The sequence below is a fragment of the Mycolicibacterium rutilum genome (assembly GCF_900108565.1).
GTDB classification, from domain to species: Bacteria; Actinomycetota; Actinomycetes; order Mycobacteriales; family Mycobacteriaceae; genus Mycobacterium; species Mycobacterium rutilum.
On record NZ_LT629971.1, the window covers coordinates 2432866 to 2490536 of the forward strand.

At 66.1% G+C, this 57671-nt stretch carries 54 protein-coding genes, 1 tRNA gene and 4 pseudogenes (2 of these 59 only partly in view); 17 read left to right on the forward strand and 42 right to left on the reverse strand.

The features are described 5' to 3' along the window. Nucleotides 1–15 carry the final stretch of a hypothetical protein gene (locus BLW81_RS11940; RefSeq protein ID WP_083407362.1) on the forward strand. Its footprint begins 423 nt before the window's first position, so only the last 15 of its 438 coding nucleotides appear in the window; its start codon lies beyond the left edge, outside the window; its stop codon occupies nt 13–15. Continuing rightward, complete coding sequence (locus BLW81_RS11945; protein ID WP_083407363.1) at nt 12–605, forward strand: GNAT family N-acetyltransferase; 594 nt, start codon at nt 12–14, stop codon at nt 603–605. Before BLW81_RS11940 ends, BLW81_RS11945 begins: the two co-directional genes overlap by 4 nt. A 65-nt stretch (nt 606–670) precedes the next feature. On the opposite strand, the gene BLW81_RS11950 is transcribed toward BLW81_RS11945, so the two are convergent. The 4 genes from BLW81_RS11950 to BLW81_RS11965 all read right to left on the reverse strand — a co-directional run bounded on the left by BLW81_RS11950 (nt 671) and on the right by BLW81_RS11965 (nt 4860). Next, nucleotides 671–1120, reverse strand: a complete 450-nt coding sequence (locus BLW81_RS11950) for an Hsp20/alpha crystallin family protein (RefSeq protein ID WP_083407364.1) — start codon at nt 1118–1120, stop codon at nt 671–673. A 97-nt stretch (nt 1121–1217) separates the two neighbouring features. Continuing rightward, nucleotides 1218–2084, reverse strand: a complete 867-nt coding sequence (locus tag BLW81_RS11955; protein ID WP_083410480.1) for a winged helix-turn-helix transcriptional regulator — start codon at nt 2082–2084, stop codon at nt 1218–1220. A gap of 33 nt (nt 2085–2117) precedes the next feature. Further along, the gene (locus BLW81_RS11960; protein ID WP_083407365.1) at nt 2118–3644 is read right to left on the reverse strand and encodes a carotenoid oxygenase family protein; all 1527 of its coding nucleotides are present in this window, start codon (nt 3642–3644) and stop codon (nt 2118–2120) included. 1 nt (nt 3645) lies between these two features. After that, nucleotides 3646–4860, reverse strand: a complete 1215-nt coding sequence (locus tag BLW81_RS11965) for an acetyl-CoA acetyltransferase (protein WP_083407366.1) — start codon at nt 4858–4860, stop codon at nt 3646–3648. 197 nt (nt 4861–5057) lie between these two features. On the opposite strand from BLW81_RS11965, the gene BLW81_RS11970 reads away from it, so the two are divergent. After that, a complete protein-coding gene (locus tag BLW81_RS11970) occupies nt 5058–5747 on the forward strand; it encodes a GAF and ANTAR domain-containing protein (RefSeq protein WP_083407367.1) in 690 nt (229 codons plus the stop codon). Nucleotides 5748–5873: 126 nt separating this feature from the next. Here BLW81_RS11970 and BLW81_RS11975 read toward each other — a convergent pair whose 3' ends face one another. The 4 genes from BLW81_RS11975 to istA form a co-directional block, all read right to left on the reverse strand. After that, complete coding sequence (locus tag BLW81_RS11975; protein ID WP_157897668.1) at nt 5874–6128, reverse strand: hypothetical protein; 255 nt, start codon at nt 6126–6128, stop codon at nt 5874–5876. Nucleotides 6129–6223: 95 nt separating this feature from the next. Then, entirely contained in the window at nt 6224–7543 is a 1320-nt protein-coding gene (locus tag BLW81_RS11980) for an alpha/beta hydrolase (protein WP_157897669.1), read from the reverse strand. 631 nt (nt 7544–8174) lie between these two features. Continuing rightward, nucleotides 8175–8972: an IS21-like element helper ATPase IstB gene (istB, locus tag BLW81_RS11985; protein ID WP_083407370.1), complete on the reverse strand. Its 798-nt coding sequence runs from the start codon at nt 8970–8972 to the stop codon at nt 8175–8177. 1 nt (nt 8973) lies between these two features. After that, complete coding sequence (gene istA, locus BLW81_RS11990) at nt 8974–10584, reverse strand: IS21 family transposase (RefSeq protein ID WP_083406450.1); 1611 nt, start codon at nt 10582–10584, stop codon at nt 8974–8976. A gap of 1780 nt (nt 10585–12364) precedes the next feature. Between istA and BLW81_RS30270 the strand changes: the two genes are divergently transcribed. Next, nucleotides 12365–13780: a m6dAMP-activated NAD phosphoesterase MisA gene (locus tag BLW81_RS30270; RefSeq protein WP_083407371.1), complete on the forward strand. Its 1416-nt coding sequence runs from the start codon at nt 12365–12367 to the stop codon at nt 13778–13780. 256 nt (nt 13781–14036) lie between these two features. Here the strand turns inward: BLW81_RS30270 and BLW81_RS12000 are convergent, their stop codons facing one another. The 9 genes and pseudogenes from BLW81_RS12000 to BLW81_RS29340 form a co-directional block, all read right to left on the reverse strand. Continuing rightward, nucleotides 14037–15263 (reverse strand): hypothetical protein, encoded by a 1227-nt coding sequence (locus BLW81_RS12000; RefSeq protein ID WP_235632242.1) that lies wholly within the window; start codon nt 15261–15263, stop codon nt 14037–14039. Nucleotides 15264–15350: 87 nt separating this feature from the next. Then, nucleotides 15351–15569, reverse strand: a pseudogene (locus BLW81_RS30275) (winged helix-turn-helix domain-containing protein); the annotation flags it as partial. Continuing rightward, nucleotides 15563–16495, reverse strand: coding sequence for a DNA adenine methylase (locus tag BLW81_RS30280; protein WP_083407373.1), 933 nt, complete (start codon nt 16493–16495; stop codon nt 15563–15565). The gene BLW81_RS30280 and the pseudogene BLW81_RS30275, both read right to left, overlap by 7 nt. Continuing rightward, nucleotides 16477–17115 carry a non-canonical purine NTP pyrophosphatase gene (locus BLW81_RS12010; protein WP_083407374.1) on the reverse strand — a complete coding sequence of 213 codons (639 nt, stop codon included), beginning with the start codon at nt 17113–17115 and terminating at the stop codon, nt 16477–16479. The genes BLW81_RS30280 and BLW81_RS12010 overlap by 19 nt, the downstream gene beginning before the upstream one ends. After that, entirely contained in the window at nt 17108–17818 is a 711-nt protein-coding gene (locus BLW81_RS12015) for an SIR2 family NAD-dependent protein deacylase (RefSeq protein ID WP_197680365.1), read from the reverse strand. The genes BLW81_RS12010 and BLW81_RS12015 overlap by 8 nt, the downstream gene beginning before the upstream one ends. A gap of 161 nt (nt 17819–17979) precedes the next feature. Then, nucleotides 17980–18675 (reverse strand): class I SAM-dependent methyltransferase, encoded by a 696-nt coding sequence (locus BLW81_RS12020; RefSeq protein ID WP_083407376.1) that lies wholly within the window; start codon nt 18673–18675, stop codon nt 17980–17982. 97 nt (nt 18676–18772) lie between these two features. Further along, nucleotides 18773–19268, reverse strand: a pseudogene (locus BLW81_RS12025) (integrase core domain-containing protein); the annotation flags it as partial. Nucleotides 19269–19303: 35 nt separating this feature from the next. After that, the gene (locus BLW81_RS12030; RefSeq protein WP_083407377.1) at nt 19304–20650 is read right to left on the reverse strand and encodes an IS256 family transposase; all 1347 of its coding nucleotides are present in this window, start codon (nt 20648–20650) and stop codon (nt 19304–19306) included. Between the two features lie 53 nt (nt 20651–20703). Further along, a pseudogene (locus BLW81_RS29340) lies at nt 20704–20882 on the reverse strand (IS481 family transposase); the annotation flags it as partial. A gap of 125 nt (nt 20883–21007) precedes the next feature. Between BLW81_RS29340 and BLW81_RS12035 the strand changes: the two are divergent. After that, nucleotides 21008–22243 carry an IS256 family transposase gene (locus BLW81_RS12035; protein WP_083407378.1) on the forward strand — a complete coding sequence of 412 codons (1236 nt, stop codon included), beginning with the start codon at nt 21008–21010 and terminating at the stop codon, nt 22241–22243. Between the two features lie 56 nt (nt 22244–22299). On the opposite strand, the pseudogene BLW81_RS12040 reads toward BLW81_RS12035, so the two are convergent. The 3 genes and pseudogenes from BLW81_RS12040 to BLW81_RS12050 all read right to left on the reverse strand — a co-directional run. After that, nucleotides 22300–22854, reverse strand: a pseudogene (locus BLW81_RS12040) (helix-turn-helix domain-containing protein); the annotation flags it as partial. 114 nt (nt 22855–22968) lie between these two features. Then, nucleotides 22969–23041: transfer RNA gene (locus tag BLW81_RS12045), tRNA-Arg, on the reverse strand. A 15-nt stretch (nt 23042–23056) separates the two neighbouring features. Further along, nucleotides 23057–23296: an ANTAR domain-containing protein gene (locus BLW81_RS12050; RefSeq protein ID WP_083407379.1), complete on the reverse strand. Its 240-nt coding sequence runs from the start codon at nt 23294–23296 to the stop codon at nt 23057–23059. A gap of 104 nt (nt 23297–23400) precedes the next feature. Here BLW81_RS12050 and BLW81_RS12055 point away from each other — a divergent pair, with 104 nt between their 5' ends. Then, entirely contained in the window at nt 23401–25350 is a 1950-nt protein-coding gene (locus BLW81_RS12055) for a flavin-containing monooxygenase (protein WP_083407380.1), read from the forward strand. Here BLW81_RS12055 and BLW81_RS12060 read toward each other — a convergent pair. Next, nucleotides 25347–26165 (reverse strand): TIGR03621 family F420-dependent LLM class oxidoreductase, encoded by an 819-nt coding sequence (locus BLW81_RS12060; RefSeq protein WP_083410481.1) that lies wholly within the window; start codon nt 26163–26165, stop codon nt 25347–25349. The two genes, BLW81_RS12055 and BLW81_RS12060, sit on opposite strands and share 4 nt — an antisense overlap. Nucleotides 26166–26335: 170 nt before the next feature. On the opposite strand from BLW81_RS12060, the gene BLW81_RS12065 reads away from it, so the two are divergent. Continuing rightward, nucleotides 26336–27436 (forward strand): glutamate--cysteine ligase 2, encoded by a 1101-nt coding sequence (locus tag BLW81_RS12065; RefSeq protein WP_083407381.1) that lies wholly within the window; start codon nt 26336–26338, stop codon nt 27434–27436. Here the strand turns inward: BLW81_RS12065 and BLW81_RS12070 are convergent. From BLW81_RS12070 to BLW81_RS12140, 15 genes are all read right to left on the reverse strand, one after another. Then, complete coding sequence (locus BLW81_RS12070) at nt 27433–28149, reverse strand: anti-sigma factor (protein WP_083407382.1); 717 nt, start codon at nt 28147–28149, stop codon at nt 27433–27435. The two genes, BLW81_RS12065 and BLW81_RS12070, sit on opposite strands and share 4 nt — an antisense overlap. Next, entirely contained in the window at nt 28146–28727 is a 582-nt protein-coding gene (locus BLW81_RS12075) for a sigma-70 family RNA polymerase sigma factor (protein ID WP_083407383.1), read from the reverse strand. The genes BLW81_RS12070 and BLW81_RS12075 overlap by 4 nt, the downstream gene beginning before the upstream one ends. Nucleotides 28728–28729: 2 nt before the next feature. Further along, nucleotides 28730–29494, reverse strand: coding sequence for a DUF1365 domain-containing protein (locus tag BLW81_RS12080; RefSeq protein WP_157897673.1), 765 nt, complete (start codon nt 29492–29494; stop codon nt 28730–28732). 42 nt (nt 29495–29536) lie between these two features. Next, nucleotides 29537–30622 (reverse strand): serine hydrolase domain-containing protein, encoded by a 1086-nt coding sequence (locus tag BLW81_RS12085; RefSeq protein WP_157897674.1) that lies wholly within the window; start codon nt 30620–30622, stop codon nt 29537–29539. Next, nucleotides 30622–31683, reverse strand: coding sequence for a poly-gamma-glutamate hydrolase family protein (locus tag BLW81_RS12090; RefSeq protein ID WP_083407385.1), 1062 nt, complete (start codon nt 31681–31683; stop codon nt 30622–30624). Before BLW81_RS12090 ends, BLW81_RS12085 begins: the two co-directional genes overlap by 1 nt. Beyond that, nucleotides 31683–32909 carry an Nramp family divalent metal transporter gene (locus BLW81_RS12095; RefSeq protein ID WP_083410482.1) on the reverse strand — a complete coding sequence of 409 codons (1227 nt, stop codon included), beginning with the start codon at nt 32907–32909 and terminating at the stop codon, nt 31683–31685. The genes BLW81_RS12090 and BLW81_RS12095 overlap by 1 nt, the downstream gene beginning before the upstream one ends. Nucleotides 32910–32985: 76 nt before the next feature. Continuing rightward, a complete protein-coding gene (locus tag BLW81_RS12100; RefSeq protein WP_083407386.1) occupies nt 32986–33228 on the reverse strand; it encodes a hypothetical protein in 243 nt (80 codons plus the stop codon). A 63-nt stretch (nt 33229–33291) separates the two neighbouring features. Continuing rightward, complete coding sequence (locus BLW81_RS12105; protein ID WP_235632244.1) at nt 33292–33570, reverse strand: hypothetical protein; 279 nt, start codon at nt 33568–33570, stop codon at nt 33292–33294. A gap of 14 nt (nt 33571–33584) precedes the next feature. Beyond that, nucleotides 33585–33854 carry a hypothetical protein gene (locus BLW81_RS12110; RefSeq protein ID WP_083407388.1) on the reverse strand — a complete coding sequence of 90 codons (270 nt, stop codon included), beginning with the start codon at nt 33852–33854 and terminating at the stop codon, nt 33585–33587. Nucleotides 33855–33886: 32 nt separating this feature from the next. Continuing rightward, nucleotides 33887–34963: an NAD(P)H-dependent amine dehydrogenase family protein gene (locus BLW81_RS12115; protein WP_083407389.1), complete on the reverse strand. Its 1077-nt coding sequence runs from the start codon at nt 34961–34963 to the stop codon at nt 33887–33889. 12 nt (nt 34964–34975) lie between these two features. Next, nucleotides 34976–35767, reverse strand: coding sequence for an SDR family oxidoreductase (locus BLW81_RS12120; RefSeq protein ID WP_083410484.1), 792 nt, complete (start codon nt 35765–35767; stop codon nt 34976–34978). 229 nt (nt 35768–35996) lie between these two features. Beyond that, a complete protein-coding gene (gene ku, locus BLW81_RS12125) occupies nt 35997–36935 on the reverse strand; it encodes a non-homologous end joining protein Ku (protein WP_083407390.1) in 939 nt (312 codons plus the stop codon). After that, on the reverse strand, nt 36935–37873 hold the full coding sequence (locus tag BLW81_RS12130) for a carbohydrate kinase family protein (RefSeq protein ID WP_083407391.1): 939 nt from the start codon (nt 37871–37873) through the stop codon (nt 36935–36937). Before BLW81_RS12130 ends, ku begins: the two co-directional genes overlap by 1 nt. Next, nucleotides 37870–39291: a mannitol dehydrogenase family protein gene (locus tag BLW81_RS12135; protein ID WP_083407392.1), complete on the reverse strand. Its 1422-nt coding sequence runs from the start codon at nt 39289–39291 to the stop codon at nt 37870–37872. Before BLW81_RS12135 ends, BLW81_RS12130 begins: the two co-directional genes overlap by 4 nt. Beyond that, nucleotides 39288–40289 (reverse strand): NAD(P)-dependent alcohol dehydrogenase, encoded by a 1002-nt coding sequence (locus tag BLW81_RS12140; protein WP_083407393.1) that lies wholly within the window; start codon nt 40287–40289, stop codon nt 39288–39290. Before BLW81_RS12140 ends, BLW81_RS12135 begins: the two co-directional genes overlap by 4 nt. Nucleotides 40290–40389: 100 nt before the next feature. On the opposite strand from BLW81_RS12140, the gene BLW81_RS12145 reads away from it, so the two are divergent. Genes BLW81_RS12145 through BLW81_RS12165 form a run of 5 tightly spaced genes read left to right on the forward strand, consistent with a single transcriptional unit; the run spans nt 40390 to nt 45740 of the window. After that, nucleotides 40390–41400 carry a sugar-binding transcriptional regulator gene (locus BLW81_RS12145; RefSeq protein ID WP_268875596.1) on the forward strand — a complete coding sequence of 337 codons (1011 nt, stop codon included), beginning with the start codon at nt 40390–40392 and terminating at the stop codon, nt 41398–41400. A gap of 25 nt (nt 41401–41425) precedes the next feature. Further along, on the forward strand, nt 41426–42784 hold the full coding sequence (locus BLW81_RS12150; RefSeq protein ID WP_083407395.1) for an ABC transporter substrate-binding protein: 1359 nt from the start codon (nt 41426–41428) through the stop codon (nt 42782–42784). After that, nucleotides 42784–43758, forward strand: coding sequence for a carbohydrate ABC transporter permease (locus BLW81_RS12155; RefSeq protein WP_083407396.1), 975 nt, complete (start codon nt 42784–42786; stop codon nt 43756–43758). Before BLW81_RS12150 ends, BLW81_RS12155 begins: the two co-directional genes overlap by 1 nt. A gap of 2 nt (nt 43759–43760) precedes the next feature. Next, the gene (locus BLW81_RS12160) at nt 43761–44645 is read left to right on the forward strand and encodes a carbohydrate ABC transporter permease (RefSeq protein WP_083407397.1); all 885 of its coding nucleotides are present in this window, start codon (nt 43761–43763) and stop codon (nt 44643–44645) included. A 15-nt stretch (nt 44646–44660) separates the two neighbouring features. Further along, entirely contained in the window at nt 44661–45740 is a 1080-nt protein-coding gene (locus BLW81_RS12165; protein ID WP_083407398.1) for an ABC transporter ATP-binding protein, read from the forward strand. A gap of 72 nt (nt 45741–45812) precedes the next feature. Here the strand turns inward: BLW81_RS12165 and BLW81_RS12170 are convergent, their stop codons facing one another. Beyond that, entirely contained in the window at nt 45813–46040 is a 228-nt protein-coding gene (locus BLW81_RS12170) for a hypothetical protein (RefSeq protein ID WP_173839609.1), read from the reverse strand. 34 nt (nt 46041–46074) lie between these two features. On the opposite strand from BLW81_RS12170, the gene BLW81_RS12175 reads away from it, so the two are divergent. From BLW81_RS12175 to BLW81_RS12185, 3 genes are all read left to right on the forward strand, one after another. Next, on the forward strand, nt 46075–48396 hold the full coding sequence (locus tag BLW81_RS12175) for an ATP-dependent DNA ligase (RefSeq protein ID WP_083407400.1): 2322 nt from the start codon (nt 46075–46077) through the stop codon (nt 48394–48396). 101 nt (nt 48397–48497) lie between these two features. Further along, nucleotides 48498–49181, forward strand: coding sequence for a DJ-1/PfpI family protein (locus BLW81_RS12180; RefSeq protein WP_235632245.1), 684 nt, complete (start codon nt 48498–48500; stop codon nt 49179–49181). After that, a complete protein-coding gene (locus tag BLW81_RS12185; RefSeq protein ID WP_083407402.1) occupies nt 49181–50065 on the forward strand; it encodes a haloalkane dehalogenase in 885 nt (294 codons plus the stop codon). The genes BLW81_RS12180 and BLW81_RS12185 overlap by 1 nt, the downstream gene beginning before the upstream one ends. Here BLW81_RS12185 and rnhA read toward each other — a convergent pair. From rnhA to BLW81_RS12200, 3 genes are read right to left on the reverse strand one after another with little or no spacing between them, the layout of a single operon-like run. Beyond that, on the reverse strand, nt 50034–50504 hold the full coding sequence (rnhA, locus tag BLW81_RS12190) for a ribonuclease HI (protein ID WP_083407403.1): 471 nt from the start codon (nt 50502–50504) through the stop codon (nt 50034–50036). The genes BLW81_RS12185 and rnhA overlap by 32 nt on opposite strands. Before the next feature lie 2 nt (nt 50505–50506). Beyond that, nucleotides 50507–51121: a VOC family protein gene (locus tag BLW81_RS12195; protein ID WP_083407404.1), complete on the reverse strand. Its 615-nt coding sequence runs from the start codon at nt 51119–51121 to the stop codon at nt 50507–50509. 22 nt (nt 51122–51143) lie between these two features. Next, complete coding sequence (locus tag BLW81_RS12200; RefSeq protein ID WP_083407405.1) at nt 51144–52568, reverse strand: sugar porter family MFS transporter; 1425 nt, start codon at nt 52566–52568, stop codon at nt 51144–51146. A 178-nt stretch (nt 52569–52746) separates the two neighbouring features. Between BLW81_RS12200 and BLW81_RS12205 the strand changes: the two genes are divergently transcribed. Beyond that, nucleotides 52747–55707, forward strand: a complete 2961-nt coding sequence (locus BLW81_RS12205; protein ID WP_083407406.1) for a serine/threonine-protein kinase — start codon at nt 52747–52749, stop codon at nt 55705–55707. Here BLW81_RS12205 and BLW81_RS12210 read toward each other — a convergent pair. Together BLW81_RS12210 and BLW81_RS12215 are read right to left on the reverse strand one after the other, a co-directional pair. Next, nucleotides 55700–56311 (reverse strand): FHA domain-containing protein, encoded by a 612-nt coding sequence (locus tag BLW81_RS12210; RefSeq protein ID WP_083407407.1) that lies wholly within the window; start codon nt 56309–56311, stop codon nt 55700–55702. The genes BLW81_RS12205 and BLW81_RS12210 overlap by 8 nt on opposite strands. Nucleotides 56312–56371: 60 nt before the next feature. Next, the gene (locus BLW81_RS12215) at nt 56372–57292 is read right to left on the reverse strand and encodes a hypothetical protein (protein WP_083407408.1); all 921 of its coding nucleotides are present in this window, start codon (nt 57290–57292) and stop codon (nt 56372–56374) included. Between the two features lie 191 nt (nt 57293–57483). On the opposite strand from BLW81_RS12215, the gene BLW81_RS12220 reads away from it, so the two are divergent. Then, a protein-coding gene (locus BLW81_RS12220; RefSeq protein ID WP_083407409.1) for a response regulator transcription factor crosses the window boundary here: on the forward strand, nt 57484–57671 show its start. It continues 574 nt past the right edge of the window; 188 of the gene's 762 nt are visible here — the first part of the coding sequence; the start codon lies at nt 57484–57486; its stop codon lies beyond the right edge, outside the window.

Consider the following 57671-nt stretch of genomic DNA (forward strand, 5'->3'; position numbering starts at 1 on the left):
ACCCGCGTGCAGTGAGCGGATTCGTCTCGCCGGTCCGCCTCGCCGGCGACCGCTGGGTGACGTTGGAACCGCTGAGCCGCGAGCATGTTCCGGAGATCGCCGCCGCCGCGGCCGACGGTGAGCTCGGCCGGTTGTGGTTCACCGCCGCTCCCGCCGCGGAGGCGGTCGAGCAGTGGGTCGACAACCGGTTGGCGGTTCAGTCGCCCGACACCGGGTTGACCTTCGTGGTCCGCCGACTCGACGGCCGACTGGTGGGCTCGTCGAGCTACATGAACGTCGACCCGCCCAACCGGCGGCTGGAGATCGGCAACACCTGGTATGTGGCCGACGCGCGGCGCACCGGTGTCAACTCCGAAACCAAGTTGCTGATGCTCGGCCACGCCTTCGACCAATTGGGTTGTGTTGCTGTCGAATTCCGGACGCACTTCTTCAACTTCACGAGCCGCGCGGCGATCGAGCGGCTCGGCGCCAAGCTCGACGGCGTGCTGCGCAGCCACCAGCTGCTGCCCGACGGATCGCGCCGCGACACCGTCGTGTACTCGATCCTCGACGTGGAGTGGCCCGCAGTGCGAAACAACCTGCGCCACCGGCTGAGCCGGCACTGAAACTGCGGGCAGATCGCCCTCTCGGGGGAGCGCGCGATCTGCCCGCTGTCTCGACGGTTACCCGGTTACCCGGCCTCGACGGTCGTCGGCTCGATCGACCTCTGGTCGTGGCCGACGGCCACCTCGATCTTGCGCGGCTTGGCGCGTTCGGCCATCGGGATGGTGACGCTGAGTACGCCGTTCTCGTAGGTCGCCGAAATGGCCGACGCGTCAATGCCTTCCCCGAGCGCCAGCTGCCGGCGGTAGGTGCCGAAGAACCGCTCGTTGGCCAGCCACTGCACGGACTCTTCGGAGCGTGCGGTGCGGTGCGCCGAAATGGTCAGCGTGCCGTTGTCGACGTTGACGTCCACCGAGCCGGGGTCAACCCCGGGCAGGTCGGCGGTCAGCAGGTAGTGGTCGTCGACCTTGCACAGGTCCATCGGCATGAACCGCGGTGAGCGATTCGATCCGGTCTGGCCGGTGAGCAGGCCGCGGGTCAGAGCATCGAGGTCACTGAACGGATCAAAGCGAAGCACAGCAATCCACCTCCTATGTCATCCAGAGCCCGCCACCCTGGCGGGCAGCCAAATCACTGTGCGTACCTGCGATGTTAGCACTCTACACAAGAGAGTGCTAGTCCGAGGTCGCGGAATTTTCGACGACGGAGATGGCCGTGCCGCGCAGCGGTCGGCGGCACTGATCACAGATCAGTACGGGGTCGAACCGGCGCCCGCACGCGGTGTGGGTGACGACGACGGCGGGCCCCTCGGGCGCCCGGTACCAGCGCTGCGCCCACTGCAGCGAGGTGATGACGACCGCGAACAGCGCGCGCCCTTTCTCGGTCAGCTCGTACCGGTTGCCGGTGCCGTCGAACACGCCGTTGGCGGTCAGAATGGTCAACCGGTCGGCGACCGATCCCGGCGGCGCGCCGAGCTGGGACTGGAAGTCGGTGAACCGGCGCAGCCCGACCATGCCGGCGACCACCAGCGCGAATCCCCACCTGTTCCCCACCACGCTCATGGTCTGGGGGAAAAGGCCTGCCGCGGCGGTCTCCGCGCGCCGCCGGGTGGCGGCCGCCGGGATCGAGCGCGACCATGATCCGCTCGGACCCCATTGCGCGACAACGTGTTCCACTTCAGCAACCGCTCCGCATGCGCGGCACGTCGCCGCAGGCGCGAAGTCGTGGCCGCATTCGAGGTGATGCATGTGCGGCAGCGGCTCGACGTGCTCGGGCACCCACCGGCGCTCCCACTCCCAGATCGACACCAGCACCGGCCACAGCGAGCGGCCCCGCGTGGTCGTGACGTACTCGAGCCGCGACGGCCGCGTCTGGTACTCGCGGCGCTCGAGCAGGCCCTCCTCGGTGAGCGAGCGCAGCCGCGCGCTCAGCACGGAGTTCGAGATCGGCAGCCGCGCTTTGAACTCCCCGAACCGCGTCGCCCCCAGCAGCGACTGCTGCATGACGAGCAGCGTCCACTCATCACCGAGCAGGCCCAGCATGCGGGCGACGGCGTTGGGCGCGCGCGACGCCACCTACAGGCCGATGGCCGCAGCCGCCGAATCCGACTCCCGCCAGCGCCGCAGCTCCGCGCCCGGCGCCCACGTCGAATGGGTGCCGCTCGAAACTCGTTCCGGCAGCGGCAACTTGCACACCGGACCGTCGGACACCCTGGCGGCGTCGAACACCAGGCAGTACGACGCGTCGGCGTTCATGTCGGTGGTGAGTGTGATCAGATATCCGTCGTCCTCGGCGGTGCCACCCACGCGGGGCGCCATCGCGGTCTCGCTGCCGAACACACCGTCGTCGAACACGAACCGCTGCTCGGTCCCGGTGTGCAGGTCGTGTTTGACCAGACCGTCGAACAGGAACCAGCCGGGCTTGCCGGTGGCGGCGTACGCGTAGCGATACGGCGTGCCCGCGTAACCGGCGTTGATCATGCCGAACTCGGTGATCGTGTCGGTCAGCTGTTCCTCGGTGGTCTGCCCGGTGACGAGGTTGAACCTCCAGCGGTGCAGCCGGGTCTGCAGCCGGTCGAGCGCGAGGAAGCGGAAAGCCCGCTCCCACTTCGATCCTGCGCCGGTGTCGACCGGGCTGGGGTCGCCCTCGAAGAAGCCGTCGAAGACGATCTCGTCGCCGTCTTCGTAGGCGTTGGTGAAGTGCAGCACGAACGTGGGGTCGGCCTCGAACCATTTGATGTCGGACGCCTGACCGCGGCGTGGGATCACCGCGAAGCGCGACGGCATGTCCGGATGGAAGCCGGGGAAGTGGATGTTCGCCTCGAGCAGCGTCGGGTCCCAGAACATCGGGAAGTCGTTGAGGATGGCGTAGTTCTCGGTGAACGCCATGTCGTGGGGCAGCCGCGGCCCGGGCAGCGGGACGTCTGTGAGGTGCACGAGGTGGTTGGCGTCGTCGACCACGCCGTAGCGCAGGTACGGCGCCTGCTTGCAGTAGGAGAAGAACAGCATCTCGCCGGTCCGATCGTCGACCTTCGGATGCGCCGACACGCCCCAATCGGTGGGGAACTGGCCGTGCCAGTCCTCCTTGCCCAGGGTGTCACCGGTGAACGGGTCGACGCGGTACAGGTCGCCGCACTGATAGTGGCTGGTCAGCGCGACGCCGCGGTGCACGACGACGTCGGTGCTCGACGCGTCCTTCATCAATGTCCGTGCGCCCCAGCCGTAGTCGCGCTTGGCGAGCTCGATCGGCTCGGCCAGGCCCGGCCACAGCGGGCCGCCCGCATCGTTCTCCTCGATCAGGCTGTCGGTCTGGACGAACCGGTTGCGGTAGAACGCCTTACCGTCGCGGAACCCGACCACGTGCACCATGCCGTCGCCGTCGAACGGGTGGTAGAACTTCAGCGCCGGATGCAGCGGGTTCTCGGTGTTGCGCAGGTAGACGCCGTCCAGGTCGCGCGGGATCTCACCCTCGACCGGCCGCAGATCGTCGGCTTCCCACTCGGTGCTCTGCGGACGCCAGGGCCCGGTGCGGTAGGGGTGGTCGTCATCGTCGGGCAGCGTCGACAGGTACTTCCCGACGATCTCCACGTTTGGCGTTCCCATCTCATTCCTTCCCGACGACGAAGCTCACAGTGGTGGCGGTGGATCCGCCGAAGTTCAACGTGCCGAACGTGTTTGCGCCCTCGACCTGGTAGTCGCCCGCGGTTCCGCTGACCTGCCGGGCCGCGTCGAGCAGCATCCTCACCCCCGATGCGCCGACGGGATGACCGCCGCCGATCAGCCCGCCGCTGGGGTTGATCGGCAGCCGACCGCCGACCTCGATCTCGCCGTTCTCGATGGCCTTCCACGACTCGCCCGGCCCGGTCAGGCCGATGTGGTCGATCGCGAGGTACTCGCTGGGGGTGAAGCAGTCGTGCACCTCGAAACCGTCGACGTCGTCGAGGGCGACGCCGGCGCGCGAGAACGCGTCGAGCACGGCCCCGCGCACGTGCGGCAACACGTAGGGTTCGCCGGCGCTGCGGTCGAGTTTCTGCTGCAGCCCGAGTCCGACGGTGCGATGGCCCCATCCGGTGATGCGGGCCAGCGGCCGCAACCCGGGGTGCTCGGCGAGGAACTCGTCGGTGGCCAGGACGACGCCCGCGCCGCCATCGGTCATCTGACTGCAGTCGAAGCGGCGCAGCTGGCCCTCGACGACCGGGTTGGTGACGTCGTCATCGGTCAGCGGATCGGGCACCAGCCATGTCCGCGTCTGCGCGTTCGGGTTGTTGCGGGCGTTGGCGAAGTTCAGCGATGCGATCGCGCGCAGGTGGGCGGCGTCGATGCCGTACCGCGTGTCGTACTCCGCGACGACCCGGTCGAACATGTAGGGCCACATGAACGTCGCGTCGCCGCCCTCGTGACCGGTCCATGCGGCGGTGCCGAGGTGGCGGGCGGCGAGGTCGCCGGGCACCGTCTTCTCGAGTTCGACACCGAGGACCAGGGCGGATCGGTAGGTGCCGGAGCGCAGATCGGCGATCGCGGAGAGAATCGCAATGCTGCCGGACGCGCAGGCGGCTTCGTGTCGCGACGCCGGTGTGTCCCAGAGGTCCTCGTGCACCGTGGCCGGCATCGCGCCCAAGTGGCCCTGGTTCGCGAACAACTCCCCGAAGGCATTGCCGAGGTGCACAACCTCGACGTCGCGGGCGTCCACCGATGCGGCCGCCAGGGTGCCGTCGACGACCTGCACGGTCAGGGCCGAGAAGTCGACGCCTTCACGAGTCAGGTTGCAGGCGAAATCGCTCTGGTAACCGCCGAGGATCCAGACATTGGCCGTGCCCATGCACCAGACGGTACTACAACTAAAAGAGTGACTCCGGCCGGAGCGCCGAAGGCGGCCCCGCCAGCTCTGAGCTGAACCGACGAGACCTCAACAGACGCGGCGGTCGACCGTCGCGGCTGTCTGCACACGACATGCCCAACCGGTTAGGAGCGCAAACAACCGTGTACTTCGTCGTGTCATCGGGAAGACTGCCTCCTATGGCCCCGCTGCGTACTCAACAACTCGCTGAACGGATGGCCGAGCTTGCTCGGGCCACGGCAGCGCCGCGCAGCGTCGAGCAGGTGCTCGAGGACGTCACCTCGACGGCGCGGGAGCTGATACCGGGCGCCGACACCGTCGGCGTGCTGCTCGTCGCCAAGGGCGGCACGTTCGAATCGCTGGCCGGCACGTCCGAGCTGCCGCACACCCTCGACGAGATTCAGATGAAGTACAACGAGGGGCCGTGTGTTCAGGCCGCGCTCAACGAGCAGATCCTCCGTACCGACGACTTCCGGACCGAACCGCGCTGGTCTCAATACTCTGCTGCCGCGGTGGAGCACGGGGTGCTCAGCGGGCTGTCGGTCAAGCTGTACACAGCCGAGCGCACGGCGGGGGCGCTCAACATGTTCGGCTCGCAACCGAACGCTTTCGACGCCGAGGACGAGACCATCGGCGCGGTCCTCGCGGCCCACGCGGCGGCGGCGATCCTGGCGAGCCGGGAGGGCGAGCAGCTGAAGTCGGCGATGTCGACGCGCGACCGGATCGGGCAGGCCAAGGGCATCATCATGGAGCGCTACGGCGTCGACGAGGTGCGTGCCTTCGAGATGCTCAAGCAGCTGTCGCAGGACAGCAACACCAAGCTCGCGGATGTCGCGCAGCGGGTCATCGACACCCGGTCTGGGACCTGAACCGCCCGGAAAAAATCTTGAAACGTAGGGAAACACCGGATTCCTCACGCGGTCGCAAGGAATACGGTTCTTCGTGTCGGTCCGTCACCTGATGACCTCCAGGTGGCGGGCCGCTTCTATGCCCCGCTAGGGCTGCACGCAGCCGACGCCGCCGAGCAGGTCGTCGACGGACACGCGCTGCTCGGCGGCCTGGGCCACCGCCTGCGCGACGCACATGCCGTACTGGGTCTGCGCCGAGTTGTAGTCGACGACGGACCAGATGCCGAAGGCGCCGATCAGCGCGGTGATCACGCCGAGCACGACGCGGTCCTTGGCCGAGATGACTTCCTCGAGAAACTCCACGATCGCGGGCCGGTAGCCAGCGGTTCGTTGACTTGTCATGAATCCCCCCGGGTCGAGCTGTTTGCTGATGATCGTACTAACGGCGTCGTCAATAGGAGGGGAATTTGCTGACGAAAATTCGTCCTCGAACGTTTCTAGTCCGCGGCGTCGGCAAGCAGGCCGAGCTGACGATAGATGTCGCGGCGCACCAGCGGCGCGGCGGAGTTGACCGGTAGGCCCGAGATCGCCCAGTCGTGATACTGCCCTGGGGCCACCACCATCGAGATCGGCGCGCCGATCTCCACCGCCCGTTCATACAGCCGCAGATTGCCGGGATACGTGATCTCCAATGTCCCGACATAGATCGTGGTCGGTGGCAGCGCCTGCAGGACCTCGGTCTCCATGCGCAACGGGCTTATCCGCGGGTCCTTGTCGACGACGCCGTCGAAGGTGTGGACGCCCGTCGAGAAGTATCTGACGGTGACTTCGTTGAAGAACGGGTCATCGATGCCCGCGCCGTCGTTCTCCGACGAATAGTCGGCCTGGCCCGAGATCACGACCATGCTCGCCGGCACTTCGTCGCCCCGCAGGATGAGCTCACGGGTAGCGGCGAACGCGTAGGTGTATCCCTGCGAGTCGGCGTAGACGCTGACGTTCTCGGCGCCACGCTCGCTGATCACATGCGAGAGGTAGTCCGCCATCCCGGGCGTGACGTTCAGCAGGGAACCCGCCTCGGTTGTCGCCAGCGGGTACAGCGGCACCAGCACCGTGGCCCCCGTGTCGCGGGCCATCTGCGTGTAGTCGAACCAGTGCAGCAGATTCGGCTGGACGATCGCCGCGCCACCGTGGATCGCGACCACGGTGGCGTCGGTCGGTTCGGGCGGCTCGAATTCCCATACCTTCCAGACGTTTCCCGGCGATACCTCGAACTCGGTCTTACGTGCGTTGAGCCCCAGCGTCAGTAAGAACGGCGGATCCTCGCTGGCGAGCAGTTCCCCGACGATGGCGGCGTAGGGGATCCCGAAGAAACCGGTGACGTCGCGGATCACCCGTAGGGCGGCGACCGTCAACTGGTCGATGATCGTCGGTGGCGGCGTGTAGGTCAGCGAGTTCTCGACCACTTGCGCCTCGGCCAGCGGCGTCGGAGCCGAAAGAGTCTCGAACTCGCGCCGTGCGAACGCCAACAGCGACCACGCGGCCGGCGCGCCGGCGGGCGCTTCTGGCGCGTCGCCGGTGGCAAACGGATCCGACAGGCCGCCAAGCACATTCGACACCGCAACGGCAATCTTCTCGACGGGCCGAGGGGGCGTGGACGCGGCCTCGGTAGGCGACGAATCCGTCTCTCGCACGGTGGGTTCGGCCACCGGAACGGTTGCCGGGGAGACGTCGACCGTCGGCACGGCGGGTTCGGCAGGTTCGGCGGGTTCGGCGGGTTCGGCGGGCTCAGCGTCCGGCGCAGTCGTCGACTCGCTCACCGCGGCAGAGGACGCGATCGTCGAATTCCGCGTCGAAGGCGCTTTGGCGGTGGTGCCGGAATGTGACTTCTTGTGGGACGGCCGGTCCTTCGCTGTCGTGGGCTCCGTTTCGGGGGGCTCAGTCTCGTCGGAGGGCTCGGTCGATGGCTCGGTGGACGGCGTGGTGCTGCCCGGAGAATCGTCGGTGTCCGGGGTGTCCGACGTCGTCTGTGCGTCAGTGGATGTCGAGGTCTCGGACGAAGAGTCGGATGACGGATCTGACGGTTCGGCCCGCGCGAGACCCTGTCCGGAGACCACAGCCACCCCGAGACCCACCATGGTGATAAGCCCAGCAAATCGACGCATGCCCGCACCGCCTCCTCGACGAGGGATGATCGGACGATAACAAGGCGAGCGGCAAAAGAAAACAGGCAGGCGGTGAAAAGAGGAGTAGCCCTCTTGGTGAACTCCTCAGCGCTACTGGTGCGGAGGACGGGTGAGTCTCCCGGCAGGATGCGAACTTGGAGTACGGCTCGGAGAAAGTCGCCGAGTTCGCCGAGCAACGGTACTGAAGATGGGTTTGGAGTGGCGTGTCGCTTGCCAGGGTGATGGGACCACCTGATTGCCAGGGGGATGGGACCACCGTGGCGCGTTATTGAGGATGCTTGTCGGCGGGGTCTGGGTCAAGCTGAGGGCGGGTTCGTTGGCGGTAGGACGGTCCTTCGATGACCAGGGTGTGCGCGGCGGGGGTCAGTCGGTCGATGGCTGATTGGGCCAGCAGGGTGTCGGCGGTCATGGTCAGCCATTCGGCGGGCTCGCGGTTCGACGTCATGATGGTGGTCTTGGCGCGGTGGCGCTCGACGACGATTTCGTAGAAGTCGCTGGTTTCGGTGGCGTCGAGGGGGCGTAGCGCGAAGTCGTCGATGATCAGAACGTCGACGGCGGCCAGTCGGCGGATCTCTGCGTCGACGGTGTGGTCCAGGCGGGCGGCGCGTAGCCGGGTGAACAGTTTGTCGGCGCGGCCGAAAACGACGGTGTGGCGGCGGCGAATAGCCATGTGGCCCAATGCTGTTGCCAGATGGGTCTTGCCGACGCCGACGGGCCCGAGGACGATCGCGGACTGGCCGGCATCGAGGAACCGTAGCGAGGTGAGATCACCGAGCAGGGTGCGGTCATAGCGCAGGTCGTCGTGGGCGGTCCAGGTGTCAAACCGCATGCTCGGATCGAGTCCGGCTTTGGCCGCTCGTAGTGCCGCGGAGCGGGATTCGCGTCGGGAGACCTCGTCAGCCAGCAGTGTTTCCAGGAAGCCGATGTGGCTGAGTTTGTGTTGTCGGGCCAAGGCGGCGCGTTCGGGCAGGGTGTCAGCCAGTGCACCGAGCTTGAGGGCTTTGAGCAGTCGGAGCAGATCAGCGCCGATCGGGTCGGTAGCTCCACGGGCGGTGGTAGTCATGTCAGCGGTTCTCCTCGGAAAAGATGGTCAATGATGTTGGGGTGGAGTTGAATTCGGAAGGATCACGGGCGAAGCGGGTCGCGGTGTGACCGACCGCTTTCGGCAGGGCCGGGGAGCTGGTCTCGGTGGCGCGCTCCAGCATGGAGGCGATCTTGTTCACCGAGACGACATCGAGATCCAGCGACAATGAACAGGCCTGTTCGACCCGGTCGGCGCCGTAGCGGCGCACCAGACCCAGCAGCCGGTAGACGGTACGCATCTTCGTCCAGGGCAGCCGGTCATCGAGGATGCGTTCGGCGTAGATCCCGACGTTGGGGCCGTGGGAGGCGCAGGTGGCGATCAACGCCGCCACATCACGCAGCGCGTAGCCGGTCTTGTGTTCGGGCAGATCAGCGGGGTCGGTGCTGCGCCCACCGGCCGGTTGGCGGGGATGGACCTTGACCAGCACGCCGCGGCGATAGAACTTCACCAGCTCGGTGTCGGCGCGCACGTCCAGGTACTGACCGATCCAGCATTCGGGCAGCGAATACAGGGCCTTGGCGACCTCGGCGTGGAAGTCGCGGTGGACCTTGACCCTCTTGAACACCGGCACGTCATAGACCTGCGGCACCGCCAACAGCCGGGGCTGCTCTTCGTCGGTGAACACCTCCAGCGGGCGTGCGCAGGTGGTGCCGTGGGTGCGGGTGCCCGCAGTGTCACGACACCACGCTGTGGCGGCGTCCTGCGCCTGCTGCAGACTGGTGAATGTTTCTCCGTCCCAGAAGTTTCGCCGCACGTACTGCACGGCGCGTTCCACCCGTGGCTTGTCTTTCGGCGAGGCCACCCTGGCGGGGTCGGTCAGAAACCCGCTATGCCCGGCGTAATCCAGCCAGCCCTGGCTGAACTGCGGGTTGACCGCGTCCGCGTCGGCGATCACCGGCTTGAGATTGTCGGGGATCAGCACGGCGAACACCCCGCCGAAGAACTCCCAGGCCGCCTCGCAGCCTGCGATCACCGCGGCCAGGGTCTGCGAGTACGACAACCACACGAACATGTGCCGGGAGTACACCGCGGTGAAGATCAGCGCGTGCACCTTGCGGCGGCGCCCGTCAGCAGCGTCGGTGAGCATCCCCAGGTAGCCGAAGTCGACCTGGCACTCCACTCCGGGATCGCCATCAGCGACCCGCACCGTGAGGTCTTTGCGGCCGAAACCGCAACGCTGGCTGGCGAATCGGTGCAACGTCCGATACGGCACCACACACCCCTGCCGGGCCAACAGGGTGTGGATCTTCGTGACCGTCAACGGCCGATGCTCACCGGTGCCGGCCACCCAGGCGGTGATCTGATCTTCGAAGCCCACCAGCTGCTCCCACGCCGCCCCGTGGCCATCGGGGCGCACCGGACGCACCGCCTCGGCAACCATCCCGATCAACGCATCATCGACCGCGCTGACGTCGTCGTCGCGACGCAAACCCGCCGCCTGGGCGGCCTCGACGTAGCGGCGCACCGTCTTGCGGTCCAGGCCGCAATGCGCGGCAATGCTGCGGTACCCCGGCGCCGGCAGTCCCACCACCCCCAGCCACACCCGCAGCACTTCCCTGATCTCATTCACACTGACCTCCCGAAAAGCCATGCCCGCCGACCTCCGTGACCTTGAGCCGTCACGGCGATCGAACGAACAAATGAAAAGACCACCGACGCGACGCGCCGGTGGTCCCATAACTGGCAATCCAGGTGGTCCCATCACCCTGGCAAAAATCAGGTCACACTGGTCCCATCCTCATGGCAGACGACATGGCGGACGATGCCCGTCCGTACCGGCCAAACCGCAGTGTGTCGTGAGTTCACTTATGAGGCGCCAAACACAGAGCAGCGGTCGATTCCGGCTCCGTAGCGGGGCCTCGTCGATACCACGGTTAAGGCGATAGACGCCACCTCAAGTGCGGTTGTCGCGTGTTACCTGCGCAACTTCCCCTTGATGGTGGCCTCACCTGGCGGGGACCGCTGAAAGAAACTTACCTACATCAATCGCAACTAGAGAATCGTTCCGCCATAGGATGCGCGGCGCATTCTTCCTGGAATGCAGCCTGCCTCCGGCAGGCGGCAGCGCAACGCGCGTTCAAGGTTCGTACCCGCCAGCGGTACATCGCGTAAGTAGGGCACTCAAGAGCTGGGGCCGGATGAGCGCGTCACGCGAGCCGGCGCTGTATTCGCTGATATCTATAGGGACATCGATGGCTCGGATGAGAGAAGATCACGATGGACGCCGTTAGCACGATGGACTGCATAGACAAGGATCGAGCACCTGCGCAGGCAAGGAGTCGAACGATGCAGACCACGCCCCCTCGTGATCTCTGGAATCCGTCCAATTACCTACTCCGAGTACGAGAAATGGTGCGACGAGTCGAGCCATTCTGCGACGGAAGTCTTCTCGAGATATGCCGACGATCGATGGGAACATTTCCGACGTTGGTTGCCCATTTCGCTGCGGGGCCCGTGCAGGATGGGGGCAACCACCACGATCATCGACTCCCCTACCCATCTCCTGCCCGCGGCGAGTGGTACTTCACGCACGGCAGCACTGCGCGTGTCATTGAGCACTTGGGATTCGCACCATTGATGATTGGCACCCCTAGCGTTGCGGAGTTGACATCAAACGGCACACTAATTGACTCAAGTCCTTGGCTATTTGAACGATTCAATATCACGCCGTCAACCAGGGTGATGAATGAAGCGGTCGAGACGCTGACGCAGCTGCCGAAGTCGGATTCGGCCGTCATTGATCCCCCCTGGTACGGACATGTCATGGAAGATTGGTTAAGGCGAGCTAGCAGTGCCGTTCACGTTGGAGGTCGAATTGTGGTCCCGCTACTCGGGGAGCTCACGCGGCCCAGTGCCAGAGCAGATAGGACGCGGCTACGGAAACTTATGGAATCTATTGGCCAGGTAGAGATCTTTGAACAAGCGATCGTGTATTCCACGCCGCTCTTCGAATCGAATGCTATGCGGCAGGCTGGAGTGGCATTAGATGGGCCTTGGAGGATTGCTGATATGGCGGTTATCGAGAACGCTCGGCCAATGTCTCAGCCGCAATCTTTTGCACTTGTAGAGGAATGGCGCGATTACCGCATTGGCGACGACATTATCAGCATTCGGAAGCTCCCTTTCGACAGCGGTAGGTCCCGCCTCGCGGGGACCGACGGACTTTCCAATGTCCGAACACTCGACAGTGTCAGCCGGCGGCACCCCCTCCTATTTGAAGCCAATTTGTGGAGCAGCCGGAATCGGATAGCGACAGTCGATGACTTGGCGTCGGCCCACCGAGCACTTGCATTGCTTAGCTCATCTCGGCCGGCGCCGGGCAGCGATTCTTTTGCTGCGCTGCTTCGCGATGAGATGCTGGGGGAAGCCGAGTGATAATTCTTCGGTACAGCGATTATGAGACTGACACGCTTGAATCACACATTGCGACGTTGGCCGACGGACCTGTCTTATGGGGATGGTGGAAGAAGCAACATGAAGGATTCCCGCACGACCTTCTGGAACGGGCAGCGAGGAGCGCGGCGGAGCGCGAAGTCAGAGTAGGCCTCGTCCATCGTGTTGATGAGAAGTTTGCAGTCGGCATTTGTAGTGAAGTTGTCTATCGCGGGGACGGAGAAGAGTTCGCGTCGCCGAACAAGAGTCGAACTCCGGAGTACTACCGAGACGAGCGCTGTGCTGCATGGTTCAATTTCAAGGACATAAACATAGTTTCTGAGGATTCGTGGGTCGACGAATTTGGCCCTGTCCCCAGCGGCGACTCGACGATCTTCGAAGCTCGACGTGCGCGTCCGGCTGATTACCCTGTGCCGGTCGTAGGTGCAACTGCGCAGCACGGCCAATCCGGGATTCTTCATATATCTGATCTGCATTTCGGGAGCGACCACGGATACTCGCGGCGGGCCGGCCCCACAAATCCTCCAATTCCCTTGGCTGAGAAGATCGTATCGGCGCTTCCTGTCCGCCCAGCTTGTGTTGTCGTATCAGGGGACCTCACGACCAGGGGTGAGTCGGATGGATTTCTGTCGGCTCGAATCTTTGTAGAAAAATTAACGGAGCTCCTGGATTTGCAACGCAACGCAGTTGTGCTAATACCAGGGAATCACGATATATTAATCGATGATCCTACCGTAACCCGGGACTTCAGAAATGAGCAGGCTTTTCGGGATCACCTGCAAATATTTTACGGGGCCGCCACCGAACTAGAGCGGGTGCACGATATCCGTGACGTATCTGGGCGTCACTATGTCATTGGCGCTCTAAACTCATCGCGGCCAAGATTGAAGGAAAATATGGACTATGGTTATGTGGGTATAGACCGGAGTGCCCCAGTATTCAAAACGGTGAGGATTTGTGCAGACCTCGCTCGGTCAGCCACATGGACTGCCGTCGCTTTGCACCATCATGTACTTCCCGGTTCGCACGTCGAGGAACCCGAGAATAAGCGCCCTGTCAGCATGACTTTGGATGCCGGCGAGATCGTGTCGCTCGCACACACAGAGCGTATAGATGCTGTGTTACACGGACACCAGCATCTGCCTTTTATTGGCCAAGTAGCGAGGGTCGCAGAATTTACCCTCGACGGCGCGACCCAGAACACTCCGATATCCCCTGTTACCGTGCTTGGAGCAGGCTCTGCCGGTGTCCAGCGTCCTCGAATACCGGATCCAGTCGGGTTTAATACCTTCAGTTTCTATAGGCCGTTCGACGTTCCGACAGCAACTCTAGTCGAATGTTTCGGTTATCTCGAGCAACGAAATGTTCATCCATTGTGGAGTTTGACTGTGTGAGCCCCTAAGTGTCAACGGCCGCCACCGAACCGGCCTCCCGATCTTTCGTCAGGACCACAACGTCACAGCAAGTGACGCCACCGAAGGATTGAAGGAGTACTGCGCGATATCCGCAGATCAAAGCGGGCGTACGGCCATTCCGATGTTTTGCGGCATCAGTAACGAGACAGCGCTGGGCCTGCGACACCTCGGGTACAGTAAGCGTGCGCGCTCCCCGGGGTCCGCCTTGAAGGTGGTCCAAAGCCAGCACCATCGGCTATTCGGCGCTGATTCCCACTTCCTCCAATAACTTGCGAACCTCCGAAAGATATTGATCTTTGTCGGTCCAATTATAAAGAACTGCATCTGCAAGTTTCAATAAGTGCGGTACATTTGACTCAACCTCAGATTCGCGGAGTGAAGCAAACTTCAAGAAGTCCACGTCAGGGTTCTCGCGCCTTCTGTAGAACTCATACGCGATGTCGACGGGAGTCATCACATAGACGATGTTGGTTCTAAGGTCACTAAGCGCTTTCAGGCGCTGGTAAGTACTTACGTGCCTAATTCCATCAACGATTACTCGGCCCGCGTCCGTATCGTGGGCCTCCTTGGCCAGCGCTTGCGCAAGTCGGGCAGGGCCGTCAGCGCTGACTATGAAGTCCACCGCCAAGGCTTGGAAAGTCACCCGGTCAGTTTCGGGCACAGGGGCTACTCCCATCAGTTTTGCGAGTACCTTGCCACTGTTGATTTCGACGTATCCATAACTCTCGCGAAGGAGCTGGACAGCTTCCGTTTTGCCGCTACCGATTGGCCCGACAACGCACATAATGTGGGGCTGGAGGAACGGCTTTTTGCGGACCACATGAAACGCTGCGCCCTCAGCGACCAGATGAGGGGCGAATACTCGGAGCGCCAGCTGTGACCAATACTCGAATCGGACGAGGTCTACATTCTCTCCTCGTCTTAGCCATCGCAGCTGATTGATCGACTTTTCGCCTCGCTGTGGACTGTCCCAGTATGAATCGTCCGACACCTTATACTCGAGCAGCACAGCAAAGTGTCTACGACCAACAGGGGATGAGTCGTCATTGAGGAGGCCGATCACCCTGATACCTTTGTTCGCTGCTAGCCGTAGCTTGTCAGCTGTCGGAAGCTTCAACTCCTCGTTAAGCTCGCGAGCCGCGGCTCTTAGTATCCCAGCGTCATCGTCCGCGAAGAGATCGCGATCTTCGGCATTTACATGTCCGCCGAACCCCACGCACCCCAAACCGCGAAGCATGTCTTCCGTTCGGTTGTAGCTACCTCGCTGGTAACACAAGACCTCATCTCCCCGTGTGACAAGGATATAGGTGAGAACCTGCTTGTGATCGTCATCTGACTCGGCGAAGGAACGGTCCAGCTCGGTACACGCAGCCCCTCGGAAAAGCGCTGAGTAGTAATCGTCAGCATCCCGCTTTATGCCCTGGAAGCGACCAAGTCGCTGTAACTCCAGATGGTGGAACACAACGACTCGTTCATTGGACGGCGGTGGGCGCCATGGTTCGCTCTCATAAATGCTATTTGACGTTTCTTTTAGGAGGTCGCGCACGAAGAATCGCCCCGGAGACGTACGTACAAACGTAGAATCCTCGCCCCGTGTTCTGATATGAACGCTTAACTTAGACTTCAGTGTTTGCCATGGAGTCCGGCCCGACATAGAATCTGAGAATAGGCCGTTATCGCGTCCGTAGTCATAAATTTCCTTGGCGCTCATCGGCGTTTTGTGATCGCGTATCGCGATCTCCGCAATGGCCAAGAATTGACTTACCACCGAAGCCCCCTAGAGCGGGGTGTCGTTTGAAGCAGTTCCATCTTCTGGAGTAAGTTGCTGATGCGCTGCCTTGTGAATCCTAACGACTTTGATACCAGCAGTAATTCGTCTTGAGGCTTGCGGTACTCGATCTGCGGAGCTAAGTTGGAGTTGCGCTGAATTACGAAGCCGAAGAATAGGCTCTTATCGTATAGTCTAATCACATCACGATGCGCGGCGTTCGAAACAACAACTCGTCTGCCTCTGCTCGCCGCGCTGTTGCACAAATCGGCAAGACGAAGTTGGTCATTCCATCGAAATATCGTCTCGTTGTACCGTAGGAATCCGTTGTTGTTGTGCGTGACGGTGTACGGCGGATCGCAGTATATGAAATCCGCCGGTCCAGACGGCTCAGAGAAAGTCTCTTCGAAGTCTGAGGCGTAGAATTTGGCTCTCTTTAGTGCGATGCTATACGCTCGTAAAGTAGGTAATGTTGGTAAGGAAGTCTCGGGTTTGCATCCATACGGGACATTAAATTCGCCTCGTGCGTTAACTCGCCATATTCCGCCGAATGCTGTCCGATTTAAGTAGATCATTCTCGCAGCGATTCTCGCTTTGAGAGCTGGCCGCTCTGCTCGAATCCGGTAGAACGTATCCGCATCGATACGCATGTCACCCAATTCAGCAAACACTTTGGCCGGGTGGCGAGTCAGCGTCCTATACGTTGATATGAGGGTCCGGTTTGCATCACCGAGCACCGCGCGCTCGGGGCCGGCAGCGAAGTACAGAGCCGCCCCTCCGGCGAACGGTTCAATCAGCCTTGTAGATGCCGATATATTGTATAGCTGGGCTAAAGATGGCGCTAGCCATTGTTTGCCCCCTGCCCATTTGAGCAGTGGCCGCAGCTGTTGTCTAACGTTTGACGCCTTCAGTAGGTGATCTGCCACAAATCTGGCTCGTTTGTCCTACGCCACGTCAAGAACGCGAGCATGGCCTTTGTTGATTGAGACATCTGGATTTTCTTTTCCAGTCCGAATGACTCGACGATTTCAGCGTAAGTCAGTTGGTCCGGATTGTCGCCAGTGGGAACGAAGACTGTGTCCCAGTAGAAGTCTCGGTCGCCTCGAGGTGCATCGCTGATCGTGCCTTGTGTTTCTCCCTCGAATGTGTACACCTTCATACCGTCACAATATGCTACGACCGCTTTCGCTGCAGCTTTTCTCCCAGAAGACCGGGTCTCTTCAATGAAGTTCTCTGCCAACGTATTCCACATGGGTTTAGTCAGTCCGCCTGGATAGCTGTGGCTACGGTATTCGTCAAAAATCAAGCCTGCATGTTCCACAATGCAGGGCACTTTGAGTTGTGCGTAAGCCTGCTTCACTTCCTCTGTGACCATCGCCTCGATGCGCACCTCGAGTGTCTCAGGAATTGACAACTCACGTATGCGGAAGTCGAATATGTCGTCGATCGATGAACCGTCCGGTAATGTAGCCATTTGCCTAAATGTTACGTTTTCTTCTTGTTTGAATCTGTTAGATGTCACGTAGTTCACGGTGAGCTTAGGCATCTGCCAATCCCTCTATAATTTTTACTGTGTCCTCAGTACGGTGGGACGACCTAATCGGAATGACCTCGATATTTCGCGCCCTAAATAGTTCAGCTTCGAAATCTGAGGGGTCGGCGACAACTATATAAGCGCGGCGACCTGTAGCAGCGAGGGGCAGGGGTCCAAACTGATCGTTGACAATTCGAAACAGATAGGACACATTCCAGTCGCGGAAGCTGTAGCCCAAGAAAAGGATGGCTCTACCAAGAACGTCTGAGAGCAGTCGCTGATCTTCGACCTCGGCAAGTTTTAACCGGCGCTCGTAGTCGGATTCAGAAAGCACCATTCGCTCTGGGTTTGATAGGTCTCCGTGAAACTTCACAATTTCAACCGCGTCCGCCACGGTGCCACTTGCTTTCTTTTTCATTGCGGAGGCAATGTGAGATTCGACCGCCACCGGATATGCCATGCGTCCGTGGAGCCCTAAGCTCCGCTCGATGAAGTCGTCGTAGTTTGTGGTGTAAAATAGATCGCAGTTCGTTAATTGCGCCAAGGCCGTATGAATCGCGGAGTCGCGTAGCGCCTCATCAGGTGCTCTCATTTCGTTGAGGAACCAGTTTCGAAGCTCGGCTAATTGCTGATGACTTTTGATTCGGTAATATTCGAGTATTTGCAGATCGGATCCGCGAACTCGCAGGAGTTCTGGATCCTCGAATCCCATCATGCGCCCCGCCTGGTCTACCAGCTCCTTCCAAGAAGGTCCGCGATGTGATTTTCCGTCGGGCGTCTCCCAACTTACCGACATCGAAATGCCGGCTCCGATGAAGGGAATTAGGCGTCCCTCCTTATATCGCGCTTTAAGGTCGCGGGGTAGCTGACAATTCATTAAGGGCGCCTTGCGACGATGCGTGTCAACGAGTGACTGTGCGCGATGTTGTTGTTCGGATGTGATTCATGAAGGTCAAGATCGGTGGCGGTGAGCACCGTCCACTTCGCATACAGGGAGACGTAGTAATCATGTGGCTGAAGCGTCGGTCTGAAACCCGGGTGTCCTCTGAGGTCTTGGGCACGGTCGTTAAATGTCGCCAATACGTTCCAGCCGCCCGGCCTTGTAGCTGTCTGCATCCGCTGTACTATTAGAGGAATAACGTCGATGGATAAGCAGTGCAGCAGCCCGTACGCGACGATAAGCCCAAATTCTTTGTCTCCAAGTTCAAATTCGGCGCAATCGGCGTTGACCCAGTTGACGTTTGAGTCTGGCCACAGTCGTCGAGCATGCTCGAGTGCTGTTTCCGAAATTTCCACACCCGTTACTTGGCACCCTCTTTTCGCAAGCCACGCTGCATTCGTGCCTTCGCCGCATCCGAGGTCGAGTACTCTGAGATCCTGTAGGTCAGCCTCTTGGGCTAGATTCTCGAGCGCGCTCGCTACACGTGACGGCCAGAACCGTGGGCAGGCGCGGTAGCCTTCGTCGTACCCGCCTAGGCCTGACGCGCCCGTGGATGACGGCTGATTGCTGCTCGATATGGCCATGGGCTCTTTTATCACAACCACAGTTGAGTTCGACGGAAGTGCAGGCATGTCTACCAACACTGAGTGGCATTCCGTGTTCTACCCATGCAGGCGCAATTTGAGATCCGCACCGGCGGGCCGACTTCGGGCCGGCTTTCCCGATGCGGATGTAGAAGCGCAGTAGTTCATCGTCGATGTGGACGTCGCAACGCGAACCGGCGTAGTGCTGGCCCAGGCTGACCTGTTGCCAGGACACGCAGACCACGCCGTTGGTGGTCACCTTGCGGCTCACCCAATCCGAACCGGTGCGCTCATCGCTGAGGCCCTGCGCTGGTGGAGGCGCCGATACCACGGTCGCTTGTTGGCCGAAGCGAGAGACCGGGGTCGCCATCTGCAGGGCCTGATGCGGGCGGTCGCTGTTGTAGAACCTCACCCACTCGTCGAGAGCTTGTTGTGCGACCCGCAGATTGGTGAAAGGTTTGCGGCCGCTGAGGAATTCGGCGCGAAGACTACGGTGAAACCGTTCGATCTTGCCGGTCGTGGTCGGACTGCGCGGCTGGGTCAGGATGTGGTCGATGCCGTGCGTGCTCGCGGCAGATCGCGTCGAACAGAACCTCGACCGGAGGGTGATTAAACCGGCCAGTGAAGACCTTGCCGTTGTCGGGAGCTTGTCAAGATTTCTGTGTATGTGGCTGATTTACAGGTAGGGGTTGATGCGTTCGGGGTAGGTCAGGGCCAGGGCGCCCAGCGCTTGTTTCCAGCCGTTGGTGCGTGCTCCTTCGACGAGGCGTTTACTGCGTGTTCGATCGCCGGTTCTGAGGGGGTCCTCGGAGAACTTCTGTCGTTCGCGGGCCCGTTTGTCCTCGATGTTGCAGATGGCCAGCCACAGCAGTTTGACCGCGGCCTGATCGCTGGGGAAGTGACCGCGGTTCTTGATGATCTTGCGTAGCTGGTAGTTCAACGATTCGATTGCGTTGGTGGTGTAGATGGTCCGCCGCAGCGCCGGTGGGAACGCCAGGAACGGGATGAACCGCTCCCAGGCGTTGCGCCAGGCGATCACTGTCGTCGGATTCGACTGTCCCAGAGCCGAGTTGGCGAACTCGTCGAATGCCTCAGCTGCGGCGTCGGCGGTAGGGGCGGTGTAGACGGTCTTGAGCGCTGCCGCGACGGCCTTGCGTTGACCGTAGGAAACGAACCGCATCGAGTTGCGGATCAGATGGACCACGCAGGTCTGCACGGTGGCCGCAGGCCAGGTGGCTTCGACAGCCTCGGCAAATCCGGTCAAGCCGTCGGTGCAGACGATCAGGATGTCTTTGACGCCCCGATTGGCCAGCTCGGCGCACACACCTGCCCAGAATTTGGCGCCCTCGTTGGCGGTCACCCAGATCCCCAGCACGTGACGGATCCCGTCGAGATCGACCCCCACCGCGATGTGGGCAGCCCGGTTCTTGACCTGGTGACCGTCTCGAACCTTGATGACCAACGCGTCCAGATAGACGATCGGATAAAGCTCCTCCAGCGGCCGTTTCTGCCACGCAACGACCTCCTCGAGGACCGCGTCGGTGATGTTGGAGATCGTCTCGTGGGAGAGCTCGGTGCCGATCGTGGTGGCCAGATGATGCTGGATATCGCGGATCGTCATCCCGCCGGCGTAGAGCGAGATGATCATGTCGTCGAGCCCACCGAGGCGCCGCGAGCCCTTCGGCACCAGCGTCGGGGTGAAGCTGCCGTCGCGGTCGCGGGGAATCGCCAATCCGACGTCGCCGACCTCGCTGGCAACCGTCTTGGCGGTGAAGCCGTTGCGAGCATTGGGCAGTTCACGCCCGATCGGATCACCCTTCTCATAGCCCAGGTGATCGGTCAGCTCAGCGGCCAGTCCGCGCTCGAGCACGGCTTTGACCATCTCGGGCAAGAACCCACCCTCACCGGTCAACTGCAACTGACCCGCGTCGATCTTGGCCAGCACATCATCGAGAACACCCGCAGACTGCAACGCCGCAACAGCGTCAGCTCCCGAGATCGGCTCGTCAGTGGTCATGTCCATCGATACTGCTCCATTCACTAGGAGCCACCGCTACACAAACCATCTGACACGCCCGGGTCAGTCAGGATGTGGTCGATGCCGTGCTCGCGGCAGATCGCGTCGAACAAAACCTCGACCGGAGGGTGATTGAACCGGCCAGTGAAGACCTTGCCTTGTCGGTCAAGATCTGCCCCGGCGCACCATAGGTCGCCAACGCAGCGCGCAGACCATCGCAGACCGCGCGGGTTGCGTCCAGCAGAGTGGTGTACGAGTCGGGCCTGATCAGCGGTACCGGCGTGTCGTAGCCGAATGATTGAAGGTCATCGCGTGATTCTTCGAGAGACCCGCGAAAGTCACTCGAGCAAAGGAATCAACGCGATGACCACTGCCCACAATATCGACCTGCCTGCCGTGCTGGCCGAACGACTCACCACCACCCACCCCGACGTGCTGCGCGAGCTGCTGGCCACCTTCATCCACACCCTGATGGGCGCCGAAGCCGACGCCCTGTGCGGCGCGGGATACGGCGAGCGCAGCACCGAGCGCACCAACTCCCGCAACGGCTACCGCCATCGCCAATTCGACACCCGCGCAGGGTCGTTAGATCTCGCGATCCCCAAGCTGCGGCACGGCTCCTACTTCCCAGACTGGCTGCTGGAACGCCGCAAACGCGCTGAGCGGGCCCTGACGACCGTGGTCGCGACGTGCTACCTGCTCGGTGTCTCTACGCGGCGGATGGACAAACTCGTCGAGACCCTGGGCATCACCAGCCTGTCGAAGTCCCAAGTCAGCGTGATGGCCAAGGAACTCGACACCGCCGTCGAAGCCTTCCGCACCCGACCCTTAGACGCCGGCCCCTACACCTTCGTCGCCGCTGACGCCCTGGTGCTCAAGGTCCGCGAAGGCGGCCGGGTGGTCAACGTGCACGCCCTGATCGCGGTGGGGGTCAACACCGAGGGCTACCGCGAGATCCTCGGCATCGACGTCACCACCGCCGAGGACGGGGCCGGCTGGCTGACGTTCTGGCGGTCACTGACCGCCCGCGGGCTGTCCGGGGTCAAACTGGTCACCAGCGACGCGCACGCCGGCCTGGTCGCCGCGATCGGCGCCACCCTGCCCGGCGCGGCCTGGCAGCGCTGCAGAACGCACTACACGACCAACCTGATGGCCATCACCCCGAAAGCCTCGTGGCCGTGGGTGCGCACCCTGCTGCATTCGGTGTTCGACCAACCCGACACTGAATCCGTTGCCGCACAATATGACCGGATCATCGACGCACTCGCCGACAAGCTCCCCAGGGTCGCCGAGCACCTCGAAGCAGCCCGCCCGGACTTGCTGGCGTTCACCGCATTCCCCAAGCAGATCTGGCGCCAGATCTGGTCGAACAATCCCCAGGAGCGACTGAACAAGGAGATCCGGAGGCGCACCGACGTCGTGGGTATCTTCCCCGACCGCGACGCCCTGATCCGCCTCGTCGGCGCGGTACTGGCCGAACAACACGACGAATGGGCCGAATCCAGGCGCTACCTCGGACTCGACGTCCTGAGCAAATCACGCACCGTCAACGACACCCCGACCGAACAGGAGGCCACCCCCGCGGCACTGCCCGCCTAAACGACCACATCGAAGAATCACACGACGACGTCGTACACCACGTCCCTGGACTTGACCACCGCGCGGGTACGCTCGCGGGCCATCAGCCGTGCACACACGCACATCCGGGAGTGATCATCGACCCCGGTCAATGCTTTGGCACTGGTCCCGTCGGCCAGCGCGAACCCGCCCACGATGTCCATCTGCCACAACTCCATCGCCGCGGCACGCTCCCAGCGCTTCCACTTACGCGAGCGCCGGTCACGTCGATGCGGATCGATCATTTGTGCACGCACCAACGCCCGGTAAGCCGCCGACTCCGAGGGCACCGGCTCCACCCCACGTTTGCCCAGCTCAAAGACCAATCGACGCGGCCCCCAGTAGGGCCGGGTACGGCGCAACTCCAACAAAGCCGCCTCCACCCGGGCCGGCATCTGATGCGGACACGACGCCGGCCGATGGGACCGATCCACCAGCCCGGCAAGCCCCTCGGCCTCGTAACGGGCCAACCACGAGTGCAGCGTCTGGCGCGACACCCCTGCTTTCGATGCAACCTGCGAAATCGACAAACCATCGCTGATCACCGCCAACACGGCCTGATACCGCTGCTCAGCCACGCTCAACTCCCTCATCTAGGGAGTGTCAAGGGTCAACCGAAGCAACTGACAAGCATCAGCCGAAACACTGTCCAGCATCAGCCGAAACAGATATGTCCAGCATCAACCGACCTAATACAGCGAAAAAAGTGCCCCCGGCAGGATTCGAACCTGCGACACCGGCTTTAGGAGAGCCGTGCTCTATCCCCTGAGCTACGGGGGCGCAACGGCTCGCAGCTTACCGGCTGGGCTGGTGCAGCAGCGACGACCATTCGTAGCGGGCCGCGCAGCCGGCGTCCCCATCGGTCGCGTCGCCTGCGGCCAGCCGCACCAGGGCGGTGGCGAGCTCCGCCGTCGGCAACCGGTGCCGCCTCGCCGCCCCGACGATTTCGGCGAACGCCTCTTCGGCCGCGCACCGGCGCAGTGCGATCAACACGCCCTCCGCGCGCTCGAGCGCGGTCCCGGGACTCATGGTCATGATCAATTCCCGTTGCCGACCGAGCCAAACGTCGACCGCGAACGCACCCTCTGCATTACGCTACTGCTGGTTCCGTAATCGGGCCGGTCGAGAGAGGACACCACGTGCGCAGTCGCTACGCGGGCACGCCGTTCACGACGCCCACGGACGAGATCCGGGCGGCGCTCGAGGACGTCAGTGTCCCGACACTGCTCCTGAGCCTCGTCCACATCACCGGCGACACCCGCTTCATCCGCGACTACGCCCAGGCCGGCCTGTTCCTCAACGAGGTGCAGGGCTTCATGTCCGACGAGGACAAGGCCCGCGCCCGCGCCGACGCGCTCGAGGTGATCACCGACTACCGCGACCGCGGCTGCCCGGAGCCTGCCCCGCTGAGCGCGGACGTCGTCAAGCAGATGATGGACTGGGCGGCCTGCGAACCCGTCGGCGACGAGTACCTGCCGCTGCTGACCGAGGAACTCGACCTCGACGGAGCCGATCCGCGCGCCCCCGAACCCATCGACGCTGACGCGGCCGCCGAGCTTCCCGTCCTCGTCATCGGCTGCGGTGAATCCGGGCTGCTGGCCGCGATCCGGCTTCAGCAGGCCGGGGTGCCGTTCACCGTCATCGAGAAGAACGCGGGGCCCGGCGGAACCTGGTGGGAGAACACCTATCCGGGCGCACGGGTCGACGTCGCCAACCACTTCTACTGCTACAGCTTCGAACCCAGCAACAACTGGACCCATTACTTCGCCGAACAACCCGAGTTGCGACAGTACTTCGTCGACGTGATGACCAAACACGGCATCGCCGAGCACGTCCGGTGGGAAACCGAGGTCGTCTCCGCCGACTGGGACGACGACGCCGGCACCTGGACCGTCGCCGTGCGCGCCAAAGACGGCCGCGTCTCCAGGATCACCGTCCGCGCGGTCATCAGCGCCGTCGGCCAACTGAACCGGCCGAAACTGCCCGACATCGACGGCGCAGACTCGTTCGCAGGCCGGTCTTTTCACTCGGCACGCTGGGATCACCGCGTCAGGCTCACCGGCAAGCGGGTCGCGCTGATCGGTGCCGGCGCGAGCGGCTTCCAGATCGCCCCGGCCATCGCCGACGACGTCGCACACCTCGACGTTTTCCAGCGCACCGCGCAGTGGATGTTCCCGAACCCGATGTACCACGACGAAGTCGGCGACGGAACCCGTTGGGCCATGGAACATCTGCCGTACTACAGCCGCTGGTACCGGTTCCTGCTGCTGTGGCCCGGCGCCGACAAGGGTCTCGACGCCGCGCGCGTCGACCCCGGCTACGAACAGACCGACTACGCCGTCAGCGACATGAACGCCGCGGCGAGGATGATGTTCGCCGACTGGATCACCACCCAGGTCGACGGCGACGAGGACCTGCTCGCCAAGGTGCTGCCCGACTATCCGGCGACGGGCAAGCGCACACTGCAGGACAACGGAACCTGGCTGCGCACCCTGCGCCGCGACAACGTCGAACTTGTCCGCACGCCCATCGAGCGGATCACCCCGGCCGGTGTCGTCACCGCCGACGGCCGCGAGCACCCCGCCGATGTCATCGTGTACGCCACTGGTTTTCGCGCCACCGAGGTGCTGTGGCCGCTGCGCATCACCGGCCGCGGCGGGGCCGACCTGCGCGATGTGTGGGGTGAGCGGCCGTACGCGTACCGCGGCATCATGGTGCCCGGCTTCCCGAACTTCTTCCTCACCTACGGCCCCGGCACACACCTGGCGCACGGTGGCAGCCTCATCTTTAACTCCGAGTTGCAGATGCGCTACATCGGACAGTGCCTGCACGCGCTCGCCGACGGCCTGCACTCGATCGAGCCGACCCCCGAGGCGACCGAGGACTGGCGCCGCCGCTCGCAGGAGGCGATCAAGATGACCGTCTGGTCGCACCCGTCCATCGAGCACTCGTACTTCAAGAACGCACACGGCGAGATCCACACCGTCAGCCCGTGGAAGCTCTACGAGTACCACGCCGCGGTGCGCGAACCCGACTGGTCCGAGCTCACCGTGCGACCAGCGGGCGCCCCTGCCGCACAGGGTGTTTAGAGCGCGGCGATCACCTTCGCGAACGCCTCGGCGTGCCGCTGCTGCACGGTGAAGTAGGTGACGCCGTAGGTGTCCCGGTAACCGCGCAGCGTGTCGGCGATCTCGTCGGGCGACCCCGACAGCACCGCCGGAGTGGCGAGCAGCTCGGCCTCCGACAGGTGGGGCAGGAACTGGCGGGTGATCGACAGGTCGGGACGCCCGGAGTCATCGGTCGGCAGCGCGGTGATCGCGATGTTGAGTTCGAGTTCGGCGAACCGGTCACCGGCGGCTTCGCGCACGAACGCGATGCGGTCGGCCAGCGGATCGGACTCGGCGGTGATCGGCGCCCCGCCGGTCAGACCGATGATGTGGGCACGCTTCGCGGCCAGCCTCAGCAGCCGGTCACCGTTGCCGGCGATGAGGATCGGCACATCGGCGGCGTGCTCGGCCATGTGCTCGGTGACGTGACGCAGCCAGTCCACGCGCTGGCCGGCCGACGGGAACGGCAGCTCGGCCTGTTCGAACTCCTCCTGGACGTAGCCCGCGCCCAGCCCGAGATCGAACCGCCCGGCGGACAGGTCGCGCAGCGTGGTCACGTCGCGGGCCAGCAGCGCGGGCCGGTAGAAGCCCGCGTTGAGCACGAAGGTGCCGACGCGCAGGGTCTCGGTCGCCATCGCCATCGCGGTCATCATCGGGAACGGCGCGGTCGTGTACAGGTGGTCGGCGACGTGCACGATGTCGTAGCCCATGTCCTCGGCGCGGCGCGCCCAGTCCTGCACCGAGGCCTGCCGCCGTCCCGCCTGCAGGCCGACCCCGAATCGGAAGGGTTTGGTCACGGTCCGATCGTAGGGCGATCGCAGGTCGGCAAAGGATGTTTGGAGTCTGCGCGCCTTGGGCATAAACCTGCCGCCGACTTCGAATCATCGAAGTCCACAGACCTGAAGGACTTGCTGCCCGATCCGGCCCGTCGTGAACCATTCCGATGGGCCGGATCAATATTCTGCCCATGGCCACTCATCCCACGATCGGCGTCGAAGAAGAGTTCCTGCTCGTTGACCTGGCGAGCGGCGAACCCGTCGCGCGCAACGAGGCCGTCGCGGCCGAGGCCGCCAACCGCGGCGTCGACCTGCAACTCGAGCTGACGACGTGCCAGGTCGAGACCGCGACCGAGGTCGTCGGCTCCACCCGCGCGCTCACCGAGCAGCTGCTCGAACTGCGTCGCCACACCGCCGAGGCCGCGACTGCGGCCGGGGCCCGCCTGCTGGCGGTCGGGTTGCCGCCGACCCTGCCGCACGAGTTTCCGATCACCGACACCCCGCGCTACCGCGAGATCGCCGAGCGGTTCGGCATGATCGCCCACGAGCAAGGCATCTGCGGATGCCACGTGCATGTCGCGGTGCCCAGCCGGGAGGCCGCCATCCGCGTCAGCAACCGGCTGCGGCCGTGGTTGCCCAGCCTGCTCGGACTGAGCGCCAACTCGGCGATCTACCGCAACTCCGACACCGGCCACGCCAGTTGGCGCAGCGTGCTGTGGGCCCGGTGGCCCAGCGCGGGACCGCCTCCGCATTTTGACTCGGTCGACGAGTACGACGCGGTCGTGCGGATGATGCAGCAGGCCGGGGCGATGCTCGACGACGGCATGGTCTATTGGGACGTACGGCCGTCCGCGAACTTCCCGACGATCGAGGTGCGCGTCGCCGACGTGCCCGCGACGGTCGCCGACACCGTGTTGCTGGCCGCGTTGACCCGGGCCGCGGTGATGACGGCGCTCGACGACGAACGACGCGGCGAACCGACGCCGCCGCTGGCGCCGCACGCACTCAAGGCCGCCTACTGGAAGTCCGCCCGCGACGGGATCGACGGTGACGCGGTGGATCTCGTCGAAGGCCACGACCGGGTGCCCGCCCTGACGCTGCTGGACCGCCTCGTCGAGTACGTCCGACCCGCCCTGGAAGACGTCGGCGACTACGACCTCGTCGTCGACGGACTACGCCGCGTCGCCGAACACGGCAACGGCGCGACCCGGCAGCGCCGGGCCTGGGAGCACGGGCACGACGTGCGCGACGTGGTCGAGGCGGTCGCCGAGGCGACGCTCGAAGGCACCTAGGCCAGCGGCAGTTCGGCGAACGGCGCGCCGGTCGGGCGCTGCGAACCGCCGGGCGGTTCGATGGTGAACGCCAGCGTCCGCGAGTCCCCGAGATCGGGCAGCACCGCGGTGGTCGACGGCGCGACCGCGGCCGAGTCCATCGTGCCCGCCGAATGCGCGCCCTTCTCGTCGACCAACCACATCTGATAGACGGTGCCGGCCTGCGGCGGGGTGACGTTGTTCATCACCAGCACGCCCGCGTCCTTCTCCCGCGAGAACACCACGGTCGCGGTGCCGCCACCCGGGATCTCGCCGGACACCGTCCGCACATCGGGCGCGGCGAACACCTGCTCGGCGGTCGACACGCTCGGCGCCGGACGCAACGCCAGGCCGACGCCGAGCGCGCCGAGCCCGACCACGAGCGCGGCCGCGGCCGCCAGTGCCGGCTTCTGCCACCGGCGCGGCCGCAGTTCGCGCACCGGCGCGGGTTCGGGTTCGCGGACCTCGGCGAGCAGCCGCGCACGCAGGTCGGCTGGCGGCTCGACGGCCGTGCCGGCCGACAGCACCGCCATGGTCTCGCGCACACTGCGCACCTCGTCGGTGAACGCCTGCGCCAGCGCGGGCGGCGCGGCCGCCACCCGACGGTCGACGTCGGCGCGTTCGGCGTCGGTCATCGCGTGCAAGGCGTACGGTGCCGCGAGCGCGATGAGGTCGGTGTTCATGGGCTCGGTCATGCCACCCCCAAACACTTGCGGAGGCCGCGGATGCCGTCGCGCATCCGCGATTTGATCGTGGCGAGGTTGGCCGACAGCCGTTCGGACACCTGCACGTACGTCAGGCCGTCGTAGTAGGCGAGCTGGATGCACTCGCGTTGCACATCGGTCAGCGAGCCGAGGCAGTCGGCCACCTGGCGGCGTTCGTCGCGCAGGATCACCGAATCGGAGACGTGGTCCGTGGGCAGATCGGCGGTGGCGGCGCCGTACCGGTTCTCCCGCTGGGAGGCCGCCTGTTCGGAGCGCACCCGGTCCACCGCGCGCCGGTGCGCCAGCGTCATCAGCCACGCCAGCGCCGATCCCGCCGACGGGTCATATCCGCCGGCGGTGCGCCACACCTGCAGGTAGACGTCCTGCGTCGTCTCCTCGCTGTAGCCCGGATCGCGCAGCACCCGCGAGATGAGCCCGAAGACCCGTGCGCGGGTCCGGTCGTAGAACGTGGCGAACGCCTCGACGTCCTGCTGGGCCACCTGGCGAAGCAACTCGTCGAGGTCGGTTGTCACGAGCGGTAGCCTAGCCACCGGCGTCAGCACCGTCATGGTTATCGCGATGTGGCCGCATGCGTCACCAAACTGGTTGAGGCAGGACAACTTTCGATGACCCGTCCGGTGTCGCGGACGACGGGCACCCGGCGCAGCCACAGCGTCAGGTGCTGCACGCGCAGATCCACCGCGGTCATCAGCGGCGCCAGTGGTGCGGTGAACTGCAACCGCAGCACCGCGCGCAGGGTGGCGGCCCGCCGCGTCCCGCGCACCGTCGCGACGAACGCCGGCTCGTCGTGGCGGTGCAGGGACACCGTGACGTCGAGCTCCTCATCGGGATGCGGGGCCCGCACAAGGTAGTGGCCGTCGGCGCCGTTGAACGGGGAGACGCGCAGTTTCTTGGGCGCCAGCGACATGCCGTCGGGACCCGGCGGCAGCAGGTAGGCGTGCCGCCCGCCGCGGTTGTTGTGCATCTCCATCACGACGTGGCGCACCACGCCGTCGGCGTCGTGGCACCAGTACAGGGTGACCGGGTTGAACACGTACCCGAGCACCCGCGCCTGCAGCAGCGCGGTGATGCGGCCGCCGGTCAGTTCGATGCCGTGGGCGCCCAGGAACGCGTCGACACGCTCGCGCAGCGTGTCGCCGGGTGTGCCCTCGAGGTGATCATCCGGGTCGAACCGCGCGAACGGCCGCAGCCAGCGCGGCATCGAGGGCAGCCGGTCGACGTCGACGTACCAGCTGTAGCCGTGGTGCTCGAAGTAGTGGTGCACCGGCGCGCGCCGCAGGTGCGTGATCCGGGTCCGGTACAGGCAGGGGTCCACATCGGGTATTCGGAGCCGCGCCCGCCGCGGATGGGTGTGCGTTCAGGCGCGGCAGAACAGCGCGTCCAGCACCGCCCCGCGCGGGTCCTCGATGGGTGAGCTCGCGTGCGGTTCCTGCGTCAGCGTCATCGAGATCGCCGGGCCGTCGACGGTCTTGGCCATGAAGCTGTGGTAGCCGGGCAGGTCTCCGCCGTGCCCCCAGGCGGTCACACCGCAGGGCAGCGACACCCGGCCCAACCCGAGCCCGTAGTCGAGGACGCCGTCGCCGTCGGGCATGGGCACTGTCTGCTGCATCTGCTCGAGCAATCCGGCGGGCACGACCCGCCCGTCCAGCAGCGCGGTGAGGAACGTCGTGACGTCCTCATTGGTGGACACCAGCCCGCCGGCGGTCCCGGCCGCGGTGGCGTTGAACTCGGTGACGTCGGTGCGCACGCCGTCGACGAGCTCGTAGCCGTGGGCGAACGGCGTCCGCAACCGCCGATCACCGGGAGCCGGGAAGTAGGTGTCGAACAGCCCGAGCGGCACGATGATTCGCGCGGTGACCGCGACGGCGGCGGGAACGCCGGTCACTTTCTCGACGAGCAACCCGGCGATGATGTAGTTGGTGTTGGTGTACTTCATCTCGGTTCCGGGCGCGAACTGCGCAGGCCGGGTGAGCGCCATGTCGAGCAATCGCTCGCCGGTGACCGGTTCGGTCGGGACCTCGGTGACCTCGTCGAAGTACTCGGGCAGGCCGCTCTGATGACGCAGCAGCTGGCGCACGGTGATCGCGCTCGCATCGATCCCGTCGCCGCGGATCCGGCCGGGCAGATAACGCTCGATCGGGGCGTCGAGGTCCACGCTGCCCTCACCGACGAGCTGCAGAACCGTCGCGGCGACAAAGGTTTTGGTGATGCTGGCGACCCGCACGTGGGTGTCGGGCGCGAAACCCGTGCCGGTGTCGACGTCGGAGAACCCGGCCGCGTAGCGCCTCAGGTCGGGCCCGTGACGGACCACGGCGACACCACCGGCGAGGTCGTCATCGGCGACGGCTTGCGCGAGTGCGGTGTCGACGGCGGAGGGCTGGGCGTGTACCGGTGCGGCGGTGAGGACCGAGAGGGTCAGGGCCGCGATGATCGCGAAGCGCACTACGCCGAGCGTAGTGGCCACGAATGCGCGGCGGCGACCAGGCCGTGGATCAGGGTGGAGGTCGCCGGGCTCAGGCCGTCGTCGCTCGGTAGCTGGCTGCGGGGACTGAGCCCGCGCACCCGCGGGGTGAGTTCGAGTTGCGCTCCGCCGTCGCGCATCCGGTTGACCGGGTTGTCGGGATGCATGCCGCGCAGCTCGCGGGGGATCGCGGCGAGGTCGGTGACGACGTCGTATCCCGGCACCCGGACATGCTCTGCAAGGTGTTGCGCGAGTTGGCGATTGCCGCCCCCGGCGAGCAGGTGCGTGCTGCGCCCGATGCGGCCGTAGCCGTGCAGCGACACCGCGACGTCGACGTGGTCGAGAAACTCGGCGAGGCGCTCGGACTCCTCGGCCAGATAGCGCGCCGACGGCAGGTGGTGCGCGTAGTGGTCGGGGTGGTGTACCACGTACAGCGACGCACCTGCGGCGTCGGCGGCGCGTTCGGCGATCACGTCGGTCATCTGCTCCAGACCGCCGCCGTGGATGGCCATGAACCCGAACCGCGAGCGCAGGATGCTCGACTCGGTCACGCCGGGCTGTGACAGCAGCTCCGAAAGTGATTGCGGGGCAGGCGGTTCGATGCCCTTCGGGCGGCTCGGCCAGTGCGCGGGGTCCCAGCGGCGCAGGAAGTCCACCCAGCGCTGCGGCAACCCGTGGTGCTCGGCGCCGTCGATGATCCGCTCCAGGTATCCGGGCCGCGGCGGGCCGGGTTCGACGCGGTGGTCGATGTAGACCCAGGCCTCGGCGGGCCCGTCGTCGGTGTGCACGGTGAGCCGGTCGCGGCGATAGCGCACGGGCACCCCTTCGGCGCTGTCGAGCACCGCGAGGTCGTGGTCGGACAGTTGCCAGACCACGCCGTGCACCTCGGACCCGTCGAACGGTTCGACGGTCGCGACGCCGCGCTGGTTGATCAGCCAGTCGTGGTCGGCGAGCTTGGCGGGCCGCGGGTTCACCGCATCGGGGCACCGCAACGCCATCTGCGTCACGTTCAGGTTCGACCCGTAGGCGAAGTAGACGTGCATCAACCCGTCAGGGTGAGGTAGATCAGCACCACATTCAACAGACTAATCAGCGCCGCGATGGCCCAGCCCGCGATCGTGGTGAGCCGGTGGTTGGTGTCCTCGCCCATCAGGGAGCGGTCGCTGGTCAGCCGGATCAGCGGGATCAACGCGAACGGGATGCCGAACGACAGCACCACCTGCGACAGCACCAGTGCCCGGCTCGGGTCCACGCCGATCGCGAGGATCACCAGCGCGGGCAGCAGCGTGATCAGCCGCCGCAGCACCATCGGGATCGACCGGTAGAACAGGCCCTGCATGATCATCGCGCCGGCATAGGCGCCCACCGAGGACGACGCCAGGCCCGACGCCAGCAGGCCGATGGCGAACAGCAGCGCGACCGTCGTCCCCAGCGTGTCCGCGACCGCCGCGTGCGCGCCCTCGATCGAATCGGTGTTCTCCAGGCCCTGCAGATTGGTGGCGGCCACCAGCACCATCGAGAGGTTCACCGCGCCGGCGATCACCATCGCGACGCCGACATCCCAGCGGGTGACCCGCAGCAGCATCCGCCGCGCCGGACCCGGTTCGGGGTGGCCGTGCCGGTCGCGGGCCAGGCCGCTGTGCAGGTACACCGCGTGCGGCATCACGGTCGCGCCCAGCATCGCCGCCGCGATCAGCACGCTCTCGGTGCCGGCGAACTTCGGCACCAGCCCGCCCGCGACCTCCGCGACCGGCGGCGCGGAGACGAACAGGCTCGCCAGGAAGCCGACCGCGATGACCGCCAGCAGGCCGGTGATCACGGTCTCGAACGTCCGCTGGCCGCGCCGGTCCTTGACCATCAGCATGAGTAGCGAGATGACGCCGGTGATGATGCCGCCGGTGAGTAGCGGCAGGTCGAACAACAGGTACAGCGCGATGGCCCCGCCGACGACCTCAGCGAGATCTGTTGCCATGGCGACCAATTCGGCTTGCAGCCAGTAGGCGAGCCGGGTCGGCCTGCGCATCCGGGCGCCGACCGCTTCGGGTAGCGAGTGCCCGCTGACCAGTCCGAGCTTTGCCGACAGGTACTGCACCAGGCACGCCATCGCGTTGGCGGCGACGATCACCCAGACCAGCAGGAAGCCGAACTGGGCGCCCGCGCTGACGTTGGCGGCGACGTTTCCCGGGTCGACGTAGGCGATGGCGGCGACGAACGCCGGCCCGAGCAGCACCCAACTCGGGCGCAAACGGGCCTCGCTGCGCTGGATCACCAAACCCACTCTCTATCCGGTGTTGCGAATAGAAAAGTTAGGTTAGCCGAAACCTGGCGGTGGTGTCAGGCGGGGGTTACTTGCCCCAGCCGCCGAGGCTGATCGAGATGCCGCCGCCCCATGGCCAACCCCAGTAGGGGCTGGTCTGCACGGACGGGGACGTGACGATCTGCGAGCTGCCGTTGGTCTGGCACTGCGTGGTGTTCGGGCCGATGTTCGTGCACTGCGGAGCGGCGGCGGCGGCGGGGGCGGCGACGATCGCCGCGCCGATGCCGGCTGCTGCGAGAACCGGTGCGACGTAACGGGACAAAGACTTCATGGGGTGGCCTCCTAAGGCCATTCAACTGATGCCCGCGGCGCTTTGTTCCGCCGCGGCGAGCGGTCAGCGGCCGCCGTGGCCACCGCCGTGGAAGCCCCCGCCGAAACCGCCGATGATCAATGCCGGTCCGTAGAACTCGTCGTCCCACGGGTACAGGTACGTGGGTTCGGCCGGGGTGGCGTTGATCGAGACGTTGCCGGGGGTGGCGCACTGCGTGGTGGTGCCGCCGATGGCCTGCGCACCGCCGGTGTCGACGCACTGCGGGACCGACGGACTACCCTGGGCGGCCGCGGTCGGCGCCACGACGAGAGCCGCGGTCAGGCCCGCTGCTGCGAGAAGCATTGCCGCACAAGCCCTCATGGGAAGAAGAAACCGTCGCCTTCCCACATGCTGCCCCACGGGCCGACGTACTCCTGCTCGGCGGGGGTGGCATTGATCGAGACGTTGCCGGGGGTGGCGCACTCGGTGGTGGACCCGCCGATGGCCTGCGCGCCGCCGGTGTCGACGCACTGCGGCAGCGTCGGGTTCGCCGGTTCGGCCCCCGCCAGCGGTGCCGCGACAAAACCCGCCGCCGCGATGCCGCCCAAAGCGATCACCGGTGCGAGATAACGAAGTGTGGTCCGCATAGGCACGTCCTTTTGTCTGGTCTACCCCGGCCTCAACGCACAGCGTACAACCCTTTTCCGGTGATCAGCGGCAAGTCGAGGGTGGTCCGGATACCTGGCGCGGCGGCCACGACGGCCGGGATCGCGTTGACGACGCGAGCGGCCGTCGCGACCAGACCCGCATGGTTGTGGTCGCCGTTAGGGCTGCTCAGGCACAGGTCGACGGTGTACGACGGCTCTCCGGTGATCTCGATGCGGTACGACCCGCCCTCCTGCGCAGGCTGCGGCCAGTCGGGGTGCAGATCGTCGCGCAGCCGGGTGACGTGCTCGAGGACCACGGCGACGTTGCCGTCCTTGATGCCCTGCACCTCGAAGCGCAGCGCCGCAGCGGTGCCCTCGGCGATGTGGCCGGACGCGATGTCGAAGTCCTCCGGCGCGGGCTCGCGGACGTAGGTCTCGACGACCTTGTCGAGTTCGATGCCCAGCCCCGCCGCCAGTTGCCGCACCACCGAACCCCACGCCAGGCTGAGCACGCCTGGCTGCAACAGCATCGGGATCTCGTCGAGCGGCTTGCCGAAGCCCATCACGTCGAACATGACGGTGGCGCTGTCGTAGGTGTCGTAGTTGATGATCTCCATGCACCGCACCTGCTCGATGCGCTGGCAGGTGCCCGCCAGCGCGAGCGGCACCAGGTCATTGGCGAAGCCGGGGTCGATGCCGTTGACGAATACGCTCGACTGGCCCGCCTGCGTGGCCTCCTCGATCGGCTTGACCAGCTCGTCGGGCAGCACCTGCCACGGGTACTGCAGGAAGACCGCGCTGCTGCCGACGACGTTGACGCCCGCGGCCAGGATGCGGCGGTAGTCCTCCAGCGCCTCAGGCAGCCGGTTGTCGGCCATCGCGGTGTAGACAGCGCAGTCCGGCGCGCCCGCGAGAATCGCGTCCAGATCGGTGGTCGCGGTGACGCCGGTCGAAACATCAAGGCCGGCAAGCTCACCCGCGTCCTTACCGGCCTTGGACTCCGAGGACACCCAGACGCCGGTGAGTTCGTACTGCGGGTCGTTGATCAGCTGGGCCAGCGCGTGCCGTCCCACGTTGCCGGTGCCGATGGCGGCGACCTTGATCGTCATCGGAGATCCTCTCTACAGATCCGGGATGGGCATGTCGAGATTCGGGAACGTCAGGCCGCCGTCGACCTCGAGCGTCTTGCCGGTGAGGTAGCTGCCGGCCGGTGAGGCCAGATACACCGCGGCGGCGGCGATGTCGGCGGGCTCGCCGAGCCGGCGCATCGGGGTGGCCTTCTCCATCGGGTCGCGCAACTCGTCGTTGGAGGCGACGATGTCGAGCGCCGACGTCAGGATGGAGCCCGGCGCGATCGCGTTGACCCGGATGCGCGGGCACAGGTCGAGAGCGACCAGCCGCGTGTAGTGCGAGAGCGCGGCCTTGGCGGTGCCGTAGGCGGCGAATCCGCGGCCGGCCAGCCGGCCCATCGTCGAGGTGACGTTGATGATGCTGCCGCCGCCGGAGTGCTCGAGCATCAGCGGCACCGCGGCGGTGGTCAGCGCGTGCGCGGTGGCGACGTTGAACGTGAACGCGTCGCGCATGTCCTTGGTCGACGTGCTCAGCAGCGCGTTCGGCATGGTGCCGCCGACGTTGTTGACGACGATGTCTAGTTTCCCGAACGCCTCGACGGCGGCGCCGGCCAGCGCGGCGGTGTCCTCGGGGTGAGCCAGGTCCGCCACCACGATGTGCGCACGGCGTCCGACGCCCTGGATCTGCCCGGCGACCTCTTCGAGTTGTGACTGCGTGCGCGCCGCGATCACCACGTCCGCACCGGCTTCCGCGAACGCGACCGCCATCGCGGCGCCCAGTCCGCGGCCCGCTCCGGTCACCACCGCGACTTGGTCGTCCAGCCGAAATCTGTCAAGAATCACGATCGGCATCCTTCCCTCGCCCGGCGAACCGTAGCAGGGAGGCGCACCGCCCGTGAGCGGTTTCTGAAACACGTTCTAATTCACGCCTCGCCAATCACAAACGTCGCAGCGGCACGCCTTCTGCAGGAGAAGTACGGGTGACTCGCCGCAAAACGTTGATCGGTGGGACTCGAGGGGCCCCGGGGTTTTCTGTGCCGGGACCCCGACCGCAGGGCCTACTCCTACGCGACTACTTCTTGGCGGCCTTCTTCGCCGGGGACTTCTTGGCGGCCGACTTCTTGGCCGGGGCCTTCTTGGCCGCCGACTTCTTGGCCGGGGCTTTCTTCGCGGCGCTCTTCTTGGCGGGCTTGTCCCCGTCGCCGTCGGATTTGCCGCTCTCACGCCGCGCCTTGACGCTGGCCTCCAGCTTGGCCAGCAGGTCGGAGACGTCCTCGGTCTCGTCGAGTTCCTGCGGCTGTTCCTCGGTGGTGAACGCCTCGCCGCCTTCGAGTTTCGCCTGGATCAACTCGTGGAGGTGTTCCTGGTAATTGTCGTGATAGCGGTCGGGGTTGAAGTCGTCGGTCATCGAGTCGACGACCTGGCTGGCCATCTTCAGCTCGGCCGGCTTGATCTCGACTTCCTTGTCGAGCACCGGGAAATCGGGATCGCGGATCTCGTCCGGCCACAGCAGCGTCTGGATGACCATCACGTCGCGCTTGCTGAAGTCCTGCACCCGCAGCGCCGCCAGCCGGGTCTTGTTGCGCAGCGCGAAGTGGACGATCGCGACCCGGTCGGTCTCCTTGAGGGTCTTGGTCAGCAGCACGTAGGACTTCGACGACTTGCCCTCGGGCTCGAGGAAGTAGCTGCGGTCATACATCATCGGGTCGATGTCGCTGGCCGGCACGAACTCGAGGACCTCGATCTCGCGGCTGCGTTCCTCGGGCAGCGTGGCGATGTCCTCGTCGGTGATGATCACCGTCTGACCGTCGTCGGACTCGTAGGCCTTGGCGATGTCGCGGTACTCGACTTCCTCACCATCGAGTTCGCAGACCCGTTTGTAGCGGATGCGCCCATTGTCCTTGGCGTGCACCTGGTGGAACTTCACGTCGTGGTCCTGCGTCGCGGAGTACACCTTCACCGGGACGTTCACCAGGCCGAACGCGATCGATCCCTTCCATATGGAACGCATCAACCCAGTATGGCTGATTTCCAGGCCGCATCGCGGGTAGCTCGATCAGGCAATTGCGCGCCGGCTTGCGCCACCGTCAACGCCGAGGACAGCGCGGCGGTGCGCACGACCTCGGTCAGCGCCGCCGTGTCGATGGCCGCAAGGTCGCGGCGGCGCTGCGCGCCGAGCAGGTCGAGCGTCCACAGCGCATCGATCAGCCCGGTCATGAACGCATCGCCGGCGCCGACGGTGTCGACGACGTCGACCTTGAACGCGGGCACCCGGACCGTGCCCGCCGCGCAGACCGCGAACGCCCCTTGCCCGCCCATCGTCACCGCGACGATCGAGGGCCCCAGCGCCAGCCACGTCCGGGCGATCTGCTCGGGCGACCGGTCCGGGTCGAGCCACGACATGTCCTCGTCGCTGGCCTTGACCACGTCGCACCGTTCGATGAGCCGGTCGATGCGTCCGCGCACCGCCGTCTCGTCATCGACGAGGGCGGGCCGCACATTCGGGTCGAACGTCACGGTCGCCGACGGATGGTAGGTGTCGAGCAGCGCCGCGGTGGCCCGGCAGCCCGGCTCGAGCATCGTCGCGATCGAGCCGCTGTGGGCGACCAGCGGCGGCGCCACCTCGGGGGTGCCCGCGAGTTGCCAGTCGATGTCGAATTCGTAGCGGGCCGAACCGTGTTCGTCGAGCATGGCCCGGGCCGTCGGTGTGCGCTGTGCGGTGGTACTGCCCGAAACCAGTTGCGCGCCGGACGCTTCGACGTAGTCGACGATGCGGCGGCCGCGGTCGTCGGTGCCGATGTGGGTGAGGAACTCGACGTCGCGGTCCAGCCGCGCCAGGCCGACCGCCACGTTGAGCGGGCTGCCGCCGACGTACTCGCCCTCGATCTCGCCGCCGCGCTCGACGATGTCGATCAGCGCTTCACCGATCACCAGGGCCCGCCCGGTCATGCGGTGTCCTGGCTCATCAGCGCCTGCAGCGTGGTCCGCGCGCCGTCGCGGTGCAGCGACTCCAACGCCCATACGTAGGCCTCGACGAACCGCTCGCTGGCGGCGAGATCGCCGAAGACCGCGGTGTTTTCGATGAACGCGGTCGGGTTGTCGCGCTGGCTGCGGGCCAGCGGGACCAGCGTGTCGGCGAGTTGGTCCTGCACGTCGATCGGCTCGCCCTGCTCGTCGACGCCCTCGGCGTAGCGCGCCCAACTGGCCACCGTGGCCGCCGACAGCCGGATCGGCACACCGGTCTTGAGGTTCTCCCTGATGACCGGGAGCAGCCACTTCGGGATGCGGTCCGAGGATCCGTAGCACAACCGGGCGACGGTGTCCTTGACGCCCGGGTTGGCGAATCGCTCGATGAGCGTGCGCTTGTAGTCGGGCAGGTCGATGCCGGGCACGGGTTTGAGCGTCGGCGTAGCCTCGTCGTCCATGTAGGCCTGCAGGAACTCGGCGAACAGCGGGTCGCCGGCGGCATCGTGCACCAGCCGATAGCCCGCGAGATAAGCGAAGTAACACAGGCTCTGATGGCTGGCGTTGAGCAGGCGCAGCTTCATCAGCTCGTAGGGTGTGACGTCGTCGACCAGCAGCACGCCGACTTCCTCGAACGGCGGGCGACCGTCGCAGAAGTCGTCCTCGAGCACCCAGGAGGTGAACGGCTCGGCGACGACGGGCCAGCGGTCGTCGACCCCGAATTCGGTTGCCACGACGTCGATCGACTCGGCGGTGGTCGCCGGGGTGATCCGGTCCACCATCGAGTTGGGGAACTTCGTGTTCGCGGTGATCCATTCGCCGAGACCGGGATACGCACGGTCGGCGTGGGTGGTGAACGCGTACCGCGCGACGTCACCGTTGCCCTCGATGTTGTCGCACGACACGATCGTCGGTGAGCCGATGCCCCGCTCCCGGCGACGCGCCAGGGCGTCGGCGACCAGACCGAACACCGTCACGCCCTCGCCGAGGTTGTCGATGTTGTAACCGCCCTCGGTGATCGTCAGCGAGACGATGCGCGTGCTCGGGGCCGCGAGCAGTTCGATCACGGCCTCCGGATCATCGGGGGCATAGCGGTAATCGATGATCGAACCGATGACGCGCGCCTCGCGGGTGCCGTCGGGCTTCTCGAGCATCAGGGTATAGAGCCCGTTCTGGGCCGCCATCACCTCGGCCATCTGGCGGTCGGCGGGCATCACCCCGACCCCGCAGATGCCCCACTCGGCGGCCAGGCCCTGTTCCATCAACGCGTCGACGTACATGGCCTGATGCGCCCGGTGAAAGCCGCCGACCCCGAAATGCACTATGCCGACCGAGATTTCGGAGCGGTCGTAGGTGGGCTTGGCAATGTCGAGTTGTGCCAGGGCGGAGTTGTCGAGCTTCATGACACGGTCACCACCGTCTTGACGCTACCGGGTGTGCGGTCGGCGTCCAGTGCCTCGGCGGTGCTCTCCAGCGGGAACCGCGCGGTCACCATCGCGTCGAGGTCGACGCGCCCGGACTCGACCAGTGCGATCGCGGTCGGCCAGGTGTTGGCGTAGCGGAACACGCCGGTGAGCACCAGTTCCCGGTTCTGGATCACCTGCACCGGCAATTCCATGTTCTCGGCGCCCAACCCGACGAGCACCACGTTGCCCGCCGGCCGCACGGCGCGGATTCCGTCGGCGACCGCCGACTGCGCCCCGGACGCGTCGATGAACGCATCGACCCCGAGGTCGGGCAGCGGGCCCGCGGTCGGGTCCAGCACCTCGGTCGCGCCGAACGACAGCGCCCGGTCACGCCGGGCTGCGTCGGGGTCGCTGACGATGATGTCGGTGGCCCCGTAGGCCCGCGCGACCTGGGTGAGCACGATGCCGATCGGACCGGCCCCGGCGATCAGGACCCGGGATCTGCCGTCGACACCCGCCTTGCGGATCGAGGCGATCCCGACCGACAGCGGTTCGCACAGCGCGGCGGCCTCGTCGGTCATGGTGTCCGGTATCGGATGGGCGAACTCGGCGCCGATCGTCACGTAGTCGCTCAGCGCGCCGTCGACGGGAGGGGTCGCGAAGAACCGCATGTGCGGGCACAGGTTGTAGTGCCCGCGCCGGGTCTCCTCGCTGTCGGGGTCGGGCCGTTGCGGTTCGATCGAGACCCGCTGGCCGACCCGCGCCGGGTCGACTCCGGCGCCGACGTCGACGATCGTGCCCGCTGCCTCGTGGCCGAGCACCAGCGGCGCGGTCACGACGAAGTCGCCGATCCGGCCGTGCCGGTAGTAGTGCGTGTCCGATCCGCAAACCCCCACCGACGACACCCGGATCAGCACGTCACCGGGGTCGGGCCGGGGGACCGGCCGGTCCTGCAGTTCGATTCGGCCAGGTTCGACGAGGACCGCGGCCCGCATGCGGGTGTCCGGCAAAGGTGTTGTGTGCGTCACATTCACCATGCTAACGTCATGAGCATCTACTCGCACCCCTGAGCATATGCTCAGCCGAGGAGGGTCAGTGACACGGTCGAACGGCGAAGTTGCCGGGGCGGTCGCCAGGAGCGGCTCGACGCCCGACGACATCCGGCTGGCCCTGCGGGCAGCGACCATGTACTACCTCGACGGGCTGACGCAGGCCGAGATCGCGTCGCGGCTCGGCGTCTCGCGACCCACCGCCGGGCGCCTGGTCGCCCGCGCGAAGGCCAAGGGGCTCGTGCGTATCGAGGTGGCCGTCCCGCCGGAGATGACCGAGGACCTGCACGCCGAGGAGGAACGCGAGCTCGAGCGGCGGTTCGGGCTGACCGAGGCGGTGGTGGCCGGCCACGGCGTGGAGATCGGCGCACCCGGCCGGCCCGCGTCGTACGCCAGCGTCGGGCGTGCCGCCGCCGCCCTGCTGATGCGCCGGCTGTCTCCCGACGATGTGCTCGGGTTCACCTGGGGGCCCGAGCAGGTCGCGGTGGCCAGCGCGCTGACGCCCGGCGTGGCCAGTTGCCGGGCGGTGGTGCAACTCGACGGCGCCATGTCGACGGCGGCATACCAGACCGGCACCGAGTTCATCCTCACCCGTGCCGGTGACACGTTGCGGGCCACGACATTACGGCTGCCAGCGCCGCTGTACGCCGACCCGTCGACGGTGGCGTCGATGCGCAACGACTCGGTCATCTCCCGCACGTTGGAAGCGGGCAGGCACGCCGACCTGATGCTTTTCGGGGTGGGCGCGGTGTCGACGTCGACGACGCTGTTCGAGGGCAGCTTCCTCGACACCCGCATGCTCGACGAGTTGGTGTCGCTCGGCGCGGTCGGCGAGATCGGCGGCCGGTTCTTCGACGCGCACGGCGCGCCGGTCGTCACCGAGCTGCAGCAGCGGGCCGTCTCGGTGCCGCTGGAAGACATCCGCAACTGCGACAAGACGCTGCTGATCTCGAGCGGCGCCACGAAGTATCACGCCACGCTCGGCGCCCTGCGCGGCAAGCTGGCCAAGCTGCTGGTGTGTGACATCGATTGTGCCCATTGGCTGTTGAGCCAGTGATACGCACAGTGAAAGGTGAGGTGAAGTGAGAGCACTACGAAGACTGGCCGCGGGTCTGGCCACCGTGGGGTTGACGCTGACCGCCGGTTGTTCGGGTGCGGGCAGCTTGGGCGCCTCTGACAACGAGGTCACGATCGCCATGGTGTCGAACTCGCAGATGACCGACGCCAGGGACCTGTCGTCGGAGTTCGAGGCCGCCAACCCGGGGACGAAGCTCAAGTTCGTCACGCTCTCGGAGAACCAGGCGCGCGCCAAGATCACGATGTCGGCGGCGATGGGCGGCAGTGAGTTCGACGTCGTGATGATCAGCAACTTCGAGACCCCGCAGTGGGCGAAAGACGGTTGGCTGCGCAACCTCTCGGAGTATGCCGCGCAGACTCCCGGCTACGACGAGGGCGACTTCATCTCCTCGCTGCGCGAATCGCTGTCCTACGAGGGCGACATGTATTCGGTGCCGTTCTACGGCGAGTCGTCGTTCCTGATGTACCGCAAGGACCTGTTCGAGCAGGCCGGCATCACTGTCGACCAGTCGCCGGACTACCAGCCCACCTGGCAGGAGGTCGCCCAGTGGGCGGACACCCTCAAGACCGACGACCGGGCCGGAATCTGCCTGCGCGGCAAGCCCGGCTGGGGTGAGGTGCTCGCACCGCTGGACACGGTGATCAACACGTTCGGCGGGCGCTGGTTCGACGAGCAGTGGAACGCGCAGCTGAACAGTCCCAAGGTGCGCGAGGCAGTGAACTTCTACGTCGACCTGGTCAAGCGCTCGGGCGAACTCGGCGCGGCCGCAACGGGTTTCCAGGAGTGCGCCAACCTGTTCGGCCAGGGGCAGACGGCCATGTGGTACGACGCGACCTCGGCGGTGTCGGTGCTCGAGGACCCGCAGGAGTATCCCGAACTGGTCGGCAAGATCGGCTACCTGCCGGCGCCCATCGTCGAGAAGCCGAACTCCGGCTGGCTCTACACCTGGGCGTTGGGCATCCCGAAGGCGGCGAAGAACCCCGACGGCGCCTGGAAGTTCATCTCGTGGATGACGAGCAAGGACTACATGAAGCTGGTGGGCGAGAAGCTCGGCTGGGCGCGGGTGCCACCGGGCAGCCGGACCTCGACGTACACCGAACTGCCCGAGTACGAGAAGATCTCGCAGTCCTACGGGCCGTTGACGTTGCGCTCGATCGAATCGGCCACGCCGGATCAACCGACCGTACAACCCGTGCCCTACACCGGGATTCAGTTCGTCGGCATCCCCGAGTTCCAGGATCTGGGCACCCGGGTGAGCCAGCAGATCAGCGCCGCGATCGCCGGTCAGAAGTCCGTCGACGAAGCGCTCGACCAGGCCCAGCAGTACGCCGAGGTCGTCGGCCGCACCTATCAGGAGAAGTGATGACCGTAACCGCTGACACCAAGGCCGATGCCGGCGAACTCGCGGCGGCCGAACGGGTCCGAAAAATCCGCGAGGCGCAGAGCGTCGGCGTGAGCCGCGCCGAGGCGTGGCGCCGCCGTGGACCGCTGCTGCCCGCGCTGATCTTCATGATCATCGTCACGCAGATCCCGTTCCTGTTCACGCTCTACTACTCGACGCTGTCGTGGAACCTGGTGCGGCCCGGCTCGCGTGAGTTCGTCGGGCTGCAGAACTACGTCACGGTCGCCAAGGACAGCCAGTTCTGGACCGTCGCGTTCAACACGGTGGTCCTGATCGTCGGCGTGGTGCTGCTGTCGGCGTTCTTCGGCCTGTTGCTGGCGCTGCTGCTGGACCGCGCCTTCCTCGGCCGTGGCATCGTGCGGACCCTGCTGATCACCCCGTTCCTCGTCACACCCGTTGCCGCCGCGCTGATCTGGAAGACCACGATCCTCGATCCCAACAACGGCATCCTCAACTGGGTGCTGTCGCTGGTCGGGATCGGCAAGGTCGACTGGATCGGGCAGTTCCCGCTGGCGATGGTGATGGTCGAACTGATCTGGCAGTGGACGCCGTTCATGATGCTGTTGATCCTCGCCGGCCTCCAGTCGATGCCTCGCGACATCCTGGAGGCCGGTCGAGTCGACGGTGCCGGCGCGTTCGCGCTCTTCCGGGAGCTGACGCTGCCGCACCTTCGGCGCTTCATCGAACTGGGGGTCGTCCTCGGTGCGATCTACCTGATGAACACCTTCGACGCGATCTACATGATGACGCAGGGCGGACCGGGCATCGCGAGCGCGAACCTGCCGTTCTACATCTACCAACGCGCGTTCCTGGGCTTCGACATGGGCCAGGCGGCGGCGATGGGCGTCGTGGTGGTCATCTTCACGATCATCATCGCCAACTTCGCTCTGCGACTGATCTTCAAATCGTTCACCGGCAAGGAAGAGGCGGCCTAGAGATGACTACCCACCCCGTTGTTGGGAGCACCGAGAAGACAACGGCGGCAGCCGAACCAGTTGCCAAGCCCAAGAAGAAGTCCGGCAAGTTCTCCGTGTGGGGAGTGGTGGCCTGGCTCGTCGGGCTCGGGTTCTTCTTCCCCGTGTTCTGGATGATCCTGACGTCGTTCAAACAGGAGGGTGACGCGGCGACCAGCCCGCCGAAACTGTTCTTCACCCCGACGCTGGACCAGTACGGCGCGGTGTTCGACCAGGGCATCGGGCCGTCGATGCTGAACTCGTTGTTCGCCACCGGGTTGTCGACGATTCTGGTACTGCTGCTGGGGACACCCGCGGCGTTCGCGCTGTCGCTGCGCCCGGTGCGCAAGACCCAGGACGCGTTGTTCTTCTTCATGAGCACGAAGATGCTGCCGATCGTGGCGGTGATCCTGCCGCTGTACGTGATCGTGTCGAATATCGGTTTGCTGGACAACATCTGGGCGCTGGTCGTGCTGTACACGGCGATGAACCTGCCGATCGCGGTGTGGATGATGCGGTCGTTCTTCCTCGAGGTGCCCGGCGAACTGCTGGAGGCGGCCAGCCTGGACGGCGCGAGCCTGTGGCGGTCGGTGCGCGAGGTGATCCTGCCGCTGGTGTCGCCCGGCATCGCGGCGACCGCGCTGATCTGCGTGATCTTCGCGTGGAACGAGTTCTTCTTCGCGGTCAACCTGACCGCGGTGAACGCTCAGACGATGCCCGTCTACCTCGTCGGCTTCATCGCCGGTGAAGGTCAGTACTGGGCGGTGCTGTCGGCGGCCGCCACCATGGCCGCGCTGCCCGTGATCCTGTGCGGGTGGATTGCCCAGAACAAGCTGGTGCGCGGACTGTCGTTCGGCGCGATCAAGTAGAGGAGTCAACTCACAATGGCATCAATCACGTACAACAACGCGTCGTGCATCTACGAGGGCTCGGACAAGCTCGCGGTCGACTCGCTCAACCTCGACATCGCCGACGGTGAGTTCATCGTCCTGGTCGGCCCGTCCGGGTCGGGCAAGAGCACCGCGCTGCGGATGCTGGCCGGGCTCGAGGAGATCGACGAGGGCACCATCGAGATCGGCGGCAAGAACATGGTCGGCGTGCCCTCCAAGGACCGCGACATCGCGATGGTGTTCCAGAACTACGCGCTGTACCCGAACAAGACCGTCGCGGAGAACATGGGTTTCGCACTCAAGCTGCGCGGCGTGCCCGCCGATGAGCGGCGCCGCAAGGTCGAGGAGGCCGCCAAGATCCTCGACCTCACCGAATTCCTGGACCGCAAGCCGGCCAAGCTGTCGGGTGGTCAGCGTCAGCGCGTGGCGATGGGCCGCGCGATCGTGCGCGAACCGCAGGTGTTCTGCATGGACGAGCCGCTGTCGAACCTCGACGCCAAGCTGCGCGTGCAGACCCGCACGCAGATCGCCGCGCTGCAGCGCCGGCTGGGTACCACGACGGTGTACGTCACCCACGACCAGGTCGAGGCGATGACGATGGGCGATCGGGTGGCCGTGCTGCGGTTCGGCAAGCTGCAGCAGTTCGCCTCGCCGAACGATCTGTACGACAAGCCCGCCAACGCGTTCGTCGCCGGGTTCATCGGCTCGCCCGCGATGAATCTGGTGACGCTGCCGATCGCGCCGGACGGCGTCAAGGTCGGCGACTCGACGCTCGAACTCGAGCGCGACCAGCTCACCAAGCTCAGCGAGGCCGGCCTGTCGGAGGTCACCTTCGGCATCCGGCCCGAGCAGCTGGAGATCACCGAGTCCGGCGGCGTCGAGGTCGTCGTCGACCTGGTCGAGGACCTGGGCAGCGAGGCCTACGTGTACACCCATGCCGGGTCCGGCGTCGAACTGGTCGCGCGCTGCAATCCGCGCAGCGCGCCGCGACTGGCCGACACGGTGCGGGTGCGCAGGCACCCTGAAGGTGCGGTGCACCTGTTCCACCCGGAGACCGGGGAGCGCATCAACTAGTTCCCGCGCGCCGAACGGCCAGTTATCGCGCGGTAAGACACGGAAAACGTCGCGTAACTGGCCGCTCGGGGCTCAGTCGTTGATGGCGGCGACGCTGCCGGGCGTCAGGCCACTCGGCAGGTTCGGGTCCAGCCCCGAGCCGTGGGTGAACTCCTGATGCGCCATCGGTCGGCAGTTGTTGTCCATCGGCGTCTGGTCGCCGGAGCAGTACGGCACCAGGTCCTCCGGGTCGGCCGCGGCGTGCGGCGCCGCGACCACCGAGACCAGCGCGATCAGCACCGCCGCGATCACTCTCACCACGGATTCACGCTATCAGCGGGTATACGTTCACACTGTGGATCGTTTCGGCCGGGTCAAGCTGACCAACCCGGACAAGGTGCTGTACCCGGCGACCGGCACCACCAAGGCGGAGGTGTTCGACTACTACGTCAACGTCGCCGCGGCGATGGTGCCGCACATCGCGGGCCGGGCGTGCACCCGCAAGCGGTGGCCCAACGGTGTCGAGGAGTCCTCGTTCTTCGAGAAGCAGCTCGCGTCGTCGGCGCCGGACTGGCTGGAGCGCGGGTCGATCACGCACAAGTCCGGCACCACCACCTATCCGATCATCAACAGCGCCGAGGCCTTGGCGTGGATCGCGCAGCAGGCGTCGCTGGAAGTGCATGTGCCGCAATGGCGTTTCGTCAAGACGTGGAGCCGCGACGGCGGCGCCGAGCAGACGCCGGGACTGGCCACCCGCGTGGTGTTCGATCTGGACCCCGGTGAAGGGGTCACGTTCCGGCAGCTCTGCGAGGTGGCACACGAGGTCCGTGAGCTGATCACCGGCATCGGGCTCACCACGTTCCCGTTGACCAGCGGCAGCAAGGGCCTGCACCTGTACGTGCCGCTGGAGAAGCCGATCAGCTCGAGCGGCGCGTCGGTGCTGGCTCGCCGCATCGCGGTCCAGTTGGAGAAGGCCATGCCCAAGCGGGTGACGGCCACCATGACCAAGAGCCTGCGCACCGGCAAGGTGTTCGTCGACTGGAGCCAGAACAACGGCAACAAGACGACCATCGCCCCGTATTCACTGCGCGGCCGCGATGAGCCGACGGTCGCGGCGCCGCGCACCTGGGACGAGATCGAAGACCCCGACCTGAGGCATCTGCGCTTCGACGAGGTGCTCGAGCGCCTCGACCGCGACGGGGACCTGTTGGCCGACATGGACGCCGACGCACCGGTCGCCGACGCGCTGTCGACGTACCGCAGCATGCGCGATGCCGGCAAGACGCCCGAGCCGGTGCCGAACACCGCGCCGATCACCGGCAACGACGACTTCTTCGTCATCCAGGAGCACCACGCCCGCCGGCTGCACTACGACTTCCGGCTGGAACGCGATGGGGTGCTGGTCAGTTGGGCGATCCCGAAGAACCTGCCGGACACCCCGTCGGTCAACCATCTGGCCGTGCACACCGAGGACCACCCGCTCGAATACGGCACCTTCGAAGGTGAGATCCCCCGAGGCGAGTACGGCGGCGGCAAGGTGATCGTCTGGGATTCGGGCACCTACGAGGCCGAGAAGTTCCGCGACCCGGGAGTCAACGACGAAAAGCCGCTCGACCGCAACGGGCCCGACAAGGGCGAGGTGATCATCACGCTGCACGGCAAGAAGGTCACCGGCCGCTACGCGCTGATCCAGACGAACGGCAAGAACTGGATCGCGCACCGCACCAAGGAACAGCCGGGGCCCGCGACCGTCGGCGATCTCCAGCCCATGCTCGCCACCGAGGGCTCGATCGCCAAGCTGAAGGCCACGCAGTGGGCGTTCGAAGGCAAGTGGGACGGGTACCGCGTGTTGCTCGAGGCCCGCCACGGCGAGCTCAGCCTGCGCTCCCGGCGGGGCCGCGACGTCACCGCCGAGTTCCCGCAATTCGCCGCTCTGGCAGCCGATCTCGCCGACCACCACGTGATCCTGGACGGTGAGGCGGTGGCGCTCGACCAGAACGGCGTGCCCAGCTTCTCGGAGATCCAGAACCGCGCGCGCTCCACGCGCGTCGAGTACTGGGCCTTCGACATCCTGCACCTCGACGGGCGATCGCTGCTCAAGGCCAAGTACTCCGACCGTCGCCGACTGCTGGAGGCGCTCGCCGAGGGCGGCGGTGTGATCGTCAAGGACACGCTGCCCGGCGACGGCCCGGATGCGCTGGAATACGCACGCGCACAACGGTGGGAGGGTGTGGTCGCCAAGAAACGCGACTCGACCTACCAGCCGGGGCGGCGGTCGTCGTCGTGGATCAAGGACAAGCTGTGGAACACCCAGGAGGTCGTCATCGGCGGTTGGCGCCAGGGTGAGGGCGGCCGGTCCAGCGGGATCGGCGCGTTGGTGCTCGGGATCCCCGCCGAGGGTGGACTACAGTTCGTCGGCCGGGTCGGCACCGGATTCACCGACAAGGCGCTGGCGTCGCTCAAGGCCACGCTCAAGCCGCTGGAGACCGACGAGAGCCCGTTCAACGAACGGTTGCCGCGCCAGGACGCCAAGGGGGTGACGTTCGTGCGGCCCGAACTCGTCGGCGAGGTCCGCTACAGCGAACGCACCTCCGATGACCGTCTGCGGCAAGCGAGTTGGCGGGGGCTGCGTCCCGACAAGGAGCCCGACGAAGTCACGTGGGAGTCGCCGACCTAGTCGGCACAGTCGGCAATATCCTGGCGGTCATTGGCCATCTGGCCAGTGTCGGTCTCCGAGGGTGCGCGCTACATTCGAGCCAGCCTTCGAAAGGGACAACTGTGGCACAAGCGAATTGGCGGCCCAGCGTCGCGATGATCCCGTTCCCGGGCCTGACGATGCTGGACCTCATCGGGCCCTACGAGACACTTCGCGCACACACGGACGTGCATCTCCTCGGCTCCACCACCGACGAGTTCTTCTCCGACAGCGGCGCGCCGTTCCGCGCGACCGAAAAGCTCTCGGAAGCAGCGGATTACTACGACGTCGTCTTCGTTCCGGGCGGCAACGGCACCGCAGACGCCATGCGCGACCCGCAGATCACCGACTTCCTCGCGACCCGAGGAGCCCGGGCACGCTACGTCACGTCGGTCTGCACCGGCTCGCTGGTGCTGGGCGCCGCGGGATTGTTGGACGGCTACCGGGCGACGACACACTGGTCGATGCTGGACGCGCTGCCCTTCTTCGGCGCGATACCCGCCGAGGACCGCGTCGTCATCGACCGCAACCGCATCACCGGCGGCGGGGTCACCGCGGGCATCGACTTCGCCCTGATGCTGCTCGCCGAACTGTTCGACGAAGAGACGGCGCGCTATGCACAACTGCTCCTGGAGTACGACCCGGCGCCGCCGTTCGACGGCGGATCACCTCGCACGAACAGTCAGGACACCATTCAGAAAATCAAGGAATACGTCGCGGAGCTGATGGCGTCCTGCCAGGACTTCGCCGCCGAGAGGAGCGCGTGATGCCCGGAGCCAAGCCGTACGGCCAGCTGCAGTATCAGGAGATCAACGGCAAGCGGATGGCCTATATCGACGAGGGCCACGGCGATGCCATCGTGTTCCAGCACGGCAACCCGAGCTCGTCGTACCTGTGGCGCAACGTGATGCCGCATCTGGAGGGGCTCGGCCGGCTCGTCGCGTGCGACCTGATCGGCATGGGCGGTTCGGACAAATTGGATGATCCCGGCCCAGACAGCTATCACTACCACGAGAACCGCGACTACCTGTTCGCGCTCTGGGACGCACTCGATCTCGGTGACCGCGTCATCCTCGTCCTGCACGACTGGGGTGGAGCCCTGGGATTCGACTGGGCCAACCAGCACCGCGACCGCGTCGCCGGCATCGTGCACATGGAAACCGTGTCGGTGCCGATGGAATGGGATGACTTTCCCGACGAGGTCGCGCAGATGTTCCGCGGTTTCCGCTCCCCGGAAGGGGAGGCGATGGTGTTGGAGAACAACGTCTTCATCGAGGGCGTGCTGCCGTCCATCGTGATGCGCCCGCTCAGCGACGAAGAGATGGACTACTACCGCCGGCCGTTTCTCAACCCCGGCGAGGACCGGCGGCCCACGCTGTCGTGGCCGCGCGATGTCCCGCTGGCCGGTGAACCCGCCGAGGTGGTCAGGGTCATCGAGGAGTTCGACGCCTGGCTGGCCACCAGCGATGTGCCGAAGCTGTTCGTCCGCGCGGAGCCCGGCGTGATCCAGGGCAAGCAACGCATCCTCGACATCGTGCGCAGCTGGCCCAACCAGACCGAGATCACCGTGCCGGGAACGCATTTCCTGCAGGAGGACAGCGCCGACGAGATCGGCAGCGCTATCGCGTCATTCGTGCGGGCGATCCGCTGAGCGCCTCCTGCAGACCCCGCGTCGCCAATTGGTCGGCCAGTTCGTTGTCGGCGATCCCCGAGTGGCCCTTGACCCAGAACCACTCGACGCGGTGGCGTGCGCACGCGATCTGCAGCCGCCGCCACAGGTCGGCGTTCTTCACCGGCTGCTTGGCCGCGGTCAGCCACCCGTTGCGTTCCCAGCCGAACACCCACTTGGTGATGCCGTTGCGCACGTAGGTGCTGTCGGTGTACAGGTGCACCGAGACCGGGCGGGTGAGCGCCTCGAGCGCCATGATCGGCGCGGTCAGCTCCATGCGGTTGTTGCTCGTCGCGCCCGCCTCGCCGCCGAACATCTCGCGGACATGCTCACGCTGGCGCAGCACCGCACCCCAACCGCCGGGACCCGGATTGGGGCGGCAGCCGCCGTCGGTGTGGATGACCACGGGATCGTCGCTCACGGTCAGAGGATAGGCGCCGAGATCATCGCCGTCCGGACCGACATGCCGAGGTCCCGGTGCCGCAGCGTCGTGATCCGTCGTCCCGACTGTACCGCGGCCTTGACCGGCGCCGTGCGGTCGGCGAAATAGGCTGCGGTGGCGTCGATGTCGGCGACGACGTACGTGATGCCCCACAGCGACGACGGCCCGTCACCTGCCACGTCCGGAGCGCCGACGACCTCGACGATCACCTCGCCGAACCGGAAGAAGATCTGGCGCATCGGCCGGCCGCCCAGCTCGGTGTCGCGTTCCCGGCGCGGCTCCGCGCCGGCCGCCCCGAACGATGCGACCGTCCGCGCCAGGTCGGGGGAGAGCACCACGACGTGATCGATTGCGACGACGCCGTTCGCATGCTCGGCAGGTTCTGCCACGGGCGCGTCGGACACCGTCGTCGCAATGCCGTCGAGCTCCGGCCCCCGCGCGCCGCGCAGCGCCCATCCGGTGATCCCGGACCCGGGTCCGGCCAACCGGATCCGGACACCACCGACCCGGCACACGTCGTCGGCGTCGACGGTGAAACCCGCGCGCCGCCACGCATCCGCCGGATCGGCGACCGAGATCTCGTCGACGGTGATCACCGCACGAGTATGACCGCCCGGGTCAGCGCGCGAAGTCGGCGGGACGGAACTTGCCGTCGCGCAGCTTGCGCTCGATCTCCTCGAGGCTGCGGCCGGTGAGGTCGGGCATCCGGAAGTACACGAAAATCCAAGCGGCGACGTTGAACAGGCCGTACAGCCACATCGCCGGGCCGACGCCGATGCCGCTGATCAGGCTCAGCAGCGTCAGCGTGATCAGCAGGTTGGTGCCCCACAGCGCCGCGGACTGGGCGGCGGTGCCCGCGGGTCGCACCGCCAGCGGATAGGTCTCCGAACCCGTCAGCCACCCCATCAGCTGCAGTCCGCCCGCGTTGAACAACATGAACACCACCAGGCAGGCGATGATGAAGGGCACCGAGTCGCGGCCGCTGTTGCCGGTGACGAACAGAGTGCCGAGGACGAACAGGCTGACCGCAGCGCCGGGGATCATGATCAGCGTGAGACGTCGCCTGCCGACCCGGTCGATGATCGACAGCCCGACCAGCTGCGCGACGAGGTAGCTCACGCCGAGCGCCACCGACACCTGCAGCGCGACGGACTCGTCGAACCCGTTGTCGGTCAGGATGGTCGGCGAGTAGTAGATGATCATCTCGATGCCGCTGAGCTGAGTGAAAATCGCGATGCCGCAACCGAGTATGAGCGCCGGCCGGACCCACGCCGCCCGCAGCCCGGGCCAGCCGCGGGTCTTGGCGGTCTCCTCGCGCCGCGTCAACTCGGCCATCTCGTCGAGTTCGGCGTCGACGTCGTAGCCGTCAGGGCGCACCCGCTCGAGGACCTCGCGCGCGGTGTCGCGGTCGTCGTCCTTGATCAGCCACCGCGGGCTTTCCGGCAACCGCAGCAGCAGCACCAGCATGATCGCGGCGGGCACCGCGGCCGCGCCGATCGACCACCGCCACGGGATCGACTCCGAGGCGCCGACGATGGTGGCGATGACGATGCCGACGCCGATCGCGATCTGGAAGCACAACACCAGCCGGCCCCGGTACTTGGGCGGCGCCAGCTCCGCGACGTACATCGGTGCGGTCTGGGTGGCCCCGCCGACCGCGAAACCGAGGACCAAGCGGCCGAGCGACAGGATCAACGGATTCGGCGCGACCGCACACCACAGCGCACCGACGACGAACACGACGGCCAGCATCAGCAGCGTGCCCCGGCGGCCGCGACGCTGCGACAGATAGCTGCACACCAGCGCGCCGATCACGGCGCCGAGCAGGATGCTGGCCGCGATGACCTGCTTCCAGGCTTCCTCGATGCCGAAGTCCTTGGTGATCTGGAGCAGCGCGCCGGAGATGATCCCGGTGTCGTAGCCGTAGAGCATGCCCGACACCGCCGAGACCACCGCGACGATGACCACCGCGCCGGTCAGCTGTCCCGGTGTCTTCGCCCGCGCGTCGTCCGGCTGTGCGGTGTCGGTGTCGGTGGCACTCATCGGCGACGCTCCTGAGACGACGGGCGAGGGGCGGCACCGTGTTACCCGACGTGCGGAAAGTGCAAACATCACGCCCGCGCCGGGCTACCGCCGAACCGCGCCGCGAAAAGCCAATTTCATCTTTTCCGAAACTTTGCTCGGTACCTTTAGGCGATGTATCCACCGGAGGGGCAGAGGAATGGGCGGCGGAATAGCGGCTGAACTGGCCGAAGCCGGGTTCGTCGACGCCGTCGAGGTGGGCCGCGGTGGGGGCGGCGTGGTGTATCGCTGCCACCAGACGTCGCTGGGCCGCAGCGTCGCGATCAAGGTGCTGGCCTCCGACCTCGACGACGACGACCGCGAGCGTTTCCTGCGCGAGGGCGTCGCGATGGGCGGGCTGTCCGGGCACCCGAACATCGTCAACATCCTTCAGGTCGGGATGACCGAGACCAACCGGCCCTTCATCGTGATGCCGTACCACGCAGCGGGTTCGCTCGCCGAGCGGGTTCGGCGGGAGGGCCGCATCGCCTGGCCCGAGGCGCTGCGCATCGGCGTGAAACTGTGCGGCGCACTGGAAACCGCGCACCGCACCGGCACACTGCACCGCGACATCAAACCCGCCAACGTGCTCGTCAACGACTACGGCGAACCGCAACTGAGCGACTTCGGCACCGCCCGCATCGCCGGCGGCTACAAGACCGTCACCGGATTCTTCACCGGCACACTGTCTTACACCGCACCCGAGGTGCTCGCGGGCAGCCCGCCGACCGTCGCCGCCGACATGTACTCCCTCGGCGCGACGATCTACGCGCTGATCGCCGGCAGCCCGCCGCACGAACGCAAGGCCGACGAGGACCTCATCGCGCACTATCTGCGCATCACCGACACCCCGGTGCCCGATCTGCGGCCCGCAGGCATCCCCGCCGACGTCTGCGCCGCGATCGAGAAGGCGATGGCCAAGGAACCCGCGGACCGGTACCCGTCGGCGGCCGAGTTCGGCCGCGTGCTGCAGCTGGCGCAGCGGCACAACGGGTTGGCCGCCGACGCCATGGCGCTCAGCGAGCCCGGCGGTCACCTCGAGCAGACCGGTGGCACGCAAGCGATTCCGTTGTCGGAGTTGAGCGGTCAGCCCGAATCGGAGCAGGAGCTGCCGGTCGGCGCACCACCGCCGTCGAACATGTTCGCGCACACCGCGTCGATCAGCGCGTCGAGCCTGCCATGGCAGGCCGTGCAGGTCCCGCCGTCGGCGCCGCCACCCGATCCGCCCCCGCCGCCCAAGCGTGACCGCAAGCGGGTGTTGCTCGTCTCGGGTGCCGTCATCGCGGTGCTGCTGCTGGTGATCAGCGGGGTGTTGGTGGCGTCGACCCGGGACAGCGGCGGCGGCGAGGCCGCCCCGACCACCACCCGCGTCGCCGACACCCAACCCCAGTGGCGGCCCATCGCCAACGCGCGCGTCGCGCGTGACGCGGTCGCCGCCACCGAGGCCGACGGCACCATCTGGGTGTTCGGCGGGTTGGAGGCCGACGACCGTGCCAGCGCGCAACACGAGGGCTACGACCCGGCCATCGACAGCTGGAAGGGTGGCGAAGACCTCCCGGTGCCCGTCCAGCACGCGATGGCGGTGACGTGGCAGGGCACCCCGGTGGTGCTCGGCGGCTGGCGGTCCGAGGGCGCCGATACCAAGGTCGCCACCGACCAGGTGTGGCGCGTGGTGAACAGCCGCTGGACCGCGCTGCCGCCGCTGTTGCAGCCCCGCGCCGCGGCCGCCGCGGCGGTGGTCGGCGACCGCATCATCGTCGCCGGCGGCGTCGACGCCGCGGGCAAGCTGCTCACCACCACCGAGATCTTCGACGGCACCGCGTGGACGCTCGGCGCGCCGATCCCCACCCCGCGCCAACTGCTGGGCGGAGCGTCGGACGGCGAGCTGGTCTACGCCGTCGGCGGCAGCGACGGCGCAGCCGACCTGGCGACGGTGGAGACTTACGACCCCGCGGCCGACAAGTGGACCACGCTGTCCGAATTGCCCGGTCGGCGAAGCGATTTCGGTATCGCCGTCGCGGACGGACGCCTGGTGGTGGCCGGCGGCGTCGCGGGCGGGCAGGTGCTCAAGAGCGTCGTCGCGCTCGACCTCGCGACGCAGTCCTGGAACGGGCTGCCGGATCTGGGCACCCCACGCCACGGGATGGCGGTCTCCGGTGTCGGCCGAACCGTCTACGCGATCGGCGGCTCGACCGGCCCCGGCGACACCCAGATCACCTCATCGGCCGAAGCGCTGAAACTGGCGCCGCGCAGACCGCAACCGGCGGCGCAGTGGCGCATGCTGCCCAACGCGCCGACCGAGCGGCTGATGATGGCGTGGGCCGTGCTCGGCGACGAGATCTGGATCGCCGGCGGCATGCAGCACGGCGAGACGCTGGCCACCGTCGAGAGTTTCAACACCCGCACCGGCGCGTGGCAGCAGCGCCCACCGCTGCCGATCCCGCTGCACCACGCCACCGCGACGACCTACCGCGGTGAGATGGTGGTCATCGGCGGCGCCAGCGACAACCTCGCGGAGGCGTCGAACAAGGTCTTCGTGTTCCGCAACGACAAGTGGGAGGAGCTCCCGCCGCTCACCCACGGGCGGGCCGCACCCGCGGCCGCCGTCGTGGGGGACAAGCTCGTCGTCGTCGGCGGGCAGAACAACCGCCAACTCGTCCCGCAGACCGAGGTTTTCGACGGCAAGTCGTGGACGCAGGCCGCCGACATCCCGACTCCGCGTGAACATCTCGCGGCGGTGTCCGACGGCACCTACGTCTACACCGTCGGCGGGCGGTTCCTGAGCGCCGACGAGAACTCGGCGGCGTTCGAGCGGTTCGACCCGGTGTCGGGCAACTGGGATCGGTTGCCGGACATGCCGACACCGCGCGGAAGCTACGGCGCGGCGTTCATCGACGGTCGGGTCGTCGTGGTCGGCGGCGAGGAACCGACGCGGGTGCTGGCCACCGTCGAGATGTACGACATCGCCACCGGCAAGTGGCGCACGGCGGCGCCGATCAACACCCCCGTACACGGGCAGGTGGTGGCCGCGGTCGGGTCGGCGGTGTACTGCATCGGCGGCGCCGACCGGCCCACGCACGAAGGCGCGGTCGCGACCGTCGAGGCCCTCGACTTCACGTAGCGCGCAGCTGGGCGAGCGTGACCGCGCCGCGGCGCAGCGCCTCGTTGGCCAACCGGACCCGGCGGTCCCCCTCGGCGGGGATGGCGAACTTGTCGTAGAGGTTCTGCAGGTGCTGCTTGACCGCCGCCTCGGTGACGTACAGCTCGCCTGCCATCCGGCGCACCGACGCCGGCTCGGGAAACGGGTCGTCGGACACCAGCGGGCGGCACAGCACCACCAGCACGTCGAGCTCCCGGCGGGTGATTCGCGGGGGCGCCTCGATCGGCTGGGCGGTCACCGTCTCCTCGTCGAGCCGGCCGTCGCCGCTGTCCCTGACCTCCCAGAAAACGATGCGGGACTTGCCGACCCGCACCTCGTCGCCGGAGCGCAGCACCCGCTCGGCGGTGATCTTCTCGCCGTTGAGGTAGGTGCCGTTGCGGCTGCCCAAATCGCGGATGGACCAAGCGAATCCGAGGTTCTCGAAGACCGCGTGCAACCGCGACACGGTCTCGTCGTGATCGAGGGACACCGCATTGCTCGACGCCTTGCCCAGGGTCACGCGCTGCCCGGACAACGGGATGAGCTCGCGGCCCGACGGCTTGGAGACTTCCAGGTGCGACGACATGCGGACCTCCTCTCTGAGCCAGATTCTGACCCAGACAGGAGGTCCGTGAGCGGTGAACGGTCAGGAGCGCTTGCGCCGCAACGTCTCCAGAAGCGGCGGCCACGGCCATTCGCGATGGGCCCCGCCGCGCGGCGCCTTCAGGAACGCCAGCCCCAGCACCAGGCCGAAGATGACGTGGCCGACGAACGTGATCGTGACCGTGGCGGCGTTCAGCGGGAACATCATCTCCTCCCCGTGCGGCGCCAGCGCCACCGTCGCCATCAGCCCGGCCCAGGTCGGGAACACCGCGAAGCCGACCGCTGCCAGCACCGCCCGCACGTTGGACCACCGGTCGATGCCCAGCGCGTACGCGACGATGAAGAACGCGACACCCAGGCCACCACCGTCGCCGATGTAGCGCCAGATGTAGCCGACCGCGGCGCTGCCCACGGTGTCGGGTTCGCCGGTCACCCATGACCCCATCACGGTGATGAAGTCGCCCATCAGGTCCAGCACGTGCACCGCGAACAGGCGGGCCCCGTCGTAGACGATGCACGCCACCATGCCGGCGATCAGGCCGCGCCCGACGATCATGTCGATGCGGTGCGGCGCGAACGTGATGATCGCGCCCAGCACCGCGCACAGCGCGATCAGCACCACTGATGTCACGTGCTGCGGAACCAGCCCGAACACGTCGACCGAGATGCCCAGGATCGGCATCGATGCCAGCGCCAGCACCAGCAGTACGCGGGCGATGTCCCATTTGGTGGGGCGGGCCTGGATCGCGGCCAGATCCACGTAGCGCTGACGGACCGTCCTGGCGACGGTCCCGATGTTGATCGGGCGCAGCCGCACGGTCTTGCCGTCGAAGGCGCTGATGGCCTTCGGCAGAGGGCGGGCGATCCGCGTCGTCTTCGCGTCGATCCGCGCGGGACGCACTGGGAGGTCGCCGGGACGCAGCCGCACGGTCCGCTCGTGGATGGGAGTTGCTGTCGCGACCATGGTGCTTCCTCGGGTCAGTGGTGTGAAGGACCCATTCATCGTCTCGATCAGGGGCCGCCCGGATAATCGCCGAGGGGTGAGAGTTCGCCTGTCACCGGGAAGGTTTTCCTGTCTTGCCAGTAAGACCGGCTCTCATATGAAGTTTCTATGAGGACGCTGTCAGCGGGCCGTCGGCCCGCGACAATGGACCCATGACCTCGGTGAGCGAGCACGGGCCGCGGCGCGCGATCCTGGGGCAGTTGCCCCGGATGTACCGCGCCGACGGGTCGCCGATCAGGGTGCTGCTCGTCGACGACGAACGCGCGCTCACCAACCTGGTCCGGATGGCGCTGCAGTACGAGGGCTGGGACATCGACGTCGCGCACGACGCCGCCGAGGC

Coding starts and splice junctions, on each gene's coding strand:
- BLW81_RS12105 (WP_235632244.1), bottom strand. CDS start 33,570: ATGCTTCTCGCAGCAGCGGGCCTGACCGCGGCTCTCGTCGTGGCGCCG.
- BLW81_RS12070 (WP_083407382.1), bottom strand. CDS start 28,149: ATGACCGAGCCCATGAACACCGACCTCATCGCGCTCGCGGCACCGTAC.
- istA (WP_083406450.1), bottom strand. CDS start 10,584: ATGGCTTTTCGGGAGGTCAGTGTGAATGAGATCAGGGAAGTGCTGCGG.
- BLW81_RS12015 (WP_197680365.1), bottom strand. CDS start 17,818: ATGATGGGATTCGAGGATCCAGAACTCCTGCGAGTTCGCGGATCCGAT.
- BLW81_RS12090 (WP_083407385.1), bottom strand. CDS start 31,683: ATGCACGTCTACTTCGCCTACGGGTCGAACCTGAACGTGACGCAGATG.
- BLW81_RS12130 (WP_083407391.1), bottom strand. CDS start 37,873: ATGACCGGGCGGGCCCTGGTGATCGGTGAAGCGCTGATCGACATCGTC.
- BLW81_RS12185 (WP_083407402.1), top strand. CDS start 49,181: ATGCCCGGAGCCAAGCCGTACGGCCAGCTGCAGTATCAGGAGATCAAC.
- BLW81_RS12100 (WP_083407386.1), bottom strand. CDS start 33,228: ATGAAGTCTTTGTCCCGTTACGTCGCACCGGTTCTCGCAGCAGCCGGC.
- BLW81_RS12050 (WP_083407379.1), bottom strand. CDS start 23,296: ATGACCATGAGTCCCGGGACCGCGCTCGAGCGCGCGGAGGGCGTGTTG.
- BLW81_RS12110 (WP_083407388.1), bottom strand. CDS start 33,854: ATGCGGACCACACTTCGTTATCTCGCACCGGTGATCGCTTTGGGCGGC.
- istB (WP_083407370.1), bottom strand. CDS start 8,972: ATGACTACCACCGCCCGTGGAGCTACCGACCCGATCGGCGCTGATCTG.
- ku (WP_083407390.1), bottom strand. CDS start 36,935: ATGCGTTCCATATGGAAGGGATCGATCGCGTTCGGCCTGGTGAACGTC.
- BLW81_RS12155 (WP_083407396.1), top strand. CDS start 42,784: ATGACCGTAACCGCTGACACCAAGGCCGATGCCGGCGAACTCGCGGCG.
- BLW81_RS12020 (WP_083407376.1), bottom strand. CDS start 18,675: ATGCCTGCACTTCCGTCGAACTCAACTGTGGTTGTGATAAAAGAGCCC.
- BLW81_RS12030 (WP_083407377.1), bottom strand. CDS start 20,650: ATGGACATGACCACTGACGAGCCGATCTCGGGAGCTGACGCTGTTGCG.
- BLW81_RS11975 (WP_157897668.1), bottom strand. CDS start 6,128: ATGACAAGTCAACGAACCGCTGGCTACCGGCCCGCGATCGTGGAGTTT.
- BLW81_RS12215 (WP_083407408.1), bottom strand. CDS start 57,292: ATGGTCGCGACAGCAACTCCCATCCACGAGCGGACCGTGCGGCTGCGT.
- BLW81_RS12200 (WP_083407405.1), bottom strand. CDS start 52,568: ATGAGTGCCACCGACACCGACACCGCACAGCCGGACGACGCGCGGGCG.
- BLW81_RS12075 (WP_083407383.1), bottom strand. CDS start 28,727: ATGACGGTGCTGACGCCGGTGGCTAGGCTACCGCTCGTGACAACCGAC.
- BLW81_RS12010 (WP_083407374.1), bottom strand. CDS start 17,115: ATGCCTAAGCTCACCGTGAACTACGTGACATCTAACAGATTCAAACAA.
- BLW81_RS12165 (WP_083407398.1), top strand. CDS start 44,661: ATGGCATCAATCACGTACAACAACGCGTCGTGCATCTACGAGGGCTCG.
- BLW81_RS12065 (WP_083407381.1), top strand. CDS start 26,336: ATGGCCACTCATCCCACGATCGGCGTCGAAGAAGAGTTCCTGCTCGTT.
- BLW81_RS12140 (WP_083407393.1), bottom strand. CDS start 40,289: ATGCGGGCCGCGGTCCTCGTCGAACCTGGCCGAATCGAACTGCAGGAC.
- BLW81_RS12035 (WP_083407378.1), top strand. CDS start 21,008: ATGACCACTGCCCACAATATCGACCTGCCTGCCGTGCTGGCCGAACGA.
- BLW81_RS11960 (WP_083407365.1), bottom strand. CDS start 3,644: ATGGGAACGCCAAACGTGGAGATCGTCGGGAAGTACCTGTCGACGCTG.
- BLW81_RS12115 (WP_083407389.1), bottom strand. CDS start 34,963: ATGACGATCAAGGTCGCCGCCATCGGCACCGGCAACGTGGGACGGCAC.
- BLW81_RS11965 (WP_083407366.1), bottom strand. CDS start 4,860: ATGGGCACGGCCAATGTCTGGATCCTCGGCGGTTACCAGAGCGATTTC.
- BLW81_RS12160 (WP_083407397.1), top strand. CDS start 43,761: ATGACTACCCACCCCGTTGTTGGGAGCACCGAGAAGACAACGGCGGCA.
- BLW81_RS11970 (WP_083407367.1), top strand. CDS start 5,058: ATGGCCCCGCTGCGTACTCAACAACTCGCTGAACGGATGGCCGAGCTT.
- BLW81_RS12135 (WP_083407392.1), bottom strand. CDS start 39,291: ATGAAGCTCGACAACTCCGCCCTGGCACAACTCGACATTGCCAAGCCC.
- BLW81_RS11955 (WP_083410480.1), bottom strand. CDS start 2,084: ATGCTGGGCCTGCTCGGTGATGAGTGGACGCTGCTCGTCATGCAGCAG.
- BLW81_RS12210 (WP_083407407.1), bottom strand. CDS start 56,311: ATGTCGTCGCACCTGGAAGTCTCCAAGCCGTCGGGCCGCGAGCTCATC.
- BLW81_RS12205 (WP_083407406.1), top strand. CDS start 52,747: ATGGGCGGCGGAATAGCGGCTGAACTGGCCGAAGCCGGGTTCGTCGAC.